This is a genomic window from Candidatus Centipeda massiliensis, from assembly GCF_900290285.1.
Taxonomy (GTDB): domain Bacteria; phylum Bacillota; class Negativicutes; order Selenomonadales; family Selenomonadaceae; genus Centipeda; species Centipeda massiliensis.
The window spans coordinates 115343-170904 of sequence record NZ_LT985757.1; the positions used below are offsets into that span (position 1 = coordinate 115343).

The 55562-nt window shown below is 52.3% G+C and carries 45 protein-coding genes and 1 pseudogene (1 of these 46 cut by a window edge); 12 read left to right on the plus strand and 34 right to left on the minus strand.

Annotated elements, in window-relative coordinates; genetic code table 11:
* Positions 1 to 718: the 5' portion of a signal recognition particle-docking protein FtsY gene (gene ftsY / locus C8273_RS11140; RefSeq protein WP_106627780.1), read on the minus strand. Its footprint begins 218 nt before the window's first position; only the first 718 of its 936 coding nucleotides appear in the window; its start codon is at positions 716 to 718; its stop codon lies beyond the left edge, outside the window.
* Between the two features lie 24 nt (positions 719 to 742).
* A complete protein-coding gene (gene smc, locus C8273_RS11145) occupies positions 743 to 4306 on the minus strand; it encodes a chromosome segregation protein SMC (RefSeq protein ID WP_106627781.1) in 3564 nt (1187 codons plus the stop codon).
* Between the two features lie 143 nt (positions 4307 to 4449).
* Between smc and fba the strand changes: the two genes are divergently transcribed.
* Entirely contained in the window at positions 4450 to 5448 is a 999-nt protein-coding gene (gene fba / locus C8273_RS11150) for a class II fructose-1,6-bisphosphate aldolase (RefSeq protein ID WP_106627782.1), read from the plus strand.
* A gap of 276 nt (positions 5449 to 5724) precedes the next feature.
* On the plus strand, positions 5725 to 6630 hold the full coding sequence (locus tag C8273_RS11155; RefSeq protein WP_106627783.1) for a metal ABC transporter substrate-binding protein: 906 nt from the start codon (positions 5725 to 5727) through the stop codon (positions 6628 to 6630).
* 49 nt (positions 6631 to 6679) lie between these two features.
* Here the strand turns inward: C8273_RS11155 and tadA are convergent, their stop codons facing one another.
* From tadA to C8273_RS13505, 4 genes and pseudogenes are all read right to left on the minus strand, one after another.
* Entirely contained in the window at positions 6680 to 7153 is a 474-nt protein-coding gene (tadA, locus tag C8273_RS11160; protein ID WP_106627784.1) for a tRNA adenosine(34) deaminase TadA, read from the minus strand.
* Positions 7143 to 7421 carry a hypothetical protein gene (locus C8273_RS11165; protein ID WP_106627823.1) on the minus strand — a complete coding sequence of 93 codons (279 nt, stop codon included), beginning with the start codon at positions 7419 to 7421 and terminating at the stop codon, positions 7143 to 7145. Before C8273_RS11165 ends, tadA begins: the two co-directional genes overlap by 11 nt.
* A 150-nt stretch (positions 7422 to 7571) precedes the next feature.
* Positions 7572 to 7919, minus strand: coding sequence for a histidine triad nucleotide-binding protein (locus C8273_RS11170; RefSeq protein WP_106627785.1), 348 nt, complete (start codon positions 7917 to 7919; stop codon positions 7572 to 7574).
* 161 nt (positions 7920 to 8080) lie between these two features.
* Positions 8081 to 8149: pseudogene (locus tag C8273_RS13505) on the minus strand (secretion protein HlyD); the annotation flags it as partial.
* A 53-nt stretch (positions 8150 to 8202) separates the two neighbouring features.
* Between C8273_RS13505 and C8273_RS11175 the strand changes: the two are divergent.
* On the plus strand, positions 8203 to 8814 hold the full coding sequence (locus C8273_RS11175) for a TonB-dependent receptor domain-containing protein (RefSeq protein WP_325050992.1): 612 nt from the start codon (positions 8203 to 8205) through the stop codon (positions 8812 to 8814).
* Positions 8815 to 8875: 61 nt separating this feature from the next.
* Here C8273_RS11175 and C8273_RS11180 read toward each other — a convergent pair whose 3' ends face one another.
* Positions 8876 to 9655, minus strand: coding sequence for a DUF364 domain-containing protein (locus C8273_RS11180; RefSeq protein WP_106627786.1), 780 nt, complete (start codon positions 9653 to 9655; stop codon positions 8876 to 8878).
* Between the two features lie 62 nt (positions 9656 to 9717).
* On the opposite strand from C8273_RS11180, the gene C8273_RS11185 reads away from it, so the two are divergent.
* From C8273_RS11185 to C8273_RS13300, 4 genes are all read left to right on the plus strand, one after another.
* Positions 9718 to 10704, plus strand: coding sequence for an ABC transporter substrate-binding protein (locus tag C8273_RS11185; RefSeq protein WP_234344048.1), 987 nt, complete (start codon positions 9718 to 9720; stop codon positions 10702 to 10704).
* 90 nt (positions 10705 to 10794) lie between these two features.
* Positions 10795 to 11808 carry a FecCD family ABC transporter permease gene (locus tag C8273_RS11190; protein ID WP_106627787.1) on the plus strand — a complete coding sequence of 338 codons (1014 nt, stop codon included), beginning with the start codon at positions 10795 to 10797 and terminating at the stop codon, positions 11806 to 11808.
* A gap of 11 nt (positions 11809 to 11819) precedes the next feature.
* Entirely contained in the window at positions 11820 to 12599 is a 780-nt protein-coding gene (locus C8273_RS11195; protein WP_106627788.1) for an ABC transporter ATP-binding protein, read from the plus strand.
* A 60-nt stretch (positions 12600 to 12659) separates the two neighbouring features.
* The gene (locus C8273_RS13300; RefSeq protein ID WP_234344053.1) at positions 12660 to 12809 is read left to right on the plus strand and encodes a secretion protein HlyD; all 150 of its coding nucleotides are present in this window, start codon (positions 12660 to 12662) and stop codon (positions 12807 to 12809) included.
* Here the strand turns inward: C8273_RS13300 and addA are convergent.
* The 13 genes from addA to ylqF form a co-directional block, all read right to left on the minus strand.
* Positions 12806 to 16576 carry a helicase-exonuclease AddAB subunit AddA gene (gene addA, locus C8273_RS11205; protein ID WP_106627789.1) on the minus strand — a complete coding sequence of 1257 codons (3771 nt, stop codon included), beginning with the start codon at positions 16574 to 16576 and terminating at the stop codon, positions 12806 to 12808. The two genes, C8273_RS13300 and addA, sit on opposite strands and share 4 nt — an antisense overlap.
* Positions 16576 to 20109 carry a PD-(D/E)XK nuclease family protein gene (locus C8273_RS11210; protein WP_106627790.1) on the minus strand — a complete coding sequence of 1178 codons (3534 nt, stop codon included), beginning with the start codon at positions 20107 to 20109 and terminating at the stop codon, positions 16576 to 16578. The genes addA and C8273_RS11210 overlap by 1 nt, the downstream gene beginning before the upstream one ends.
* Positions 20106 to 23186: an AAA family ATPase gene (locus C8273_RS11215; protein WP_106627791.1), complete on the minus strand. Its 3081-nt coding sequence runs from the start codon at positions 23184 to 23186 to the stop codon at positions 20106 to 20108. Before C8273_RS11215 ends, C8273_RS11210 begins: the two co-directional genes overlap by 4 nt.
* Positions 23183 to 24328, minus strand: coding sequence for an exonuclease SbcCD subunit D (locus C8273_RS11220; protein ID WP_106627792.1), 1146 nt, complete (start codon positions 24326 to 24328; stop codon positions 23183 to 23185). The genes C8273_RS11215 and C8273_RS11220 overlap by 4 nt, the downstream gene beginning before the upstream one ends.
* 19 nt (positions 24329 to 24347) lie before the next feature.
* The gene (gene deoC, locus C8273_RS11225) at positions 24348 to 25013 is read right to left on the minus strand and encodes a deoxyribose-phosphate aldolase (RefSeq protein ID WP_106627793.1); all 666 of its coding nucleotides are present in this window, start codon (positions 25011 to 25013) and stop codon (positions 24348 to 24350) included.
* Between the two features lie 11 nt (positions 25014 to 25024).
* A complete protein-coding gene (gene ligA / locus C8273_RS11230; protein WP_106627794.1) occupies positions 25025 to 27046 on the minus strand; it encodes an NAD-dependent DNA ligase LigA in 2022 nt (673 codons plus the stop codon).
* A gap of 7 nt (positions 27047 to 27053) precedes the next feature.
* Entirely contained in the window at positions 27054 to 29297 is a 2244-nt protein-coding gene (gene pcrA / locus C8273_RS11235; protein ID WP_106627795.1) for a DNA helicase PcrA, read from the minus strand.
* 107 nt (positions 29298 to 29404) lie between these two features.
* Positions 29405 to 31051 (minus strand): putative manganese-dependent inorganic diphosphatase, encoded by a 1647-nt coding sequence (locus tag C8273_RS11240; protein WP_106627796.1) that lies wholly within the window; start codon positions 31049 to 31051, stop codon positions 29405 to 29407.
* A gap of 138 nt (positions 31052 to 31189) precedes the next feature.
* Positions 31190 to 31549: a YraN family protein gene (locus tag C8273_RS11245; protein ID WP_106627797.1), complete on the minus strand. Its 360-nt coding sequence runs from the start codon at positions 31547 to 31549 to the stop codon at positions 31190 to 31192.
* On the minus strand, positions 31546 to 31866 hold the full coding sequence (locus C8273_RS11250) for an EscU/YscU/HrcU family type III secretion system export apparatus switch protein (protein ID WP_106627798.1): 321 nt from the start codon (positions 31864 to 31866) through the stop codon (positions 31546 to 31548). Before C8273_RS11250 ends, C8273_RS11245 begins: the two co-directional genes overlap by 4 nt.
* A gap of 82 nt (positions 31867 to 31948) precedes the next feature.
* Positions 31949 to 34054: a hypothetical protein gene (locus C8273_RS11255; protein ID WP_234344055.1), complete on the minus strand. Its 2106-nt coding sequence runs from the start codon at positions 34052 to 34054 to the stop codon at positions 31949 to 31951.
* Positions 34055 to 34299: 245 nt separating this feature from the next.
* Positions 34300 to 35055, minus strand: coding sequence for a ribonuclease HII (locus C8273_RS11265; protein WP_106627800.1), 756 nt, complete (start codon positions 35053 to 35055; stop codon positions 34300 to 34302).
* A 27-nt stretch (positions 35056 to 35082) separates the two neighbouring features.
* Complete coding sequence (gene ylqF / locus C8273_RS11270) at positions 35083 to 35973, minus strand: ribosome biogenesis GTPase YlqF (RefSeq protein ID WP_106627801.1); 891 nt, start codon at positions 35971 to 35973, stop codon at positions 35083 to 35085.
* A 305-nt stretch (positions 35974 to 36278) separates the two neighbouring features.
* Between ylqF and C8273_RS11275 the strand changes: the two genes are divergently transcribed.
* From C8273_RS11275 to C8273_RS11295, 5 genes are all read left to right on the plus strand, one after another.
* On the plus strand, positions 36279 to 37511 hold the full coding sequence (locus C8273_RS11275; protein WP_106627802.1) for an aspartate kinase: 1233 nt from the start codon (positions 36279 to 36281) through the stop codon (positions 37509 to 37511).
* A 160-nt stretch (positions 37512 to 37671) separates the two neighbouring features.
* A complete protein-coding gene (locus C8273_RS11280) occupies positions 37672 to 38913 on the plus strand; it encodes a pyridoxal phosphate-dependent aminotransferase (RefSeq protein ID WP_106627803.1) in 1242 nt (413 codons plus the stop codon).
* Between the two features lie 143 nt (positions 38914 to 39056).
* Positions 39057 to 39482, plus strand: coding sequence for a 50S ribosomal protein L13 (gene rplM / locus C8273_RS11285; protein WP_234344066.1), 426 nt, complete (start codon positions 39057 to 39059; stop codon positions 39480 to 39482).
* Positions 39483 to 39508: 26 nt separating this feature from the next.
* A complete protein-coding gene (rpsI, locus tag C8273_RS11290) occupies positions 39509 to 39901 on the plus strand; it encodes a 30S ribosomal protein S9 (protein WP_006691995.1) in 393 nt (130 codons plus the stop codon).
* 123 nt (positions 39902 to 40024) lie between these two features.
* Positions 40025 to 40468, plus strand: a complete 444-nt coding sequence (locus C8273_RS11295) for an RrF2 family transcriptional regulator (RefSeq protein ID WP_106627825.1) — start codon at positions 40025 to 40027, stop codon at positions 40466 to 40468.
* Positions 40469 to 40473: 5 nt separating this feature from the next.
* Here C8273_RS11295 and C8273_RS11300 read toward each other — a convergent pair whose 3' ends face one another.
* The 14 genes from C8273_RS11300 to C8273_RS13310 all read right to left on the minus strand — a co-directional run.
* Positions 40474 to 41760, minus strand: a complete 1287-nt coding sequence (locus C8273_RS11300) for a DUF445 domain-containing protein (RefSeq protein ID WP_199821101.1) — start codon at positions 41758 to 41760, stop codon at positions 40474 to 40476.
* Positions 41757 to 42986 carry a DUF445 domain-containing protein gene (locus tag C8273_RS11305; protein ID WP_106627805.1) on the minus strand — a complete coding sequence of 410 codons (1230 nt, stop codon included), beginning with the start codon at positions 42984 to 42986 and terminating at the stop codon, positions 41757 to 41759. The genes C8273_RS11300 and C8273_RS11305 overlap by 4 nt, the downstream gene beginning before the upstream one ends.
* A 10-nt stretch (positions 42987 to 42996) precedes the next feature.
* Positions 42997 to 43878: a UTP--glucose-1-phosphate uridylyltransferase GalU gene (galU, locus tag C8273_RS11310; RefSeq protein ID WP_106627806.1), complete on the minus strand. Its 882-nt coding sequence runs from the start codon at positions 43876 to 43878 to the stop codon at positions 42997 to 42999.
* A gap of 77 nt (positions 43879 to 43955) precedes the next feature.
* A complete protein-coding gene (locus C8273_RS11315) occupies positions 43956 to 45020 on the minus strand; it encodes a tartrate dehydrogenase (protein ID WP_106627807.1) in 1065 nt (354 codons plus the stop codon).
* A 200-nt stretch (positions 45021 to 45220) separates the two neighbouring features.
* Entirely contained in the window at positions 45221 to 46921 is a 1701-nt protein-coding gene (locus C8273_RS13305) for a hypothetical protein (protein WP_234344058.1), read from the minus strand.
* Positions 46922 to 46964: 43 nt separating this feature from the next.
* Positions 46965 to 47609 (minus strand): hypothetical protein, encoded by a 645-nt coding sequence (locus C8273_RS11335; RefSeq protein ID WP_106627809.1) that lies wholly within the window; start codon positions 47607 to 47609, stop codon positions 46965 to 46967.
* Complete coding sequence (locus C8273_RS11340) at positions 47606 to 48079, minus strand: CinA family protein (RefSeq protein ID WP_234344060.1); 474 nt, start codon at positions 48077 to 48079, stop codon at positions 47606 to 47608. The genes C8273_RS11335 and C8273_RS11340 overlap by 4 nt, the downstream gene beginning before the upstream one ends.
* Positions 48080 to 48093: 14 nt before the next feature.
* On the minus strand, positions 48094 to 49422 hold the full coding sequence (gene rimO, locus C8273_RS11345) for a 30S ribosomal protein S12 methylthiotransferase RimO (protein ID WP_106627811.1): 1329 nt from the start codon (positions 49420 to 49422) through the stop codon (positions 48094 to 48096).
* A gap of 24 nt (positions 49423 to 49446) precedes the next feature.
* A complete protein-coding gene (locus tag C8273_RS11350) occupies positions 49447 to 50496 on the minus strand; it encodes an ABC transporter substrate-binding protein (RefSeq protein ID WP_106627812.1) in 1050 nt (349 codons plus the stop codon).
* Between the two features lie 196 nt (positions 50497 to 50692).
* A complete protein-coding gene (locus C8273_RS11355; RefSeq protein WP_106627813.1) occupies positions 50693 to 51634 on the minus strand; it encodes a transketolase family protein in 942 nt (313 codons plus the stop codon).
* 2 nt (positions 51635 to 51636) lie between these two features.
* Positions 51637 to 52488 (minus strand): transketolase, encoded by an 852-nt coding sequence (locus C8273_RS11360; RefSeq protein ID WP_106627814.1) that lies wholly within the window; start codon positions 52486 to 52488, stop codon positions 51637 to 51639.
* A 252-nt stretch (positions 52489 to 52740) separates the two neighbouring features.
* Positions 52741 to 54444 (minus strand): ribonuclease J, encoded by a 1704-nt coding sequence (locus tag C8273_RS11365; protein ID WP_106627815.1) that lies wholly within the window; start codon positions 54442 to 54444, stop codon positions 52741 to 52743.
* Between the two features lie 304 nt (positions 54445 to 54748).
* Positions 54749 to 55258 (minus strand): hypothetical protein, encoded by a 510-nt coding sequence (locus tag C8273_RS11370; protein ID WP_106627816.1) that lies wholly within the window; start codon positions 55256 to 55258, stop codon positions 54749 to 54751.
* 95 nt (positions 55259 to 55353) lie between these two features.
* Positions 55354 to 55562: hypothetical protein (locus C8273_RS13310; RefSeq protein ID WP_234344063.1), on the minus strand; the 209-nt coding region annotated here is incomplete at its 5' end.

A 55562-nucleotide genomic window follows, 5' to 3' on the forward strand; every position in this document is an offset into this window, starting at 1 on the left:
CCTGACTGATTGCATTCTGCCCTGTACCGGCATCGAGGACGAGCAGGGTCTCATGCGGTGCTCCCGGAATCTCGCGCCCGATTACGCGGTAGATCTTCTCAAGCTCCTGCATGAGGTTGGACTTTGTCTGAAGCCGCCCCGCCGTATCAACGATGACAATGTCGATATTGCGCGCCTTTGCCGCCTGCATCGCATCGAAAACAACAGCAGCGGGATCTGACCCCTCACCGTGTTTGATCACCTGTGCATCGGCGCGTTTTCCCCAGATCTCAAGCTGATCGATGGCAGCAGCACGAAAGGTATCGGCTGCCGCCAAGAGAACCGATTTCCCCTGCCTGCGATAGTAGGCACTCAGCTTCCCGATGGTTGTCGTCTTGCCGACGCCGTTCGTACCGACAACAAGCAGTACCGTCGGTCCATTCTCTGCCATCTGAAATGTATTCTCGCCCGCTTCGAGAATGGATACAATCTCTTTTTCCAAAAATGGAATCAGATCCTCGGGCGTACGAATCTCCTTTTGCTTGATCCCCTTGCGTACGGCAGCAATCAGCGTCTCTGTCGTTTTGACGCCGACATCCGCCATCAGCAGAGTCTCCTCCAGATCGTCAATCAGTTCATCGTCAATATCGGCATATCCGATAATAAGTCGTTCAATATTATGGGTGAAATTTTCCCGCGTTTTTGTCAAGCCCTTTTTGAGCCGATCAAAGAATCCCACGATAACTCCTTTCCGCCCAATACATCAGGCACTCTGTTCTGTGTCATAATCCTTCATGCGAATGGAAAGAACCTTGGAAACCCCTGCATCCTCAACAGTAACGCCATACATGGTATCCGCCGCACGCATGGTTCCCTTTCGATGCGTAACCACAATGAACTGTGTGTTGCGTGCAAATTCTTTCAGAAAATCACCGAACCGCGAGACATTCGCCTCATCGAGCGGTGCATCGATCTCATCCAAAATAGAGAATGGTGAGGGACGATAGCGCAGGAATGAAAAGAGCAGGGCTATGACCGTCAGTGCGCGCTCACCGCCGGACAGTGCAGACAGATTCTGTCGCTTCTTGTCCGGCAGTGTCACTAGGATCTCGACGCCACTGCTTAGTATATCCTCTTTGTCCGTCAGACGCAATTCCGCAATGCCGCCGCCAAAGAGCCGCACAAAGATTTCATTGAAGTGCTCTTGAATCTGATGGAATGCATCACGAAAGGTGCGCGTCATATCCTGATCGATCTTCTGGATGATCTGCTCGATGTCCTGCTTCGCGGCTCTCAGATCCGCGATCTGCTTCTCTTCCTCTTCGTATCGTTCCTTCTTTTCCGCGTATTCCTCAACGGCGTTGGGATTCACTGAGCCAAGTAACTGAATGGAATCCTCCAATGCACGCAGACGCTCCTCCAGAATATCGGGGGAAACATCCTGTGCCTCTGTGGCTGCCGCCTCCGGTGTCAGGCCGAAGTCAGACAGGATACTGTCACGACAATCGCCCATGCGTATATGGATGCGCTGCAATGTCTTATCGCACTCATTCTGCTTTGCACGAATGGATTCCAGACGCGCAACAATGCTCTTGACGGCGCCGTCCAGCACACGGCTTTCTGCCTCGTGCGCCAAACGCTGATCCTTCAGTACCGCGGCGTTCTTTTCGTGTGTTTGGAACAGGGTATCCCGCTGCGCGATTTCCTGTTCCAACACAGAAAGGCGCGTCATGTCCTTTTGCAATTCATCTGCAAGCTGTGCATCTTGCTTTGTAATATCCTGCAGTGTTTTTTCCGCTTCTGCATATTCGAGCGCACGGGATTGACGGTTCCGCGTCATCGTCTGGATCTCCGTAGTCAGGGCAGTGAGCGCAAGGTCCAGTTCGTGCAGGTGTCCTTCCTGTTCTTTGCCCGCATTGCGAAGCTCCGTACAGCATTCATTCAGCTGCGCAGTCGCCTTTGCGAACTGCTCCTCATATTGCTCACACTGAGCGATATAGCGCTCGAGGCGCGTGCGTTTTTGGAGCAGTTTCGCGCCTTGAGCGCGGCGCTCCTCCTCCGTATGCTCCATCGTACGAAGGATATTCGTCTGATCTTCGATACGCTCCTGCAGCACATCATATTTCCCTCGCACTTCGACGAGTTCCTTCGCCAACCGCTCCGCCGCATCCTTCTGAGCCGCATGGTGCTCGTTTGTCTCCTTGAGAAGCTTTCTTTTCTGCTGCAAAGAAGCATTTATTTCTTCATGTGCATGCTCCTGCGTACTCAGCTTTTTTTGTAATAGATCAATCTCCATGCGCCGATTCAGCAGTGAGGACTGCTGTTTCTTGCGTCCGCCGCCAGAGAGCGAACCGCCCGGATTCAGTAATTCTCCCGTCAGTGTCACGATGCGAAGACGGTAGTTTTCCTGTTTCGCCGCGATCAGAGCCTCGTCCAGAGTTTCCATCACAAGCGTCTGAGAGAGCAGGTGATCTGCGACCTTCCGGAATCTATCCTCGGCATGGACGAGCGTATTTGCCCAGCCGATCACGCCGCGATAGCGCCCCAGATTGATTTCACGCGGTTGACGCACTGTAATTGTCGTCAGTGGAAGGAAGGTGACACGTCCACCATTTTTGCGCTTCAAATAGGAGATGGCAGCCTTTGCCGTGTCCGTATCCTCTGTGACAACATTCCGCACGCTCCCGCCGAGCGCAACATCGATGGCTGTAAGATAGCGCTCTGGAATACGAATGAGATCGGCGACCGTTCCGGCAACACCTCTGCGCCACCCCTCCGATGCCTGCAGGACAGTCTGCACATCCCGCCCGAACCCCTCATAGCTGTCCTGCACACGCCGCTGAAAATCAAGGCTCTGACGGATGCGAAGGAGTTCCGCCTCCGACTTCCGAAACTGAGCCTCATCACGCTCGATTGTTCGGCGCAGCTCCTCGGCTTCACTGTGCAGTCGATCGCGTTCCTGCGAGATGCCCTGCATATTTTGTTCCGCAAGGACAATTTCTTGCCGCTTGTCGTCAAATTCATTTTCGACCGATGCAAGGAGTACACGGCGGCGCTCCATTTCTGCCGCCTGCTCCTCCTTGCCTTCATCCCCTTGCTGTGCAGCGCTCCGAGCTACGGCAAGCTGCTCTCTCAGACGCGCCAGTACACGCTGTACGGCAGCACGTGCAGAATCCTGCCGTGCCATTTCCTGTTCTTCATCCGAAAGCTGAAGCCGCAAACGCTCGGACTCATCCCGAACACGCGCCTGCTCCTCTTTTTTTGCATCGCTCTGTGCGCCCTTTTTCTGTAAGAGGGCATCGATCTGGGCAATCTCCTGTCTCGTGGCTTCTTTTTTTGTGGATGCAGACGCACGCATTCCCTCGAAATCTACTTTGCGTTGTTTCCGCTGATCCTGCCATCCGGCGATGCGTGATTTCTCCTGCCGCAGTGCGTCCAATTCCGTTGACAGACGCCGACGTTCCTGCTCCTCCGCCTGCATACTGCGGTCAATGACAGCAATGTCAGCCTCAATCTCCTCTTTTTTGCCCTCAGCCTCCGCACGCACTCGTATTTCACTTGCTTCCTGGTCGCGATGCGTTTGCAGAGATTGATTGACACTCTCCTGCTCCTTGGTGAGGTTATCATATTGCTGCACGAGCGCCGTCAGTCGATATGACCGGCGCTCTGCATCGAGTGCGCGAAACTGCAGCGTCTTTTCTGACTGGGCAGCCAGCGGTTCGAGTTCGGCCGCATGCGCATACATAATATCGTTCAGACGCACGAGATCGCCCTCGTTTTCTCGCAGCTTTCGCATCGCTTCCTGCTTGCGCGTCCGGTATTTCGTGATACCTGCAGTTTCCTCAAAAAATACACGGCGCTCCTCGGGACGACTGTCAAGGATGTCATTCAGTCGATTCTGTCCGATGATGCTCATACCGTCGTGCCCGATGCCCGTATCCGCAAAGAGCTGATAGATGTCCTTGATGCGGCAGCGCGCGTCGTTCAGATATACCTCACTGTCACCATTCCGATAGAGGCGACGCTTGACAACGACCTCGTCATAGTCAATGGGAAGCTTTTTATCCGTATTGTCAAAGACTAGCACCACCTCTGCAACACTGAGCGCGCGTCGTGCGGCGGAGCCAGCGAAAATGATGTCCTCAGAACGCAGGCCGCGCAGCATACGAATATTCTGTTCACCGAGAACCCAGCGGACAGCATCCGTGATATTGCTTTTTCCGCTCCCGTTTGGTCCGACGACAGCCGTGATTCCCTGATCGAATTGGACGACAATCCGCTCGGCGAATGACTTGAATCCATACGCTTCCAAGCGCTTTAACTGCACGCAACGCACCTGCCTTTACAAATTAGTTCACTCATTATAACAGAACGGATGGGAAATTTCAAAAAACGGTATCTTCCGTCAATAAATTATGCTATAATAAGAGCGTTCGTGAGTTGTTTTTAGCTTTAATAGGGGGTAATCACATGCCACTTGTTGGAACAAAAGAGATGTTTAAGAAAGCCTATGAGGGCGGCTACGCCATCGGCGCTTTCAACGTCAACAACATGGAGATCGTTCAGGGCATTACAGATGCTGCGGGAGAGCTTAAATCCCCTCTGATCCTGCAAGTCTCCGCAGGTGCGCGTAAGTATGCGCGCCATGAGTATCTTGTCCATCTCGTCAAGGCGGCTCTTGAGATCAACGACATTCCCATTGCTCTGCACCTCGATCACGGTGCGGACTTTGATATCTGCAAATCCTGCATCGACGGCGGCTTCACCTCCGTCATGATCGATGGTTCCCACCTGCCGTATGCTGAAAATGTCGCGCTTGCAAAGCGCGTTGCCGAGTACGCACATGCACATGGCGTTGTCGTCGAGGCAGAGCTTGGACAGCTTGCAGGCATTGAAGACGATGTCAACGTCTCCGCTGAGGACGCATCCTATACGAAGCCCGAGGAAGTGCAGGACTTCGTCGAAAAAACGGGCGTCGACTCCCTCGCCATTGCGATTGGCACCTCACACGGCGCATTCAAGTTCACGCCGGATCAGTGCACGCGCAATGCAGACGGCGTTCTTGTACCGCCTCCGCTCCGCTTTGACATCCTCGAGGAGATCGAGAAGCGCATTCCGGGCTTCCCCATCGTGCTGCACGGCGCTTCCTCCGTCATTCCGAAGTATGTGAAGATCATCAACGAGAACGGTGGACACATGCCGGATGCGGTCGGCATCCCCGAGGATCAGCTGCGCCGCGCGGCAAAATCCTCCGTCTGCAAGATCAACATTGACTCTGATCTCCGTCTTGCGATGACGGCTGGTATCCGTGAGCACTTCGCGAAAGAGCCGTCCCACTTCGACCCGCGTCAGTATCTGACCGATGGTCGCAGCTACATCAAGGAACTCGTCACACACAAGATCAAAGAGGTTCTTGGCTCCGATGGCAAGGCTGCCGAGGTTCAAGCGCTCATTGACCAGAACAAGTAAAAATCTTACGCTTCGATAGCAGTATAAACGATATATGACCTTACTTTGTGAATACCACAGGTAAGGTCATTTTTATTCACTTTATCAACGCCCCTCATCTTTTCTACTGTAATCATAAAAGTAAATGTTGAATTGAACACTTATTTATATATTATATGAATCATAAAAATTTTCTATTTTTATGTTGACAATATATCTCAGTATGCGCTATGATTCCATTTGTGAAAACTAACCCAGTTCACAAAATGTATCATTCACAAAGGAGATCATTTACCCATGCGTACAACAACAAAAGTACTATCCATCCTACTGCTTGTTCTTTCTGTCGCATTTGTCGGATGCGGCGGAGCGGATAAGGCTGCGGAAAAGAAAACAGCGGAGCCATTCCGTATTGTGACTTCGTTCTATCCAATGTACCTTGCGACCATCAACATTACTGATGGCGTTAACGGTGTAGAGGTTTACAATATGACAAAGCCACAAACAGGCTGTCTTCATGACTATCAGCTGATGACGGAGGATATGAAGACGCTGGAAAAGGCGGATGCCTTTGTCATCAACGGTGCGGGTATGGAGGACTTCATGGACAAGGTGACCGAACAGCAGAAGAAGCTGAAGGTCATTGATGCCTCGCGCGGAATCGAACTCATCCACGACGAAGAGGGAGACAACCCGCATGTCTGGCTGAGCGTTACGGATGCTATTGCGCAGGTGCGCAATATTGCCGATCAGCTAAAGGAAGCCGATCCTGCACACGCAGATGCTTATGAGAAGAATGCTGCAGCATACATCGAAAAGCTCACGGCACTCAAGAGTGAAATGCACGCGGCGCTCGACAATGTTCCGCACAAGGATATCGTTACGTTCCACGAGGCATTCCCCTACTTTGCAAAGGAATTTAACCTGAACATCATCGGTGTAGTAGAGAGGGAGCCGGGGACGGAGCCGACACCGACGGAACTGCAGGAAACCATCGAGCAGGTCAACGCTCTTCCGACCAAGGTACTCTTTACGGAGCCGCAGTATTCCCCTGCTGCCGCCGAAACCATCGCACGCGAGACGGGAGCCAAGATCTATACGCTTGACCCGGTTGTCACCGGCGAGGCAACTCCTCAGGCAAAGAATGCGTACATTGATACGATGAAAGCCAATATGAAGGTATTGAAGGAAGCCCTGCAGTAATTTGCGGGACACATATAAAGACATCCACCGCAATATGCGGTGGATGTCTTTATATGTGTGCGGCTCTATTTTTTCGTCGCTCTTGAAAAAACTGCTTGATGATCGTGGAGCATTCATCTTCCAATACGCCCGCACGCATTTCGGGCTGATGATTCAATGTCGGACAGCCTGTAATGTTAAAGAGAGACTCACAGGCTCCTGCCTTTGCGTCTGTTCCTCCATAAACAACGCGGCTAATCCGGCTCATGATGATCGCACCGGCACACATGGGACATGGCTCAATGGTGACATAGAGTGTCATTCCCGTGAGACGCCACCGACCAAGAGCCTGACAAGCACGGCGAATGGCGATCAGTTCGGCATGTGCCGTTGCATCATGCTCCGTTTCGCGCAGATTATATCCGCTTGCGATGACTTCTCCCGCATCATTCAAGATAACGGCACCAATTGGAATTTCGCCAAGCGCATACGCACGCTCTGCTTCTGCCAGTGCCAGACGCATTCCTTGCACGTCATCCGGCATGGGGCAGTTTCCCCTGCGCGTCCGAAATGTCAACTTTTCCCTGATAGAAAAGAGACTGCGTCGGGCGGCCTACATCGAGATGATATGCACCATTTGAAGAAGTATTTTCCGACTGACGTTTTTTCTTTTTCTCTATTTCATCTTCAAAAACAGAAGCAAATGACTCGCCATCTTCACGCTCTTCAAAGCCTTTTCTCCGCTCGAACAACTCATCATTGTTGAACCGAAGGCGCTTGATGCGCATCACTCGTTCAATACGTTCTACCATCATTGACACCTCCTAACACTTTATTGACAAACTATTCTATCTTATATCAATAATATCGTTTGCCGGCAGTGGAACTTAAACAAAAAAAGGCAGTATTTATCACAATATAACGTGACATAACACTGCCTTAATGGGATATGATATTGTTCTTTACCCCGGTGGCCATGTGAGCGAACGTCCACCCAGAATGTGAAAATGCAGATGCCCAACGGTCTGTCCGCCATCCACGCCCGTATTTGTCACAAGACGGAATCCACCTGCATCGATGCCAAGCTTGTGTGCAATCTCCGGAACCACCTCGGTCAGAATATGCGCAGCCAGCTCCCGATCCTCTACGCCAAAGTCCAAAATACTTGCAATATGCTTCTTCGGTATGACGAGAACATGCTCCGGCGCCTGTGGATCGAGATCACGGAACGCAAGCACGCGATCGTCCTCATAGACCTTTGTGGATGGAATTTCTCCATTTGCAATTTTACAAAAGATACAGTCCGCCATTTGATCCGCTTCCTTTCATATCCATTTATAGTGAAATGATTCGCTAAAAAGAGCATTATTCCTGCTTACTTACTATTTTCATACAAAATATCACATAATAGTTAGGGAAACACTGATAAATTCAGCCACGCCATCTTGACGCATCTTTTTTGCCCGTACTATGTCGGCAAATCCTTCACATAGCCCCTGCTATGCGTCCGGTTTGCCTCCTTGTTCGGACGAAAAAATCTACGGCAATCTGACGGACTTCATTACAATTCGCTTCTCGGCGGGTCGCTCGCATGTGTTCGTCGGCTCAAAGGATGCGGCAGGAAACATTCGTAGTGGTTACCCCGTCCCAAATCCGAAACGCAACAGCAACTACGAGATTGGGTGGAAGCATAAATTCGGCTCAAAGGCTGAGTTTGACCTTACCCACTTCCGCACCGATGTAAGAGATCGCATTAGGATGATAACATTCGGACGTGACCGTGTTTTAGGAAATGTCGATAAGACGCATATTCGCGGCTTGGAGCTTGCCTATCGGCAGACGTTTAGCTCTAAGCTCTCCGCTTTTGCAAACTATACATGGATCAATGCGAAAGATGAGGAAAATGGCGTAACTAAACTTGCTTCCGGACTTCCCACACAGATGTTCAATCTTGGTGTCACCTATCGTGAGGGAAAATTCCGGAGCAGTCTGCTTGGACGGGCGATGCGCGCACGCCTTGACACTAGCGGAGATCCGACTAGCACCGGCTACTTTGCCGCAGACCTCGATTTCCGCTATGAGCCGCAGACAGATCTCGGCATCTTCCTGCACGTCAACAATCTGTTTGATACGGACTACCAGTACAGATGGGGAAGCCCTGCTGACGGTACGAACTTCCTGCTCGGCGTGGATATGACATTCTGACCGTTCAAAATAAAACAGAGTTGCCGTACGTTGCGAAAATGTAAGACAACTCTGTTGTTGTTCAAGTCAGATGTGGAAGAACGTCCGCCATCTTGCCGCAGCTTGCGATATCGGTTCCATAGCCGAAATGTACGAGATCGGCGGCGAGCGCCGCATCGGTTACAGTAAATCCCGAGAGTCCATTTGCACCGTAGTCAAAAAGACATGGGTGCATGGGCACGGAGGGACCGACGAGAACCGTCACCGCATCCCTCGAGAGCTCCAAGAGGCGCGGCATGGTCTTGTTGGCGAATGTCGCACCTGTCATAAAGACAAAGTCCTGCTGCGGCAGAAGGAACTCTGCCGCCTCGGCCGGATAGTCCCCCCACTCCGGCTGCATCTCGAGGATGGAGAGGTCGCATATAGGTTCCCATTTCTTTTGAAAGTTTGGAAAATGCCCTACGACAGCAACCTTCTTTCCGCGAATCTGCTCCGTATACATGGCGAACGCTTCCATTTTCTTGCGCTCATCCAGTGTCTCGGCAGATGCATCCTCGCCGTGAAACCCCTGCATCGCCAGCACTTTTGACGGCTGATTGTAGTAGGCGTTGATGGCGGCAGCGGCAATGGACGCCTCCTGCCCCTGCCACGAGCGCACGTACTCCCCTGCCTCGCGCAGGGAGCAGCCGAGAAAGCTCTCCTTGCGCAGACGCGGGCGGCTGTACGCGGGGATCGTCATGCAGACGCCAATGAGATCACCAGCACGGACATACGTCCACGGGCGGCTGACGGCATAGTCATCGATGCAGATATCCTGCGGCAGCCCTGCGATGATCTCATCGTAAAGATTCCAGTAGTTCACGAAAATACCTCCTCACAGATCTGTTGACTCTAGGATAACACAGCAATTCAGAGGATTCAACGATGAACGGAGAACGAAAGGAAGATGTTTGTGAAAAAAAGAAATCCCTTATTATCGTATTATTGCTCCTCCTCGTACTGCTCGTTGGATGCGGTCAGGAGGCAAAGGAGAATACTGCCTCTGAAACCTATTTATTCACGGACTCTGCGGGGCGCACGGTTGAACTTCCAAAACAGATTGATCGCATCGCCCCCTCGGGCGGTCTGGCACAGATGGCACTCTTTGCCATTGCACCGGATAAGCTCGTCGGCGTTTCCGGACAGTGGAAAGATTCCGTCCTTCCCTATGTAGGGGATCAGTACCGTGATCTGCCGATTCTTGGTCAGTTCTACGGCATGAAGAATTTCAACAAGGAGGCGGTGCTCTCTGTCAACCCGCAGGTCATTATTGACGTGGGGGAGAAAAAAGCGACCATTGCCGAGGATATGGATCAGATTCAGGCATCACTCGGCATTCCTGTGATCTTCATCGAGGCGCGGCTCGACAATACCGATGAGGCATATCGTACACTCGGAAAAATCCTCGGCCGCGAGGAAGAAGGAAATGCTATTGCCGACTATTGTCACACAACGTATGCACGCATCAAGGCAGTTTCCGAAAAAATTCGGAACAAGCCAGGTGTTCTCTATGTTGGCGGAGCACAGGGCAATATGGCGGTCGCACGAGGCTCCTTCCATGCACAGATCGTCGATCTGCTCGCAGATAATGTTGCCGTGACGACAGAGCCGACTGAGGGTTCCATGAGTCAGGTCTCAATGGAGCAGATTCTGGCATGGAATCCGGAGGTTCTTGTGATTGCAGCCGAAACAGAGGCAGATTTCTCTGCACTTCCTTGGCGGGAGCTGCGTGCCGTGCAGTCGCAACGCGTTCTGCGCGTGCCGTCGAAGCCATACGATTGGATGGGGCGCCCCCCCTGTCAACTGTTTCATGGGGCTGTCGTGGCTTGCGGCACGCCTCTATCCCGAGGAGTCCGGCATCAATCTGCATGAGGAGATGAAGATGTACTATCGTCTTTTCTATCATTACGAACTGGACGATGCGGAGTGTGCGGCTTTGCTCGCAGGGAATCGTGTCCTCCCATGAGTAAATTTTCTCCTCAGTTCAAGCTTACGGTACTGGTGCTCGTGCTTGTTGCAACGATTTTTACCTCCTTCCTGTTGGGACGTTTCCCTCTCAGTCTATCAGATGTCATTTCTGCATTCGGCGGTTGGTTGGGAATTGCACCGGAGACGCACACTGCCTCCTCTGTCGTGATTGAATTGCGTTTGCCGCGCATCATCGGTGCGGTCATGGTTGGAGCGGCACTCTCCGTATCCGGAGCAGCCTATCAGGTCATGTTCCGCAACCCGATGGTCTCCCCTGCCATCCTCGGTGTCTCAGCAGGTGCGGCGTTTGGTACGGCGGTCGCCATTCTGTGGAGTGCATCCACATTTTTCATACATACAATGACCTTTGTCGGCGGTCTGTGCGCGGTCGCGATCACATACGTGATCGGTGCAAAGCTCTGCCGCGGCGGCAATACGACACTTGCGATCATCCTCTCGGGCATCATTGTGAGCACGCTCTTCACATCCCTGCTCTCCATGATCAAATATATCGCCGATCCTTATGATAAACTGCCCGTCATTGTCTACTGGCTGATGGGGAGTCTTGCATCCATTTCACTCGACAGTCTCTTCTTCCCGCTCATATTTATGGGAGCGGCATTCATCCCGCTCTTTCTCCTGCGTTGGCGCATCAATCTGCTCTCCTTTGGCGATGAGGAGGCACAGACACTTGGGATTCCCGTGGAACGTCTCCGTCTCATCGTCATTCTCTGCGCCACACTGCTGACGGCGGCGGCGGTTTCGCTCTCTGGCATCATCGGCCTAGTCGGTCTGATTGTGCCGCATCTCGTGCGCTTTATCGTGGGACCTGACTTCCGATTTCTCCTGCCGTGTTCGGCACTCATGGGCGGGCTTTTTCTGCTTGCTTCAGATAATCTCGCACGAACTCTGTGGACGATGGAGATTCCGCTTGGGATTCTCACATCACTCTTCGGTGTGCCGTTCTTTCTCTATCTGCTGATTAAATATCATCATGGCTGGGATTAAAGAGGGACGATATGTTACTGGAACTAAAATCGGTTTCCTGCGGCTATGGGAGCGTTCCCATCTTTCAAAATATTTCCTTTGCTGTCAATCGTGGAGAGACGCTCTGTCTGCTTGGCCCGAACGGCGTTGACAAAACAAGGCTCTTCAAGACGATTCTGGGGCTGCTGTCCCCGCTGGCGGGTGATATATTTCTATCTGGTGAGAATATGTCTGCATGGACAGCAGAGGAGCGGGCGCGACGCATTGCCTACGTCCCGCAGGTGCATACGCCCCCCTTCCCCTTCACCGTTCACGATGTCGTACTGATGGGGCGGGCTGCCCACATCGGCAGTCTCGGCATTCCCGGGAAAAGGGATCAACGAATTGCAGACGATGCGATCGAAATGCTTGGCATCGCACATCTTTCGCAAAAGATCTATACGAAGATCAGCGGTGGAGAACGCCAACTCGTCCTCTTGGCACGTGCCATTGCACAGCAGCCGCGGCTCCTGTGTATGGACGAACCCACGGCGAGCCTTGATTTCGGCAATCAGGTGCTCGTGATGAACCGCATCCGTGCGCTCAGTGCGACGGGGATCACGGTGATCATGACGACCCACGCCCCCAGTCATGCCTTTTACTGTGCCGACCAGACTGCAGTCATGGGACGGGACGGCGTGTTTTTCGTCGGTCATACAAATGAGATAATCACAGAGGAGCGTCTGGAAAAACTGTACGGAATTACGGCAAAGATTGTCGGTTATGCTGACATTCCTGAGACACGCACCTGTGTCCCCCTTCCTCCACAGTAAAAATAGAGCAGTGACGTATTGTGTGCGTCACTGCTCTGTTTTTAAGGAATCGATGATAAAATGAAGTCCGTCGTATTGGTGCAGATTTTTTGTCCTGTCAAGGAGACAAACCGGACGCATAGCAAAGGCTATGTGGAGGATTTGTCGACGAAGAGAGGGCGAAAAAGATGCGCTAAGACGGCGGTGCTGAATTTATCAGTGCTTCCTTAGATATCCCACATTTTTACTTCTGTGCCTGTATCAAGCAGGAAGAGATAGGATTCTTTAACCGGTTTGCCAAGGATGGTCTCTACGGCATCGCAGTAAAGATCGATCTGGAACTGATAGCGCGCCCGCGCAGCATCGGCGGAGATTTTACGATCGGTCTTGTAGTCGAGCAGGATGTAGTCACCGTTTTTCTCCTCAAAGAGGACATCGATGATGCCCTGCAAAAAGATCTGATCGCTGTCGTCCATCGCATCTGCATAATAGCGATGTGCCGGCAAAAGTCGTCCAAACGGAAGCTCACGATAGACTGCTGCTGCATCACGCATACGCTGTCCCAGTTTTGAACCGACAAACTTCCAGATCTTTCCAGGCTCAATGCTCCTGCGCTCCGCTTCGGTGAGAATTCCCTTTTCCAGAAGGACATCTGCCTGCCGTGCAATGGCATCGATGTCTGCGGCATCTCCCAGGTCGAGCTGCTGCATGACCGTGTGCATCGCTGTACCGCGCTCCATTGGAGTCAGATACTCCCGCTCTGTGGAACGAAGGAATCGCGGCACCTCCCATTCCTGCGGCGTATTTGACGAATCACCAACAGCAGGAAGAAGTGGAGCGACGGTTTCATCCTCAGCTGCTTGCCGGCGCTTAAGCTCGGTGACACTGGTCTTGGCATGGATCTGTGACGTTCCACGGAGATCATATTGCCAGCCCAGAACTTCCGCAACATGATCCGCGTCATCGCCCTCGGGAAGCGGTTGATCCTCACGTACGGCAGAGAGAATGGCATCCTCGTTTTCCTGTGCTTCTTTTTGTGTCGTGCGTATATTCTCGTCAATGATCCGTACATCGAAGCGCGCCTTTTGTTGACTTGGCGCACGGCGCACAATATCATCCGCATCGTCAAACAGCACTGCACCATCGGGATGCCGCATAAGGGCAAGGGCAATCCAATCGAGATAGCATTTTGCCCCGAGAACAGCCTCCTTTGGAAACACAGTATCCTCTGTCTGTGCGTATGTGAGACAATTCTCGCGCAGCTGCTCCAATGCGTCCCTGCCCTTGCGTGAAATGTTGAGTGTTCCAGTCAGAATGAGCTTTTCCTGCGCGCGTGTCATGGCAACATAGAGGATGCGCATTTCCTCCGCCATCGCTTCCCGGCGAATAACTGCCTTGACCTTCCTGCGTGACATGGTGTCGTATTTCTGCCGCCCTGTGACTGTATTCTCATGGACAAGAAGCCCAATCCCCTCGCGTGCATGGTGGAGCAGATCGCCCTTTGTATCCTGTGTATTGAATTGACCCGCGATATTCGCGAGAAAAACAATAGGGAACTCCAGCCCCTTGCTTCGGTGAATCGTCATAATGCGTACGACATCCTCTGTTTCGCCGAGGGTGCGTGCAACGGAGAGATCCGTTCTGCGGCGTTTCAACGCGTCAATATACCGCAGGAAGCGAAACAGACCGCGTTCGTTTGTCCGCTCAAAATCAGCAGCACGGTCGATGAGCATACGCAGATTTGCCTGACGCAGGACGCCGCCGGGGAGTGTGCCAACATAGTCATAGTACCCTGTGTCACGGTAGAGCATCCAAAGCAGCTCCGGGACACTGTGAATGAGAGCATAGTGCCGCCAGCCTCGAATACGCTCCAACGCGTGCGCCGCCCTTTCGTTGAGTTCGGGGGGAAGATCAGCCTCCGTCGCTCCGGTCAGCATATCGTAGACACTGCCAATCGGGGTATGGATGCGCAGTGTCGCCATCTCCTCCATCGTAAGCCCGATCATCGGCGATGTGAGTATGGCGGCAAGCGGCGTGTCCTGACGCGCGTTGTCAAGGACTGCGAGCAGGGATAATACCATGCGTATCTCGCTCGCTTCGAAATAACCTGCGGTATCATCTGCATACGCCGGCACATTCTCTGCACGCAGTGCGTCGAGCAGAATTCCCGCACGCCCCTTTGCACCCCGGAGGAGAATCACAATGTCCTTATTTCGGATGCTTTTCCCATTGTGAAGGACAGACCCATCCTCCTTGAGTTCACGAATGCGGCGCGCGATAAAATGTGCCTCAATCTCGAATGCCTTTCGCTCCTCTTCCCCCTGCTCCTCCTCGTCGACAGAATAATCGGCGCGCAGGAGGTTGATCTCCAGCGGTTGTGCCAGCGACTTTCCCTGCAACGTCTCACCAAACACGCGTCCCGGATTGAGACGTGCATTTTCGTCGTATGTGATCTCTACGGCCTCTTTGCTCATAATCTGTGAGAAGATCTCGTTGATCGGCTCGAGTACCTCAGCACGGCTGCGGAAGTTTTCGGACATGGTCACGAGTTCGCCTTCTGCGCTGCACGTACGATATGCCTCATAGGTATTCTGAAAGAGAGTTGGATCAGCCAGCCGGAAACGATAGATACTCTGCTTCACATCACCGACAATGAAACGATTGTGCTCACGTGCAATCTGGCGCAGGATTCCCTCCTGCAGTCCATTTGTGTCTTGGTACTCGTCCACCATGATGGCGGTATAATGCGCACGCAGCTCGTCAGCGATCTCCGTCGGATCGGCGATGGTCGGATCCGCCTGCAGCCGCTCCGGATGTTTGCAGAGAAGGGTGAGCGCCGTATGCTCGAGATCACTGAAATCGAGAATGCCGCGTGCCATTTTTTCTTTTTGAAGGGCTGTATGAAATTTCATTGCAAGGCTTGCGTATGCACGAATGGCAGTATTTGCACGGTTCTCTGTTTCGCACAGTTCCTGCGAGGTTGCAGGAAGCGGTGTAATGCAGGAATCCCATCCGGCATGAATCTTCTCCGTGAGCTTCAGCAGCTGTTCCCCGATTTTGGCATCGTACTCTTCGACAGCCTTGCGCGGAATGTTTTTCCTATTTTTTTTTGCTGCAGCCGCTTCCATGCGGAATGTGTCCCATGCTTTGTCATCGTTGGTATTCAGAGCCGCATTGAGTTCTCGTTTCACCCCCTCATAGAGTTCTTGATTATGTATGAGCGCATCGATGGTTTTTACGCAGGCCGCACGCAAGTCATGATCTTCGTTTAGGAGTGCGATCGCCGCCTCATAATCTGTGCAAACTTGAGTGATATTTCTTTGCAGCTCATCTGTGAGCATCCGAAATCCTCGGCGCTCCCAACATGGAGCGTCATCGCTTTCCTGCCCCTGTGCAGCCAGCCATGTCATGGGCGATGGCTGGCTGAGCGAAAAGGCGTACAGATCAAGAATCTCATTTTGCAGCTTCTCATCATCTCCCTTGATTCCACCGTAGGCATCGGCAAAGTATAGAAAGTCCGCTGCAGCGGTCTCATACTCATGTTCAAGCATCTGCTCAAACACATCGTTTTTCAGCAGATGTATTTCCTGCTCGCTTGCAATCCGGAATGTCGGAGGAATCTCCGTTGCGTCAATGTGCGACTGTATCAAGCGCTGGCAAAAGGAATGAAATGTCGAGATGTCTGCTCCCGTGAGCAGGACGCGCTGACGCTCCATAGCACTGATCTGTTCGAATGAACCGCCGCTTTCGGTCAGGACGTTGATCTCCTCATTGAGTGCCATCTCAATGCGTTCACGCATCTCTGAAGCAGCTGCCTTGGTGAATGTGAGGACAAGGATATGATCCAGGGACAGCTCTCCTCTGCGTACCTGCGAGATAATGCGTTCGACTAGAACGCGGGTCTTACCGGAACCTGCTGCCGCCGCAACGAGAATGTTCTTTCCTCGAGTCTCAATCGCTTTTTTTTGATCTTCGGTAAACTGCATCTTCTCTGCCATCACTCTTCACCTCCCTGCATAATGATTTGTGCAATCTCTTCCATCGCCGTCTGTGCATTATCCGCAATATCATGGTAGCAGTCCCCCCGCCCAAGATCCGGCTCAAAGGCACAGACGGAGCGATAGGCACAGAAGGTACAGGCATTTCGATTCTGAAAACGATAAGGAGAGACACGGATATTGCCATGCAGGATCTCCTCGGCTGTCTCACGGATCAGGACAGGAAGATACGAAAGGAGCTGCTCAAATTCCTCCCGTGAGCGAATGAATTGTGCCGAACTCTTGGAAAGGCTGCCGCCTTTATTGAATGATATGCAGATGTGATCCGACATTTTATCAATCTTCTTCAAAATCTCTACATCATCGATCAACATACCCGTGAGCACCATGCCGTTTGCAACCTTTTGGTGCAGCGTATGATCGTCCAAACGCACATCGCTCTTGACGACGGGATTGACGACGGGCGCGTAGAGCATGCCTGCGGGAAACGTTTCCGCGTCACTGAGCAGGGAACGCACAACGAAGAGATAGAGCAGGAGCTGCATTTTCAGTCCGTGACGAATCTCCGGAAGAAGGAGTGATGTGCTGCCTGTTTTATAGTCAAGGACGAGATAGAGATCCTGCTCTTTGGTCAGGTCAAATCGGTCGATCTGTCCGCGCAGGGATAGTGTCATCCCACCCTCAAGCTGAAACTCCATCAAGGGGATGTGATCGCCGCGGCGGCCGAAGCTGATCTCAAACCCGTAGGGGTGAAAGGAAGATGCCTTCGCCCACGAGGTAAGATGTCGAATGACCTGTTGTGCCGTGCGCCGAATCCGCTCGATCCGGTGGCGGTAAGCCGCAGAACTCATCAGGATGGAGCTGCGTACACGCGGTACAATTTGCTGCAGCAGTTCATCAATCTTTGCTGCACTTTTGACCTCTGCCGCACACCAGTCATTCGCGTGTTCTCTACGAACCCACTCCCCGTACCCATAGAGAATCTCGTGCAGAAGCGTACCGAAGTCGCTGCTCTGAAACTCATAGACATCGCGTTCTCTGAGACCAAGTCCATACATTGCGAAGTGACGGAATGGACATTGACGAAATGTTTCCAGCCGCGTTGTACTTCCACTGATACGGCCGTTACGCGCAAACAGTTTGCCTGCAATTTGATCGGAGAGTTCTTCCTCTCGCGGTGATGAAAAAAGCCCCCGCACCATCAGTCTCAGCAGCGGCTGCATCGCTGGATTGTTGCGCATCCAGTTGTAGACATCGCCCCAGAGAGTCCGCATCTTCCCTTGCTCTTTCTGTCCCTGCAAAGCTCCGGCAAGCGATGAAAGCACCGGATATGGGGCAGAGAGAACGAGGTCGTCCTCACGTTCCAGCATGGCGAGCGGAATGGACAGAATATCCGGACAGAGCATGCGCAGACGTGCAATCAGGGGCGATGGAGCGAGCGCTGTTCCATCGACGGCGGAAAGTGCATAGGATACACATAGATATTGCCGCGCCTCTGTAAAACCGCGATAGAGCTGATAACGCTCCAAAAAGCTCTGCTCATGACTCCCGCCAAAGATTGTATGCTGTGTCTTCGCAAGGGATTCGCGAATGGAGAGTCGATCTGCATCCGACAGAACCCCCTGCGGCGATCCGGCACGCGGCATCGTCCCCGCATTTGCGCCGACAATATACGCTGCACGGATTCCTGCAAGACTGTTCTGATCAAATGCCGCTATTGTGACATGATCCAACCCCGGCGGAATGAGCGAGATTTCGAGCGCATCCAAGCCATCTCCCAGCAGCTCCTCGAAGTCGCGGGCAAAGATGACCTGATCTCCGCTGACCTCAACCAGCTGTTCGAACAGTGCCATACAGGAAGACCAGATCTGTCTGTTTGCTGCGGCATCTGCCAGACGCCCTTCTGCATCAGCGACGCCCCTCCATAGTTCGAGGGTTTTTGGCACTTCAAGCTCCGTGAGAAAGTCATAGAGAGCCTGTGTACGTTCATACGCGGTACTGCCATCGCGGAAAAGATTCTGCGTCAATATGGAAAGTGGAGCCGCGATGCGTCTTCGGACGGAATCAAGAGCGATCTCCTCGGCAATCCGCAGTGCGTTTTTCTCCGTATCCTGTTCGCCTTCGGGGATCGAACGGCGAATAAAATTCCAATCCTCGGTGGCTGTCCACTGTTTTGCTGTACGGATTCCAAATGCCAGACAATAGTTTTCGAGCCGGTCTACAACCTCCTGCCAGTCACGACCAATCAAGCTCTCCATATCTTCCGTCAGGACGGGAAAAAATCCCGTACGCAGAGCGCGAAATACCGTATCATAGCCCCAGTTCCTCCATGCAATCTGTGCGGCAGCACGCAGGAGTTCGGCGAGCGGGTGATGTGTACTGGAACGCTTTGCATCCAGATAGCACGGAATCCCACAATCCGCAAACGCAAGTGTCAGGAGATCGCCATAGGTATCTATATCGCGCACGAGTACGGCAATCTCACGATAGAGACAGCCCTCCTCCCGTGCGAGGCGCAGGACATCCGCCGCCACTGCCTCCGCTTCAAGGCGGGGATTGGCTGCCTCCACAAGTTTTAGCGCATGATCCTCTGCGGGCGCAAGACGTGCATGTCCGAACAGCTGCGCCTCGACGGCTCTGAGCAAGGGCTGCTGCAGGCGATGCTGTTTCTCCATAAGGCGGATTTTCGGATCCGCCGCCGGATCGAGTTCGGCAAGGAGCTGCACCAGAGCGTGCATTGTCTGATAGCTGCGTGCAAACAGCCCTGTCTCCATCGTGTTTTCAGGCAGATTGATTTGAACGCGGTCTCCATCACGCTGTCCATCCATTGTTAGGCTTACGTGAATAACATCAACCGTCTGGAAGAGTGCACGAAAAACCGCCATCTCCTGCGGATTGAAAAAGTCAAATCCATCTATCCAAATCTCTGCCCCGCGCAGAAAGGGGGCATTCCCCAGCTGTTCTGCAAGGCGTTCCATACGATCCGTCTGATCGGTCAGGCGTCCCTCCATACGCGCGGAGAGATCGTCCATAATGAGTGCAAGCTCCTTGAGCTTTTGAGAAAGCCTCCCCTGCGTATGTTCGCCATCATCGGCAGCATCGCGCAAAATCTCGGGACTCAGTCGGTAGCGTTTGAGTTCGGCAATGGTGCGTGCCAGTGTCTCGGTAAAACCGCGCTTGCCGACCGAGCGCGCAAATACCGAAAACGCCCCCTTGTTCTTGAGCAGAATGTCCTTGAGGAGGATACGTCTGCCGATATCGCTGATGCGCGGCAGATGTGCGCCCCCGGTCTCGAGGAGTACCTGCCGTGCAAGGCGGCGAAAACCGAATACATAAGCCTGCAAAAAACCCGCGCTGTCCGTCAGCGTCTGTGCGAGGGCACGCTCTGCGGCATAGGTCATGTGCTCGGGGACGAGGAGAATACGCTGCTTGCCCAGCGGGGCGTGTGCCAGCTCTTTTGCCATCGCCGTAAGACAGGCATGCGTCTTGCCCGTACCTGCACGGCCAATGATAAACTCGAGTTTTGCCGTCATAATGCCTCCAAGCCGCCCTGTGTGAAGCGTGCCTTACTGCCGTTTGCCGTACGCAGCACCTCGAGATGGACAGGGATACGTGCGCGCAGCTCCTCCACGTGAGAGATGATGCCAACGAGTCGCCCACCCTCCTGCTGCACCTCGAGGAGCGCCCTGATAGCAATGTCCAGGGTCTCGCTGTCGAGCGATCCAAAGCCCTCGTCAATAAAAATCATGTCGAGGTGCATACCGCCCGCATAGTGCTGCACGACATCGGAAAGTCCGAGTGCCAACGCAAGGGATGCGAGAAAGGTCTCTCCGCCGGACAGGGTGCGCGAAACACGCGGCAGTCCCGTATATTCATCGAATACATCGATCTCCAGCCCCCACCACTTTCTCTTTTCACCGCCTTCACCGTGTATGAGGCGGTAGCGCCCGCGGCTCATCATGATAAGCCGCGCGTTCGCGGCCTCAATGACATCACTCAGAATCGAGCGCAGGACGTATGTCTGGAAATGCACCAGATAGGGAGCTTTCGCTGCCGCAACGGAGGCGAGTTTGCCAATGACACGATAGCGCGCTGCACGGGCAGCACCGGCTTTCTCAAGCGCGTCAATGTCCCCCATCATGCGCGTGAGCGTCTTTTGCCGCTCCGTGCGGCTCCCCTGCTCCCGCGCGTGTTCTTGTACCGCTTGATCGGCAGCAGCCTCTGCTGCTTTGAGTGCCTCCATATCGGGAGCAATACATCCATCTGCTGCGCTCTTCGCCTGTTGAAACAACTCCTCTGCAGCCTTGCGCTCGCTGTCATACAGATTCAAACGCTCGCGCACCTTTTCCAGATGTTTGCTGTCTCCCCACTTTCCCTCAACCGCCGCATGGTATTCCTTCTCGGAGGCGAAGCCTGCTGCGTTCCATGCAGTCGCGTACTCCGTCTGTGCCGTTCGCGCACGCTGAGATGCCTCCTCAGCGGCACGCAGCGCCGCTGCCTGTGTGCTCTCCGCACGTGCATACGCGGCAGCACTTTCGTTAGCCCGCTCCAAAGCCTCCGTATATGCCCTTTTTTCCTGCGCCACTTCCTCTTTCAGACGGCGAATTTCTGCATCAATTTGTGCATGGTCGCGGTATTCCTGCGGAAGGTGTGCCTCAAGTGCAGCCTGTTCGCCCTCATGCTTGTGCAGGAGATCGCGATTTTTCTGTGCTTCTGCCTCCTGTGCCTGCTGATCTACAAGCAGCTTTTCCATTTGTTCCTTTTGTGCGGCAAGCTGTGTCGTGCGTTTTGCATGATCCGTCTCCGCTATTTTTAATTCCTCATCACGCTTTTGTACACGCTGCGACAGGCTTTCCAGCGTATCAGAAGCAAGATACTCGCTCAGCAGTTTCTGCTCATGGGCGCAGCTCTGCAGTGCACTCGTATGCTCTGCTTTTATTTTTTCCAGTCTGTGCGCGGCTTCCTGAACCATCTGTTCCGCAGAATCCACTGCTTTTGCGCATTCTTCCACCACCTGCTCGGATGGGATATCCTCCGTGTGCATGGCGGGCATCGGATGTGACAGCGCACCGCAGACGGGACAGGGAGCGCCGTCCGCAAGCGTCTCGGCAAGCCGCGCGGCACTGCCGAGATCATAGAGGGTCTGCATCTGCCGCAGCTTCGATTTCGCTGCTGTCAGCAGCTCCACGGAGGACTGCCATGTCTTCTGTGCAGCAGCTTCCTTTTGGCTCAGTTCTGCCGCCTGCACATTCAGTTCCTCCATGCGGACAGCGGAGTTCTGACAGCGCTTCAGGCGTTCTTGTTCATGCTGAACGGCCTCGCGTGTCGCCAATATTTTTTCAAGTGCGGCGATGCAATCTTCGTTTTCCTTGCGCTCTATGCTGAGCATCTCGATGCTGCGCGCGCTGTGTTTCAGACGCTCCTCGGCACGCACACACGATGCACGCAGCTCCTCTGCGAGCTTTCGGCAGGTATGGAGCTGCGTGGCGCGCTCCACATAGTCCGTGAGCACTTGAATGCGCTCTGCTTTCTTGGTGCGCTCCGGCTCCTGCTTCTCCGCAGCCTCACGTCTCTGCTGCGCCGCATGAAGCTCTTTTTGTGCAGTCTTGAGCTGTGTCTCTGCTGTTCTTTGTTCGTCTGTCTGACGTTTTTTCAATGCTGCTGCATCAATTGCCGTGTGCTCTTTGTAGAGAACAGGATGAGCACGTTCAGCACGTTCCAATCGAACCCGAAAATCCCGCACAGATTCTCCCTGCGCCTCTTTCTCTGCAAAGCGTTTCTGTGCAGCCGCAAGATCTTGTAATTTTTGTTCTGCCGCCGCGCCTGCCTCACGTGCACGTCGCGCATCCTTTTGACGATCCTCAAGGACTTTGAGTTCTTCAGCATGGCGGTCAATCGCCTCTTTTAGTCCGGCAATACGCGCGCGCAATTCATCGCTTGTGTTCAGATTTTCCGAACGAAGCATCTGGTCGATATGCTCGCGTTCCTCTTTTGCCGCATTTTCCAGATCTATGGACTCCTGAAGCAGGGCTTCTTCGAGGCGCTGATACCGCTCTGTACGAAAGATGCGCTGCATAATGGCACTGCGATCCTTCACCTCCGCAAGGAGAAAGCGCTGAAACTGTCCCTGCGGCAGGAGGACGACCTGACGAAACTGTTCCGCATCAAAGCCGATCAGCTGACCAATTCGATCTGATACATCGGTCACATTCGAAGCAAGCAGCAGCTCTTCTCCGTCCTCGCCCTCGTCCGGGAGTCGGTAGAGCTGCCCCTTTGCCGTACGCATTGTCATTTTCCCCCGTGACATACGCTCGTATGCCGGTGAGCGCAGGATCCGATAGCGACGGCGGCCAAGCGCAAATACATACTCTACTTCCGTCACTCGCTCCGGCGGTGCTGTGGAAGAGCGGAGTGTTGTACTTTTTCGGATATTACCGCTTGACTCTCCATACAGAGCAAATACAATGGCGTCCAGTATCGTGCTCTTTCCTGCCCCTGTCGATCCATGGATGAGGACGAACGGAGCATCTCCAAGAGCTTTTTCAAAATCCAATATCTGCTCCTCAACGTATGAACCGAACGCCTGCAGGCGTAGCTTGAGAGGTCTCATTCGGCACGTACCCCCTGTTCCATCAAATCAATCACATGGATGAGTTCGCCGCGCTCCGCCTCCGTCATCTCGGATGCGGTCACCTCCGTAAAGAAGTCGGAAAATAGATGCAGGTCGGACTTGCCGCGCTCGTATGTTCGCTCCGTTGAGGAAAGGCGATTGACATTGATGTTCGGACGTGTGATCGTAAATAGGTTCGGATAGATCTTGCGCAGCTTCTCATGTGCGGCAAGTACGGCATCCGTATCGAGCAGTTCTACGCAGATATAATCATCGTGTGCGAGCGTGTCAAAGCCATCGCTCATAATCTCTGCCATCGTGCCTTTTACAATGCGTACATCATGGCGCGGCACCAGTGGATAGAATGTATGAGTGGCATATCCCACAGCATCCAGTTCGATGAGTTCAATTCCCTTTTTCTGATGTGCTTCGTCAAAGGAGTATTTCAGCAAGGATCCCGAATAACGAATATGATCTGCTCCAGCTCGCTGCGGCGCATGCAGATGTCCAAGCGCTGTATAGTTGTATGCAGCAAAATTCTCCGCATGTACCTGATCGCTGCCGCCCACGGAGAGCGCATTCTCCGACTCTGAACTCTGCCCGCCGATGACAAAGGCATGGGCAACTGCCACGCTGCGTGCACCAGATGGAATCTGTTCGCGCGCCGCTGCAATCTGCGCAGCAATTGCACCGTCAAAGGACGGCGTTTCATCGAGAGTAAACGCCTCACGTACATGAGGGGGATCTCCATAGGGCAGGAGGGAGAAATAGACATCGCCAAATTCGTCCGAAAGAATGACAGGAGGCTCTGCTGCACGTACAACGCCTGCCAAATAGATGCCGGACGAACGAAGAAGCTGTGCGCCAAAGTCGAGGCGCACAGCACTGTCATGATTTCCGGCAATGAAGAGAACACGAATTCCCCGCTCGGAGAGCCTTGTCAATATTGTATTGAAGAGTTCCACCGCCTCCGGCGGTGGGATGGCGCGGTCATAGACATCTCCCGCAATGACGAGCGCATCTGGGTGCAGATCAGCACAAAGTGCAAGCAGTTCCTCCAATACATACGCCTGATCTTCTGTCATGTGCCGCTGCCCGAAGAGTTTTCCCAAATGCCAATCCGCCGTATGGATGAACCGCATGACATTCCCTCATTTCATATTATGATCGTGCTTCCTCAGCAAGAATTCCCGCGACCGATGAACTGCCGATTCCCAAGCGGTGGACGCCCATATCCAAAAATTTCTTTGCCGTCCGATAGTCCCGAATCCCGCCGGATGCCTTGACCTTGCATCGTCCACGTGCAGTCTCCAGCATGATACGAAGCTGCTCCTCCGTCGCGCCCGTCCCCAAGAACCCCGTCGCTGTCTTGACAAAATCCGCACCTGCCGCAATGCTGACCTCTGTTGCACGTGCGATTTCCTCGTCTCTCAGCTGACTTGCTTCAAAGATGACCTTGACAACGACATCCCGCGCATGAGCCGCATTCACAACGGCACGGATCTCTTCCTCAACTTCCGCCCATTTTCCGGAGCGTGCAAGGCCATAGTTCATGACCATGTCAAGTTCTTCCGCACCGTACTCCATATAATAGCGTGCTTCAAGCTCCTTGACTGCAGCAGGGGCTTTTCCATACGGGAAATCCAGTACTGTACAGACACGTGTTTTGCTGTTACGGCACAGTTCCACAGCAAGTGGAATGTCTGACGGCTGAACGCAGACAGAGCAGCATTCCTGCCTAACTGCCTCCATGATCGCCGCACGTATCTCATCGCTGGTCATGACAGGGTTCAGCGGGGAGGAATCAATATATCTGCTTAGTTTCATGTGCTATCCTTTCATTTCGATCGGAGCATCTCTTTGAGTGCCGCCTCGTCCAAGATCGGTATGCCAAGATCTTCTGCCTTCTGCAATTTGCTTCCCGCAGCGTCCCCGGCTACGAGATAATCGGTCTTTTTCGAGACGGAGCCTTTTACTGTGCCGCCATGAGAGGTAATGAGCGCGGTGCATTCCTCACGCGATAGTGTCGGGAGGGTGCCTGTGATGACAAAGCTTTTCCCTTCCAGTGATGTTCCTGCACGGACAATCGAAGCACTCTCAAAATTCACACCTGCTGCACGGAGTTTATCGAGCAGCGCCTCTCCAGATTCGGAGGAAAAGAAATCCGTGAGCTTCTGCACACTGACCTCTCCCATGTCAGGAACGGCACGAATGCGCTGCGGATCTGTACGCGCAGCCTCCTGCAATGCGTCAATGGATGGAAACGTCTGCATGAGTGAAATTGCCGCCGCACGACCGATGCCCGAGATCCCAAGCCCTGTAAGCAGACGATCCGGGGTGTTCATCTTGCTCGCTTCGATCGCGCTGAGACGATTGTCCACACTTTTTTCTCGCCCAATCACTCCGGAGGAAATCAATTCACTGCGATGCAGGTGGAGCAAATATATATCCGCAACATCATGCAGATAACCGCCCCGTGTGAGTGCAATGATCGCCGATTCTCCAAAGCCCTTGATATCCATTGCATTGCGGCTGACAAAATTCAAGATATGGTTCTCCACCTGTGCGGGACACGCGGGATTCTGACACTTCATATCGGCAGTATCTGTCTCCCGCACGGCATGAGATCCGCAGACGGGGCATTGATCCCCGATCACATAAGGAGCTGTTCCCTCCGGGCGCTTCTCCATGACGACCGCCTTGACCCGCGGAATGATCTCCCCCGACTTGTAGACGAGGATCGTGTCGCCGATGCGTACATCAAGGCTTGAAATACAGTCTTGATTATGGAGTGTCGCGCGTTCGACGCGCGTTCCGCAAAGCTGTACGGGATCGAAGACCGCCGTCGGCGTAATGCGTCCCGTACGACCGACGGAGAGTTCGATTGTGCGGAGAACGGTCTCCTTTTCCTCGGGGGGATATTTATAGGCGATTGCCCAACGTGGTGCCTTTGCCGTCGCGCCGAGCTCCGCGCGCTGCGCAAAATCGTTGACCTTAACAACGGCACCGTCAATATCATAGGGGAGTTCTCCCCGCCGTGCACCAATTTCCGTAATTGCTTTCCAGACCTCATCTGCTGTACGGCAGACGCTGTAATTGGCGATGATCTTAATCCCCTGCGCCCGCATAAACTCGTATGCCTCTGTATGCGAGGAAAAACTATGCCCCTCAGCACGCTGCAAATTGAATACAAACATGGAGAGTTTGCGCTCTCTTGTTACGCGAGCGTCCAGCTGGCGCAACGTCCCTGCCGCACAGTTGCGTGGATTTGCAAACGACTTCAGACCGAGCAGCTCCTGCCGTTCGTTCACCTCTGCAAACGCAGCACGCTCCATATAGACCTCACCGCGCACTTCAAAATACGGCAGCGGTTCATGCAGTTCTTCGACCACATCGCTGATGGCGCGTGCGTTCAGCGTGACATCCTCTCCCTGTACTGTGCCGTCGCCGCGTGTAATGGCACGGGCGAGTACGCCGTTCTCGTAGCGCAGCGCAAGCGACAAGCCATCAATCTTTTCTTCGACCACAAATTCTGCCGTCGGGAAATGTGAGAGAACACCCGTGACAAATGCACGGATCTCTTCCTCACTGAACACGTCCTGAAGGGACAGCATGGGTACATCATGCGGGACAAGTATGCCGACCTCGCGCTGTGCCGTCCCCCCCACCTTCTGTGTTGGCGAATTCTTCGTAATGAGTTCCGGATATTCCGCTTCAATCTTTTTCAGCCGCTGCATAAGCATATCGAAGTCATAATCCGAAATATCGGACGCATTCTCATCATAGTACTGCTTGGAATACGTTCGGATCTTTCGCCGCAGTTCGCTCAGTTCCGCCTTAATTTCCTTGATGTTACTCATACTGCCCTCACAGCTTCAAAATGGGTGCGTATTTCTGCACGAATTTCTTGATGCCTTCCCCGGGAAAGGCAATCGTGAGTTCTGCTTCTTCCCCCTCACCACTGATGGCGACAATGCGTCCATCGCCCCATTTGCTGTGCCGCACGGCATCTCCCGCCGTGAACTTCGCGGCGGAGTCGGGACGGATCACGCTCCCGTCTGCCGCCGTATGCTGCGGCGGTGGCGGCATATAGACACGCCGCGTACCAGATGTCCCACGCCCCCAAACATCGGAGCGTTCGCGTGTATGGGCAGATTCCGCGAAGAAATCCGCCGCCTTGTGTTCGACAAGCTCCTCCGGAATCTCAGCAAGGAAACGTGAGGGGCGCGACATCTCCGTCCGCCCATAGATGGTACGCTGACGTGCGTAGGTGAGATAGAGACGACGCTGCGCACGTGTGATGCCAACGTAGCAGGTGCGTCGCTCCTCCTCGATCTCCATATCATCGAGCAGCGTACGCGAGTGTGGAAAGAGTCCCTCCTCCATGCCTGCCATAAATACCGCCGGAAATTCGAGTCCCTTTGCCGCATGGAAGGTCATGAGGGTGACATTGCCGTCCGATTGTTCCGTCTCATCCACATCGGAGATAAGCGAGATCTGCGCGAGAAAATCCTCAAGACCGTTCTCTCCTTCTTCGGCTCCATCCTCGAAGTTCTTCGCCACGCTGATGAATTCGCGCAGATTTTCGAGACGATCCCGATTATCCTCCTTTTTGTCCTCTTCGAGGGCAGCAGCATACCCCGATTCCTCGATCATGTCTTCGACAATCTCATGGAGAGGACGCGTTCCCACCTGACCCATAAAGGTAAAGATCAGTGCGGCAAAATCCTCCAGTGCCGTCCTCACCTTCGCGGAGAGTTTCGGGATCGTACTGAGCAGCTGATCGTCTGTGATGAGCTCAAAAAGAGAGATGCGATATTCTGCCGCCGTCTCCATCATGCGTCCAAGGGAGGTCTGACCGAGTCCGCGCTTTGGGACATTGATGATGCGCAGAAGGCTCAGCGTATCACGCGGATTATAGATGACGCGCAGATAGGCGATGATGTCCTTGATTTCGCGGCGGTCATAGAAACGTACAGAGCCGACCATGGCATAAGGAATTCCGGTCGCATAGAACGCTTCCTCGATATTGCGGGACTGTGCATTCGTACGATAGAGAACGGCGATATCGCCATATTTCACGTGAAACATCGTATGCAGACGCTCCACCTCGCGCACGATGTAGGATGCTTCGTTTTTTTCGGTTGCTCCCTCGTAGATGATGATGGGATCGCCTGTCGGATTATCCGTCCATAGCTCCTTCTTCTTGCGGGTCAGGTTATTCTCAATCACAGCATTTGCCGCTGCAAGGATGTTCTTCGTCGAGCGATAATTCTGCTCGAGCAGGATCACGGTTGCCTCCGGATAGTCCCGCTCAAAGTTCAGGATATTCCGCATATCCGCGCCGCGCCAGCCGTAGATGGACTGATCTGCATCGCCGACCACGCAGATATTATGGTGTCCCTCGGCAAGCAGCTTGGTAATGGCATACTGCGCGCCGTTCGTATCCTGATACTCGTCCACGAGGATGTATTGAAATTTCTTCTGATACTTTACTCGTATTTCCTCATTGTTGGAGAGAAGTTCCACCGTCAGCATGAGCAGATCATCGAAATCCAGCGCATTGTTCGCACGCAGTTTCGATTGGTAGAGTTCATAGATCTTTGCCACCTGCTCCGCAAAGAAATCTGTTGCCTGTGCCGCAAACGCCTTGACATCGAGCAAACGGTTCTTCGCGTCCGAGATGTGCGACTGCACCGCCCCCGGAGCAGTGTGTTTCTCGTCGATGTTCAGCTCCTTGAGGCATTCACGAATCAGCCCCTTCGTGTCCGAGGCATCGTAGATGACAAAATTCTTCGCATACGTCCCCAGATGCTCAATCTCCGTGCGAAGGAAGCGGGCACAGAACGAATGGAACGTACTCAGCCAGACATCATGTGCGGCATCTCCAATCAACGTATCTACACGGTCACGCATTTCGCGTGCCGCCTTATTCGTAAAGGTGATGGCAAGAATGCGGTACGGCGGAACGCCATGCTCCAACAGATTAGCAATGCGGAAGGTCAGTACGCGTGTCTTCCCGGAACCCGCGCCCGCCACGATGAGAAGCGGACCATCGATGCAGGCTACTGCTCGCTGCTGCGGCTCGTTCAGCCCCTGAAACAAATCCATGAAAACTCCTTTTAGGAACCGCTGCTTATCAGTGGTTCTTTGCTCCAATAAGAAAGGCGGGGCTGCCAAACTGGCAAACTCCGCCCCTGCCGTCTCATATCTATGCCTTACGTCTTGATGCGCTTGACCGCTTCCGAGAGCGGCGGAATGATCTGCTTCTTACGCGACATAACGCCCGGCAGATAGAGATGCGTTCCACTCGTATCTTTGCGGAATGCCTCGCCAATCAGCGTACGCGGTGACCCCGTGAAGAGCAGATAGGTTGCCTCCTCAAGGATATCCGTAATCATGACAAGACTCAGGTCAAAGCCCTCCGTGTCACAGATCGTCTTCATTGCGGCGAGCAGTTCGTCTTCCTTCGCCATGATCTCCTTCGTGTCCATAACGGAGGTCTGGCTGACAATGACGCGATATGCCCCGATCGTGAACTCCTTGAGGTCATTGCGCACGATCTCCATCGGCGACATATTGCCGACACTGGAACCTGCCTTGAGCATTTCAAGACCGTATGTGTTGAGATCGACATTGGCAATGTCTGCAAGCCGTTCTGCCGCCGCCTTATCCTTCGGTGTGCAGGTCGGAGACTTGAAGAGAACTGTATCCGAGATGATCGCCGAAAGCAGGAGTCCCGCAATCGAGGGGGGGATGTCAATGTCGTTCTGCCAGTGCATATTGGAAATAATCGTTGCGGTGCATCCGACCGGCTCTGCATGCGTGTAGATCGGCTCGCTCGTACTGATCCCGCCAAAACGATGATGGTCGATGATCTCGATGATCTTTGCTTCCTCAATCCCCTCGACCGCCTGATTGCGCTCGTTGTGATCCACGAGAATGACCTGCGCCGGTTCGGATACAACGAGTCGATCACGGCTGACAAGACCGACAATACGCCCGTTTTCAAGAACAGGATAGTTGCGGAAATTGGTCTCCTCCATCGTTCCCTTGATATCCGAGAGCAGATCGAGCGGCTTGAAACAGACCGGATTGTCGTGCATGATCCGACGGATCGGTACGCACTGGTTGATGAGACGTGCCACGGTATAGGTATCATAAGGTGTTGAAAGCACGAAGATCCCGCGTGCTTCTGCCATCTCAAGAGCCTCTGCCGGAACACGTCCATCTCCTGTCATGATCAGGCAGGCAATCCCCTGCTTAATACATGCCAAAATCGTCTCCGTACGACGATCACCCACAAGAACGATATCATTTTCCTTGATGAGTTTACAGATCGTCTCAACACTGCCTGCGGCAATGCGAATCTGCCCCTTGATGGTCTCTCCCTCTTCACCGGAAACAAGTACATTGCTGTCCGTCGCGCGAATGATATCACGATAGCGCACACGCATATCCGATAGATTCGTCATACCAAGCTCTTGAAAATAACGCTTAGCCAGATCGCTGACCGAAACAATGCCGACAAGGATCCCCTTGCTGTCGGTGACGGGAATCGAGCGCAGATCGTTTTCGCGCAGCACCTCGCCAAGATTGCGCAGGGTATCATGCTGACGGACAACAATCTTGCAGTCCATCGCAATGTCCTTGACGCGCGGGTAGAGATCGGGAATGAGGAGGGGCTGTTCCACATGGAAATACTCCAATGCGAATTTTGTCTCCTTATTTACCTTACCGGCACGTGCCGCAATGGCGTTGACGCCCATTGCCTGTTTCAGATGTGCATATCCGACCGCCGAGCAAATGGAGTCCGTATCCGGATTACGATGACCAATGACATAAATCGGCTTTGCAACGTTCAAAATGATACCTCCCTATCGCGGCTTACACCCGCCGCATACTTTGTGTTTCATTATACCATACTCATTGATGTGATTCAATTTTTGCAAAAATAAAAAGATGTTGACGTATTTCTGAAATGATGCCAACATCCAAAATTCTCATTGTGCTTCGAACGCATTTTTTATGTGATGAATATTCCACCCTCTGTCCATCGCGTACACCTCGATCACATCAAAGCGGCAAAGATGCGTCTCTGCATGATTTGCGCGTAAATACCAGTATGCCGTCTGCACAATTTTTTTGCGTTTTCTGTAATCAACTGCCTCCGCAGGCATTCCGCAGCGCACGCCTCTGCGCGTCTTTACCTCAACAAACACCAAGACACCATGGTCGTCCGCGATGATGTCAATTTCCCCGACTTTGGTGCGATAGTTGCGCACGAGAATACGACAGCCCTGTCTTTGCAGATAGTCTGCAGCGTATGACTCTCCCTGATTACCAAGTATTTTATTGCTCACGATGACCTTCGATCACCTGCATGGCGGTCAATCCGATAGACATGAGCAAGCACCTCTGCAATGGTACGATAGAGTTCCGGAGGAATCTCTCGGTCAATCTCAAGCGCCATCAGCATATTGACGAGAGATTTGTTCTGATAGACAGGAATCCCGTTTTTTCGTGCCTCTGCCAGAATGCGGTCAGCAACGAGTGAACGCCCCTTTGCTGTAACACGCGGAGCGCGGTCGTTCTTGGCGTCATATTTAATTGCAACGGCGCGTTGTTCCTGCTCGGCCGGTATATCCTCAACAGGCGACGTTTCCTTGTGTTCCGTCATCTCTCACCCATCCTTGTGACCTGCATTCTTTCACTGTTATTATACGGTGCATGTACTTTCTTCGTCAAGAAGCGTATCCCGTTCAATTTGTAAAGAACCGCCGCTCCCCAATCGCTCCAATCTGTATCCCCTCAATGATGAGCGACGTACCATCTGCGGTCTCCCGTATCTCATCAAGTACATGGCGAAACTCCCAAGCTGCATCAGCATCGGAGAAATAGAGCCGCATATCCACATGATTTTCCTCATAGATGCGGTTGATGAGTTCCACTGTACCGATGTTGTCCGTGAGCACGCAGATGCGCAGCCATGTTTCCTTTTTGACACGATCCGTCTCCTCATCCCTGCGTGCCTCATCATAGACATGAATATAGGCAGGATATTCGGACGTTCCCATGAATAGCGGCATAACGAAATTCATGGAGCGCTGCCCCGGCTGAGGTGCCGCGTTCTCTCCTTCAAGTGCATTTCGCATGGTCAGTGCTAGTGCAGCAACATCCCTTCCCGCACGTTTGTACTGCTCTGCTGTCATGCCACGCGTCTTAACAATATCTGCCATCTGCATGAATGCCCAGAGGCGTGGCAGATCCGGTATATGCTGCTCAAGGGCAGCCTGTCGTATGGTGCCGGGAATGTTTTGCTGCGTCAGCTGAATGAGCTGCTGCAGCTGCTTTGCATCCCCTTCGCTCATCGTCTGACTGCGCCCGCTCACAAAGTTTTGCAGGAGAAGTGCCTCTCTCTGGCTTAGATTTTCGTTCTGCAAAAGCGTCTGGGCAAGATTTCGCAGAACATTCATCGTCTGCTGCGTATTCTCCATCGTTTGCGTAAAGAAGCGCGGCAGAACATTTTGCATCTCTGGGGACTTCATTTGTGCTGCCGTCTGTGCCGGAGATCGGACGGCGTTTGCAATATCTGCCTCACGTCCCACATCTGAACGCGTAGACTGTGCTGTTTGCAACGCCGCCTCTTGGCGTGATTCCATGCGTGGGAAAAGGCGCTCACCGGTCTGCGGAGATTCATTATTTTCTAATACTACAGTTGGTGCTCCCTGACGTGACATGCGCTCAGATTCTTTTCCGGATGATGTCAAGGACGGTGTATCTCCTGTCGGGGGGGCAGACGTCTGCATACGATCCGACGAATTTGACGTGGGGGTAGAATTCGGCTCCGCTCCACTCCTTAATGTATTTTCCACGGTTGTCGCGGAATTCCCCTGCCTCTGTGAGGAAGTTCCCACGTCTTTTCCGGATGCAGTCTGCTGGTTCTCCGACGATGTTGGCGTATTCGGTACGGACTGTGATTGACCGGTCGTTGTATTCTGACCTTTTTGCGTCTGCAGCAGCCCTTCTTGCGTTGACATGGAGGATGTTTTCTGTAATAAAATTGAGTCGGTATTGCCTTCTTTTCCCGTGAGTGTGGGAGACAAATTTTCTCTGGGAGCGATTGTTTCCTTTGAATTTGTCTGCGTAGAAGTGTTTTCTTCGGACACTGACAAATTGGTGTTGGGATCCGCAGAAGACCTCTGAAATCCCTGCTCATTCGCAGGTTGCCCTTGGATCACTTCGTTGTTCTGAATTTGTGAAGGCGCTCCTTCTGTATTGCGCGGCATCATAAGTTGAACCAACTGATTCAAAAGGGAAAGAGAGGTCGTCCCCGTCCCTCCTGATGCGACGCCCTGTGTGCTTAACTGGGAGAGAAATGTCTGTAATTCTTGTGGCAGAAGTTCTGCATTTCCTGTATCGAGCAGCTGAAATGCCGCCTTCGTCAGCATAATCGGTTCAAATGTCCCGCCCGACTCGCGGGCAAGTGCTGTCTTCAACCCGACGAGGAGCGCCGCAAGATCATCTCCAATCTGAAGGCTGCTGCCCGCCTCCGCCATTGTCCCCAACTGATTGAGCATACGTGCAAGTGTGGTCAGCTGATCCGTCGAAAAGCGCTGACTGGCAGCAGTACTTCCAAGGCCCTGCCCGAGTGTCGTTTCGATGGAAAAGGACTGCCGAATCATATTCTGGATAATTTCCTTGAGTTCCTGCGGCATTTGCTGCACGTTCGTCTGTTGACGTCCGCTGATCTTTGAGAGAACGTCGGCAAGATGGTCGATGGCAGTATCAATCGAAACGTTCGTCCGTTGACTGAATGCAGCAGATGAATCCCCCTGCTCTCCACGACCCTGAACGCCCTCGGTCATTCTCCCTTGAGAAATCTGCGCGGCGGGGAGAACAGTGGTAGATGCTGTTGTGGTATTTGCTTCCATCGACACAATATTCACTGCCTTTTCTATCTTATAATATTCAAGGAATCACTGATAAAATGGAGTCTGCCAGATTGGCGTAGATTTTTCGTCCGAACAAGGCGGAAAAACCGGACGCAGAGTGGTGCTCTGTGGAGGATTTTCCGCCAAAGTGCGGGCTCAAGATGGTAGTGCTGAATTTATCAGTGCTTCCTCAACATGGAGCGTATTGGCTCAAATGATTTACGATGCAGAGGACATATACCATGTTTTCGAATTGCTTCAATGTGTTCACACGTTCCATAGCCTTTATGCTTTGCAAAGCCATAGTTTGGATATTCTCTGTCATACGTTTCCATAAGACGATCACGCGTCACCTTCGCCAAAATAGACGCCGCCGCAATCGACGCCGACTTTGCATCCCCTTTGATAATGGATTTTGAAGGCATGCGGAGCTTTGGGAGTTCCACTGCGTCGATCAGGACTTCCTCCGGTGAGGGAGAAAGCATCGCTATCGCCTCGTACATTCCCATGCGTGTCGCCTGTAAAACATTTATGCGATCTATGGTTTCTGCATCAATCAAAGAAACATGATAGGATACAGCACATGAAACAATCTGGGCAAACAGATCCTCACGCATAGCGTAGGACAATTTCTTCGAATCATTCAGCCGTGGAAGTTCACATTCCTGCGGCAGAATAACGGCTGCTGCTGCGACTGGTCCCGCAAGTGGTCCACGCCCCGCCTCATCCACGCCAGCAACGACAAGATGTCCTGCCTGTGCGGCAGCGCGTTCATACGCATACATAATATGCAAACGTTCGCGCTCCTGTTCTCTGCGCTCATAGCGACGAAGAATTGTCTGTAATGATTTTCGCGTATCCTTCCTGCACGCTTCAATGAAATCCTCTGTTGGTGCTCCACAAAGAAAAATGCTCTCTATTTCTTTTATCGTCATTTTCGTTATTTCCTTTACCAAAAGCCCCTATGTTGAGGAATCTGTTGGCAGTACATCCAGTGTAATGCGTCCAAAACGTCCGCTGCGAAAATCGGTCAGTATGATTTGCTCTGTCTTCTCATAATTGATCTTTCCACCTGCACGCAAACATCCGCGCTTCCTGCCAATCTCCTCGAGCAACATGACTCCGGACGGCAGTTCCCCCTCCAGACGAAAGCGTTCGGACAGGACGACCGGATATTTTGTACGGAGCGTATCGAGCAACAAAAGGACAACACCGGCTACATCGTAGACATTGTCATTGATCGCTCCGGTAAACGCAAGATGAAGCGCTGCCTGCTGATCTTCAAACTTCGGCCAGAGAATTCCCGGCATGTCAAGAAGTTCCAGCTGAGCGCCGAGACGGATCCACTGCTTCGCCCGGGTGACGCCGGGTCGATTTTCCACCTTCGTCTTTGTGCCGCCCGACAAACGATTGATGAGCGAGGACTTACCCACATTTGGAATCCCCAGAATCATACAGCGAGCTGCCCGTGCCTTTGCTCCATGCTGAACAAGCTTGTCTGTTTTGGGCTTTGCACATTTCGCAATCGCCTGAACGAGTTCCTTGACGCCACGGCCCTTGACTGCATCGACTGGAACCGCCGTAATCCCCTGCCATGCAAAATATTTTACCCATGCGCGCGTCATCGTCTCATCGGCAAGATCTGCCTTGTTGAGGACAATAAGGCGCGGCTTTCCTCCAACGATCTCACGCAATACGGGATTCGCAGAACTCATTGGAATCCGCGCGTCGAGAAGTTCTACAACCACATCTACAAGTTTTAAATTCTCCTTGACAAGCCTCTCTGCCTTTCGCATGTGTCCCGGGTACCATTGGAGACTGGGGATGTCGATTATATTGTCATTATCAGTCATTATCTGTATTCCTTCCGATGCCTTATTTTACTGGAGTTTATCAGCATACGTAAATGTATTAAACGAGAAAATCATCATTTATCATTTTCAATACTATATCATATTTTGGGTCAAAAACCCACAAAGGGGAGACGAGAACGCAATTTTGTGAAGTACTGACTTTATCCGCACTTCCTGAAAAAAAGGCGCGAAAATAATGCCGCCCTTACGGCTGCGAGAGTTATTGAAATACGCCCTATTTTCCTGTATAATGCGGTCAGCATTCACCATTATGGGAATCACATCAATCCATAGGGGGACATTATATGGCACTAATCGTAAAAAAATTTGGCGGAAGTTCCGTAGCAACGCCAGAAAAAATTAAAAATGTAGCAAAACGGATTCTAAGCGAGAAAGCCCCCGATGACCGCATTGTCATGGTGGTATCGGCAATGGGAGACACCACGGACGATCTCATCTCCCTCGCCGGAGAGGTCGTAGAGAGTCCCTACCAGTATGCGCGCGAGATGGATATGCTCATGACGACGGGCGAACAGATCTCCATCGCCCTCCTTGCGATGGCATTCCGCTCCATGGGGCAGCCTGCTGTCTCACTCACGGGAGCGATGGCGGGAATGCAGACGGACGATGCGCATACAAAGGGGCGCATTCTCGGTCTGCATCCAGAGCGCGTACACGAGGAGCTTGCCAAAGGGAACATTGTTGTCATTGCGGGATTCCAAGGCATTGATGCCGGCGGCGATCCTGTTACCCTCGGACGCGGCGGCTCGGACACCTCCGCCGTTGCGATTGCGGGTGCTATTGGTGCAGACACCTGCGAGATCTACACAGACGTCGACGGCATCTACTCTGCAGATCCGCGTATCGCCAAGGGTGCACGCCGTATGCAGGAGATTACTTACAACGAGATGCTTGAGATGGCGCGCCTCGGTGCCGGCGTCATGCAGCCGCGCTCCGTGGAGATGGGACAACTCTACGGCATTCCCATTCATGTTCGCTCGACCTTCACTTCGCAGCCGGGAACTATCATTAGGGAGGAATATACAGTGGAAGAAAAGTCCTTTATCATTCGCGGCGTCACACATGACGAACACGTTTCCAAAATCAGCGTCCTTGGTGTGTCCAATGTCCCAGGTGTTGCACACAAGATATTTTCTGCCCTTGCAGCGGCAAATATCGACGTGGATATGATTGTACAGAGCATTCGGAGCGCAGAGTCGAACATGACGGATATGGTCTTCACCGTCGCAACGATTGATGCCGATGAGGCACGTCAGGTGGTCGAGGGAATCTCCTCCGATGTCAAGGCATCTGCGGTGACCATCGACAATGACGTAGCGAAGATCTCCATCGTAGGAGCCGGGATGCTTGGCAACCCGGGGATCGCTTCGCGGATGTTTGGTGCACTCTCGCGCGCGGACATTAACATCGAGATCATCAGCACATCTGAGATCAGCATTTCCTGCCTCATCAAGGGCGGCAGCGTCAAGGATGCGGTCAACCGCATTCATGATGAGTTCTTCCCCAACGAGTCCTAAGAATACTTGTATACACCCGTTCATGTTGTGGACAGGTGCACAGCAAAACGCTATCATCATAATTGACGCTAAAGAAAGCACGGATGAATGAAATCCTGCCGCATGGTCGGAGGACTTCACACAATCCGTGCTTTCAAAATGAAAAGGAGAGCGAATTACAATGGCAATTCAGATGGCGGCATCTCATGCAGCCTCGCGCAGGCTCAAGGATGCAATTTTTGGCGCTGCTGCCGCATGTCGTGCAGCAATCGCCGAGCACGGCGCAGAGCGTGTCACAAACGCAACGATTGGAGCGGTCATGGATGACGAAGGAAAACTTGCCCATCTCCCCACCGTCGAGCGAGTTTTTCGTTCGCTTCCCATTGAGGATTATATTGCTTACGCACCGATTTCCGGGCTGCCGGAATATCTTGAGGCAGCAATCGACATTACCTTTGCTGGAAAACGACCTGAAGGATACCTCGGCGCGATTGCGAGCGCAGGCGGGACGGGTGCCCTGCGTACAGCCGTAGACAACTATGTGGAAAAGGGCGATCAGGTGCTTACCTCGGATTGGTTCTGGGGAACGTACAATGTCATCTGTCAGGAACTCGGCTGCTCTGTGACGAATTTCCAACTCTTTGATGAGGCGAACAACTTCAACCATACGGCATTTTCCGCGTCGGTCGATGCACTCCTAAAGAAGCAGGACAGTCTGCTCATCATCCTCAATACACCGGCACACAACCCAACCGGCTACAGTCTTTCCGCAGAGGACTGGGATCATGTGCTGGACTGCATAAAGAAGCATGCAGCAGCGGGAAAGAAAATACATCTACTGGTCGACATTGCCTATATCGACTTTGCCGGTGAAAAACATGAGACACGTGCCTTTATGCAGAAGTTTGCGGGGCTTCCGGAAAACATTCTGACACTCTTTGCATTCTCCATGTCCAAGGCGTATACGTTCTATGGGCAGCGCTGCGGTGCGCTCATTGCACTCTCCTCGAGCAAGGCGGTAATTGACGAATTCAATGAGATCAGCAAGTATGCGGCGCGTGCAACGTGGTCGAACATCAACCGCGGTGCGATGACGCTCCTGACGCGTATTCAGCAGGACAAGGAAGCCTATGCCTCCTACGAAGCGGAACGCGACGCGCTCTATCGCCTCGTGCAGGAACGCGGCGACATCTTTATGCAGGAGGCGGCGCAGTGCGGACTCCCTGCCCTCCCCTATAAGGGCGGCTTCTTTCTAGCCATTCCGGCAGCAGATCCACAGGCTGTATGCAATTTGCTCCATGAGGATCTGATCTTTGCCGTTCCTTTGAAAATGGGCGTACGCATTGCAGCTTGCTCTGTGCCAAAGGAAAAAATGCACGGCGTTGCAGAAAAAGTAAAGCATGCGATGGATAAAATGCCTTGACATTCTAGTCAAAATTTCATAGAATAGCGACGTGTGATATTTTTCATGTATCCATTAGCCCCGGAGGCATGAGCGGATATTGCATCAACTCATTATAGAAATTTCTTACTCTCTAGGGGGGGAATTACGTGAAAACCACGGTTATGGCAAAAGCCGCCGATATTGAACGCAAGTGGTACGTTGTAGATGCAGAGAATCAGACGGTTGGTCGTCTGGCTGCTGAGATCGCGAAGGTTCTGCGCGGCAAGAACAAGCCCATCTACACGCCGCACGTCGACACCGGCGACTATGTCATTGTCATCAATGCTGAGAAAGTAAAGTTCACGGGAAAGAAGCTGACGGACAAGACCTACTTCCGTCATTCCGGCTATCAGGGCGGCACGACCTTTACGACTGCTGGTCAGATGCTTGAGCGCTTCCCCACCCGCGTCATCGAACACGCTGTCAAGGGCATGCTGCCGAAGAACAGCCTCGGTGCTCAGATCTTCCGTAAGCTGAACGTTTACGTTGGTCCGGAGCACCCCCACGCAGCACAGAAGCCGGAACCGCTGACGTTTGACATTCGCTGAGTTTCGTAAAAGGAGGAATCTGTTCGATGGCACAAGTCACTTATTACGGCACGGGTCGCCGCAAGACCTCGGTTGCACGCGTCCGCCTCGTTCCCGGCGACGGCAAAGTTACGATCAATGGTCGTGAAATGGCGGAGTACTTCGGTTTGAAAACCCTTGAGCTGATCGTTCGTCAGCCGCTCAATCTGACCGAGACGGTCGATAAATACGATGTTATTGCCAATGTGTCCGGCGGCGGTGCGTCAGGTCAGGCCGGTGCGATTCGTCACGGCATCACACGCGCACTCATTGAGATGGATGCAGAGCTGCGTCCCGCCCTCAAGAAGGCAGGATTCGTCACGCGTGACCCGCGTGAGAAGGAGCGCCGCAAGTACGGTCTCAAGAAGGCACGTAAGGCATCTCAGTTCTCAAAGCGTTAATCTGCATTTTGCACAATACAAAATCCCTTTCTCATGTGAGAAGGGATTTTTTGTTTGACTTTTTTTTGTTTTTAACATATTATATTGATAGAAAAACTATGTTTTATGAAAGAGGATGAGTTCATGAAGATCTCCGCAAAAGGACGCTATGGAATTGCCGCGATGGTCTATCTCGCACGCAACTACGATGCCTCCTCCCCTATTACAATCATCAGCATATCTGAGCATCTCGGCATCTCCAAGATCTACCTTGAGCAGGTCTTTTCGCTGCTTAAGCGCAGCAAGCTGGTGAACTCGATCAAGGGGTCGCAGGGCGGTTATCAGCTCTCCCGCAATCCACGTCAAATTACCGCTTATGATATCCTCTCTTCGATTGAGATTTCACTCATCGAAAAGACTGGATCGGCTTCTGAAAAAATGGAAAAACTCAACCATATACTCTCACGTGAAGTTTTTGACGTATTGGACAAAAGCATCTTCGAGTCACTGAACGCAATCACATTGGAGCAACTGCTCACAGCACTGAATCATGAGGAGAGCAACGAAAACCTTATGTACTTCATTTGATTACTCTATGGAAGGATATTGATACAGAGGAAGAGCAGCAGTCCGATGCACCCGCCGACGAGCGAGCCGTTGACGCGGATCCAGAGGAGATCCTGCTCGACCTTGTCATAAATAAGGTGATTGAGTTCCTCATCCGTCAGCCGTGACAATACGTTTCCGACAATAACGCCAACAAGTGTCTGTGCATGGAGCGCAGAACGCGCAATGAGATCATAGAGCACCTTGGTGATGATCTTTTGCAGCTCCGAACGTTCTTCAACAAGAAAGAGCATGTGTTGATATTCAAGATGAAGGATCGTCTGCAAATGCGTGTAAAATGCAGGCATGTGCTCTGCGATCGGATCAACTTCCCGTTTCAAATCCATCTGAAAGTGTTTCCGCAGTCCATGAAAGATCCGGGTGAGTGTCTCATCTATGGGGAGTTCCCCGGCAAGCCGTTCCTGAAGTTCACGGACGACTTGCAGCAATTCCCCATCCTGACGGAGATCCGACAGACAATCGTGCAGAAGGGCAATGGCATTTTCCTGCAGAGGAGAATGCGCGCGCCCCAACTCACTCAGAACATGACAGGTATGTCGCTGAATGAGTTCAGCTCCCTCATCCAGATTGACCGTATTTGTCATGGCAAGCAAACGTGATAAAAAACCATCACCAATTTTCTCGCGTTCGAGTTCTGCCAGTGACTCTCGAATCGACAGACGTGTTTCCTCCGTAGATGCCTCACGCGCGAGAAGAAGTGCGATGCGCGAGAGAGCCTTCTGGTCCCATTCATTGGCACGGAACAACAGGTCAAATCGTCGCATGAGTTCCGACGGATCCTCCTGCAGAAACAAGCTTTTAAGACGTGAAGACAGATAGGAAACAGCCTTTTGATTCCTGCGCAGGAATGAAACGCGAAAGAAATGAAGCAGCGTTCCTGTCAGCTGCGCCTCCGTCTCTGGTCGATGCAGAAACTCCTGCAGCATTGGGATCAAATGGATCTTTTCAATGTGGCGCAAAATCTTGCGTCGTGAGAAAAATTCCTTTTGTACCATGATGACGATTGCCTGAATGAAGCTATCACGCCGACGAGGAAGGATCGCTGTATGATAGGGAAATCCAAGAGGCTTCCGAAAGAGTGCGGTAACAGCGAACCAATCGGCAACCCCACCGACCAAGGCTGCCTCACTGACCATGAGCAGCCCATCTGTCCAAAGAGTCGATGGAATTGTCAGATGCAGATAGAGTGAAATGAGAAAACAAAAAAAGGAGGTCAAAAGAGCTGTATTCGCCTTGTTCCATGTTCGAATCACAGTCCCCACATCCTTTCTGCAACGGTCACCACAAGCGACAGAGCCATACCGACAATGGCACCGACAATGGCACCGTTCACGCGAATCATCTGTAAATCGGTCTGCACCTTCCCCTCGACAAAGGCAATGAGTTCATCGTCTGATTTTTGATTCAGATAGTCACGGATAAAATCTGCAATCATCCCATGATGCTTTTCCACTTCTCCCCTGACCAGATTTTTCATCCAACAATCAGCTCGATGCTGCCAGCTGTCCGAGTGAACAAACACATCTATTTTCTCATTCAAAAGTTCCTTGAGATATGGTATCCAAAAGGGATGATTTCCCTTGATACGGTATTCAATGAAGTCTGCCAGAATACGTTCGATCTCAATATGTTCAATGACATGACTCTTATACTGATGTAATGCCTCGTACAGACTCTGATCCTGGCGGAGCGAGGAAACAAATGAGATGAGCGATTGAACGCCCTCACGATGCCTTCGGTCATCGGTCGACATTGCAGAATGTAAAATATCTTCTAGGCGTTCAGTCAGCCATGCGGCAATCATTTCATCGTCGAAAAAGGATAGGACAAAAGCGCGTACCACTCCATCGCCTTCGTACTCTGTACGTATGGCGGCAATATTTTCACGGAGCATATCCCCAAAAACCTGTGTCTGAATCAACTGAAGCCCCATACGGATCAAAATGTTAAAGATACGATCCGCATGGGGTTCTTCTGTCAGCACATCCAAGAGTTCTGCAAAACTCTCCTCCAACGGAAGCGTATGAAGTGCCTGAACGATATAAGGTGCAAGCTCCTTCGAAATATGCCTGCTGTCTACATCGGAGGCAACGTGACGCAGAATGTCTACAGCCGCCTCGATGAGGCGTTCTCGCCCACCGCGATGCTGCAGATACTCTACGAGAAGTGCCCCGATCTTCTCTCGTTCGACGACATCCATAATATTCTGCTTGCTGAGCAAATCATCGGAGGAAAACTGAACAAGGGAATCCATGATGCGCCCGCGATTTCGACGCAGAATATCCGTCCGATGAGAGATGCCAAGTGGACGGCCAAAGATCGCCTTGACCGCAAACCAGTCGGCCAGTCCACCAATCGTCGCAGCCAGGAATCCATGATGAAGGGTTGCCATAAAGAGCGAAGCCCCCTGCCCCGCCGTCCCGATTGCTCCCAGCACACTGACAGCAAGCGCCAGGTTTGCTTGATTTTCCTTCCGCAATCCGATCGCCTCACAGTGTCTTTACAAGACTTTGCAGATACTTCTTGAAATCTGCACCGAGATCCTTCCTGCGCAGGGCAAACTCAACGGTCGCCTGCAAAAAGCCAAGCTTATCTCCGAGATCGTAACGCTTCCCCTCAAAGTTATAGGCGTAGACCGCTTCACGCTGTGCCAATACCTTGAGTGCATCCGTGAGCTGAATCTCGCCTCCCTTGCCTGGCTTTGTCTCGCTGAGGAGAGAAAAGATCGCGGGGCTGATAATATAGCGTCCAAGTACTGCCATACGGCTGGGCGACTCCTCCAAGGTCGGTTTTTCCACCATATCAGAAACGCGCATCAGCCTCTGATTATCTAGTACCTCGCCCGCAACAATACCATACGATGAGACTTGCTCATCGGACACTGTTTGACAGCCGAGTACCGAGCCTCCCCGCTCTTCGTAGACGTCGATTAACTGACGCAGTGCAGATTTTTCAGGATGATAGACAACATCATCGCCCAGCAGCACAGCAAAAGGCTCATCTCCGACAAAGCTTCGTGCACAAAGAATAGCATCGCCTAAACCGCGCATATATTTCTGCCGAATATAATGGACATTTACGTCCGTAGTCTCGCGTACGAGAGCCAGAAGCTCCGTTTTTCCCTTTCGTTCAAGTTCATGCTCAAGTGCCGGCGCCGAGTCAAAATGATCCTCAATGGCACGTTTGCCATGACCGCTGATGATCAGAATATCCTCAATTCCACTAGCAAGTGCTTCTTCCACAATATACTGAATGGTCGGTTTGTCCACAATGGGGAGCATTTCCTTTGGTGTTGCCTTTGTGGCAGGAAGAAACCGCGTTCCATACCCTGCCGCGGGAATAACTGCCTTACGTATGTGCTTTTCTTTCATTTCATACACGCTCCATCCATTATGTAAATAGAGCGCGAGGTTATAGAGAACCTCGCGCTTTGCTATCGCTCTTTCGGTCAGCGTTCCAAAATCCCGAGTATGGCTGCACCAATTTCCGAGGTCTTTGCAGTGCCCCCAAGATCCGGCGTCAAAGTCCGCCGCTCCACAAGCAGTGTTTCGATTGCAGAGAGAACGCGATCTGCCCACATGGACTCCCCGAGGAAGTCGAGCATCTGGCTGATCGACCATATTGACGCCAATGGATTGGCAATCCCCTGTCCCGCAATGTCCGGTGCACTCCCATGAATTGGTTCAAACATCGACGGGTACTTCCGCTCCGGGTTGAGATTCGCACCTGCCGCAAGCCCCATCCCACCGGCAATCGCAGCCCCAAGATCCGTCAGAATATCACCGAATAGATTACTCGTGACAACAATCTCGAATCGTCCAGGATCCTTGACAAAGAACATACTTGCCGCATCGACAAGGAGGCTGTGCGTCTCCACATCAGGATATTCCCTGCCAATCTCCGCGAAGATCTCATCCCAGAAGACCATTGAGTACCGCAGGGCATTTCCCTTGGAGATCGAGGTCAGAGAACGCCTCTCTCTGCGTGCAAGCTCATAAGCATAGCGAATGACGCGCTCACAGCCATGCCGCGAGAAAACACCCGTCTGCAGAGCCATCTCGCGTTCCGTTCCTGGGTAGAGATGTGCGCCGACATTCGCATACTCCCCCTCACTATTCTCGCGTACCACAATCATATTGATATCTGCCGGTGATACGTCGGCAAGCGGACACGGAGCACCCTTCAAGAGCCGAACGGGACGGAGGTTGATATACTGATCGAACCCACGCCGAATCTGAAGCAGAAGCTCCCCCAAAGAAATGTGATCCGGTACCCCCGGATAGCCAACTGCACCAAGATAGACGGCGTCAAACGGCTTCAGGATATCCAGTCCATCTGCCGGCATCATTTCAGAAGTTTTCAGATAGTATTCGCAGCCCCATGGGAAGTCCTGAAAATCAACGGTGAAATTACCGTCGATTTGAGCAATGCCGGCAAATACTTTCTTTCCTTCTGCAATGACTTCGGGGCCAATTCCGTCGCCTGCAACCACCGCAATATTAAAATGCTTCATTGATTTTCCCCCATATCAATCCATTTCAAAAAGAGAAATTAGGGTATCGCTAATAAAATGATGTCCGTCAGATTGGTACAGATTTTTCGTTTGAACGAGGTGAAAACCGAACGCAGGGGATGCTCTGCAGACGATTTTCCGCCGAAGTGCGGGCAAAAAAGATGCGTCAAGATGGCGGTGCTGAATCCATCAGCGATTCCCTAGAACGCCTCTGCGATCGCCCGAATCAGGAGTGCTTCCTGCTGACGAGGAAGCCCACTCTGATGGAGTGCTCGACCAAAACCAATCAAAAAATCAATCTTCTGCAAATGTGTCAGCGTTGTATTATCGTGCAGCACCTTCGCAATCGCACGCATCCCCGCAACACTCGGATCTCGCTGAAGCTGAACCTCCATGGCAAGCTGTCCGGCAAGAATATGACGGCGTACTTCATCCGAAATACCGGCAAGATCGTCGCCCGTATTCTGCACACTCTGGCGTGTATCCAATGCTGGAACACCATCTGGTCGTACAGAATGTTCCGCTACCGGCGTCCTATCCCTGACAGGAGCAACGGCAGGACGTTCTTTGGACACACTGTCCAGTGACTCAAACCGCTCCGGCTGCGTCGCTGCAGCACCATCTTCTGCAGAAGGTGACAAAGAAAACGCATCCTGTGGGAGCTGCGCATAGTGTGGACGTGCAGGAGGCTGCTGCTGCGTCGCTGCGGCAGACGCAACGGATGCAGGTGCGGCAACAGAGTTTCTCCCTGCACTGCCCATTTCCTGCTGCCGGATATAGGAGACTGATGTATCCGGCAATACACCGTGTTCTGTCCCCTGTTGAGCAGAATACCCCTGTGACGTTGGCGCCGTGACCTGCACTCGTTCCTGTGCTTCCGGAATGGTCGTCTGCATGCGCGGCGTATTACCGCTCCCCTGCACTGCTGCCGAATGCTGCTCTCCCGCAGGAGGTGCAGGGACATACATACCGCCGAACCCTGCAGAATACTGTCCATACCCCTGTGACGTTGGCGCCGTGACCTGCACACGTTCCTGTGCTTCCGGAATGGTCGTCTGCATGCGCGGCGTATTACCGCTCCCCTGCACTGCTGCCGAATGCTGCTCTCCCGCAGGAGGTGCAGGGACATACATACCGCCGAACCCTGCAGAATACTGTCCATACCCCTGTGACGTTGGCGCCGTGACCTGCACACGTTCCTGTGCTGCCGGAACGGTCGTCTGCATGCGCGGCGTATTACCGCTCCCCTGCACTGCTGCCGAATGCTGCTCTCCCGCAGGAGGTGCAGGGACATACATACCGCCGGAACCTGCAGAATACTGTCCATACCCCTGTGGTGTTGTGGTTGCAGGAGGCTTCTGCATATCAGGATACATGACTGCATCTGTTTCGGACGCAGGATTCTGCTCGGTGGGAAGAACCGGTCTTTTGGGTCTTGGCGGCGGTACCGGACGATTCATATTTACGTCACCGACCAGTTCCTTTACGGGACGCCCCTCTTTCGCCGCCAACTTCTCTTCGCGTCTGATGTCCTCTGCTGTGATGATCACAGGTTTCGGCTTTTGTGCGGAAAGGCTGAATGATGGATCGCTGTTGCGTGCGGCAAGACGCGCATCAACGCTCTCCCAACGAAGACGCGCCGGCTGTGCCGCCTTCACCTGCGCCGATGCCGGTGAAGATGTCATAGAGGCTTTCTTTTGCGTCGATATGGACGCCTCATAATGATCTTCTGTGGCAGACTCTTCCACGGCGGCCTTTTTTTCAGGATCAGTGACCAGTCGATGCGCGTGAAAGAGTTCCTGCGAATCCACTGTCCCCGGTGTAGCAGCATATACGGTACTGGATGAGAGCGTAACCAGGACTGCCGCTGTGAGCATTGTTTTCTTCGATGTCATATTCATTGATATTTCTCCTTCAATTTTCCCTCGTTATGAAAACAACTGCTCAAGGCAGTGTATGCAGCGTGCGTGCGCCCGCCAAGAAAGCAGAGACAGAGGATGCTCGCAGCTGTGGATTATCAATGAGTTCAACCCCATAGCGTGCACCGTACCTATCACGGAAAAAGAGCACCGCCATCTGCCTGTCTGTTGTTGCCGTAGCATCTGGTGTACCATCACCATCTTCGTCAATCTCAACTGCTTTCGCCGTCATGGCAAAAATCGCCTTATTTCCCTCGGTCAAATTGGTGAGCATAATGCCCTCGTAGCCATTGCTGCCCATAATTTTCGACAAAAGCTCCGCTGCCTGTTCAGGATCAATGGTATTGAGATTCGGCAGTGCCTCCTCTGGAAAGGCATTCACAAGAATCACCCACGCATATTTGATATGATACTCCTCATTCTCAAAAATCAGGATCTCACCTTCTCGATTTTCAAAAAGTGCGCTGGCTGGAATTACACCAACAGGTCGCTGAGGACACATGATCTGATACCGATATGTCGTACTCTCGTAAGGATAGGTAAGTATGGGCTCCGCATGACTTTCCATCGACTCTTGAACGTGATCCGCTTCTGCTGCAAAAACATACGCCCCTCCGGACAGCAAAATAACAGCACTGATGAGCGATGCTATTTTTTGAAGAACTTTCATCCTGAGCTACTCCTTATGATCTCGCGTATCATGGCAAGGGCCTTTTGAACAGACGCCTGCTTATTTTCAATCCGTGTTCCGAAAAAGTTATTCTTTTCGACGACTGTATGCTTTGGGATGGATACCGCAATATAGACCAGACCAACGGGTTTCTTCTGTGATCCTCCATCCGGTCCTGCAATCCCTGTAATGCCTACGCCAATATCCGTCTGCATAAGCGTCCGCACACCCTCTGCCATCGCACGTGCAGTCTCCTCTGAAACGGCTCCATACACAGAGAGCGTCTCCTCTGCGACATGAAGAATACGAGTCTTCACATCATTGGAATAGGATACAACACTTCCCATCACATAAGACGAACTCCCTGCGATATCTGTCAACGTACTCGTAAGGAGTCCACCCGTACAGGATTCTGCACACGAAATTGTGAATCCACCGTCCGCAAGCGCTCTTCCCACTTCTTCGGACATAGCTGCAAGATCCATTAGTCCACTCTTTCTCCCACAATATCGTATGTAAATCCCTGAAGAAGACGTACGCATACAATATCGCCGACACGGCTCTTTGTATCGCCCTCTATATAGATCTGACCATCCACCTCAGGTGCCTCACGATAGGAGCGCCCAACGGCAATTGCTTGCTGTTCCGCATCACGTCCCTCAATCAAAACATCGACTTCATGATTCTCAAGACCTATGTTGATTTCCTCGGAAATCTTACTCTGCAGACTCATGAGATCATGGTAACGCTCCTGCATAACCTCCTCTGGAACCTTGTGCGCCATCACCGCAGCAGGTGTATCCTCCTCCTCAGAGTAAGTAAAGATTCCAACCTTGTCAAACCGTTGTTCTTCAACAAAGGCACGGAGTGCCTGATAGTGTGCATCCGTTTCGCCGGGAAAGCCAACAATGAATGTCGATCGGATCGCAACCCCCGGGATGCGTTCGCGCAGTTTTTTTATGAGTTTTTCTACGCCTTCACACGTATCCGGACGGTTCATCGAACGCAGAACGGCATTATGTGCATGTTGGAGCGGGAGATCAATATATTTCACAACCTTTGGCTCGGTTGCAAATACATCGATGAGCTCATCGGTAAAGTACTTCGGATAGCTGTAGAGCACGCGAATCCATGCAATCCCTTCGATCTTCGCAAGTTCTCGGAGAAGCGTGGGGAGCATCGGTTTCTTATAGCGATCAAGGCCATAGTTTGCGCTGTCCTGTGCGATCAGGACGATTTCGCGCACGCCTCCCTCCGCGAGCTTGTGCACCTCTGCAGCAATATCCTCCATCGTTCTGCTGCGAAAACTGCCCCGAATGAGTGGTATCGCACAGAATGCACAGTGATGATCACAGCCCTCAGCAATCTTGACATACGCAGTATAGTTCGGCGTTGTGCGCAGACGAGGCGTCTTGGCATCATAGATGGTCTCATCTTTTCCTGCAATCAAAAGACGGCGCCCCTTGAGCGTCTCCTGAATAACCTCCATGATACGGCTCCATGCCCCTGTACCAATGATTGCATTTGCCTCAGGGATTTCATCAAGAAGCTGCTGTCCATAGCGCTGACCAAGACAGCCCGCCACAATGAGGCTGCGGCAGCGCCCAGTTTCCTTATAGTCCGCCATCCCAAGCACCGTCGTAATGGACTCTTCCTTGGCAGACTGAATGAACGCACAGGTATTGACAATCAGGATATCTGCCTCCGCAGGCTCATTGGTGATCTCAATGCCATGCTCCTTCATAATTCCGAGCATGACCTCTGTATCCACGAGATTCTTTGCACAACCAAGACTGATAAATCCTGCCTTCACTATAAAACTCCCCTCCGGCTTACGTCATTCTCCGTAAAACCGCACCTCTTTGATCCAGCGATCTAGAAGAATCTCCTTTTCCGCCTTACTAAAATACGGACGATTTTTAAATAAGCTGATATTTTTCCCTGCAAACATCTGATAAGAAAGCGTCATAGGGTTCGTCATCAAAAAAAAGAAATGATGCTCTGCGAGTGCAAGCTGCGCCTCATCCGTGAGCAGCCAATCCGCAAACACCTCTGCTGCATGGATATCGCGCTTTGACGAGCGAAAGACAAGCCCAACACCATAAATGACGGCGGATGTGCCATCCACAGGATAGAGAATACGGATGGGGTATTCGTCATGCACATAGCGCAGCGTCTCACTGAGCACGGCAATCGAAAGATCCACTTCTCCCATACCAGCCTGTCGTACAGGTGTGTGCAGATATTTGGAATACTGGATAATCTTCGGCTGTATTTTACGCCAAGTCTCAAAGGCGCGCTGATCCCCATACTCGGCAATCATACTGTAGAGAAGATTCGACGAAGCATCGGCGGCCATAAAGTCAGTCGTACCGATGCGGATGTCCTGCTGCTGTGCAAGCATCTGCCACGAGTTCGGCAGATCAAGATGCGTTCGCAGATAGTCCTGATTGACGGCAAAGACGACCGGATCATACCACACGCCCGTCCAGTAACGATTGGGATGACGGAATGTGTCCGGAACCTGATCACTTTTTTCCGAGATATAGGGCACAAGATAGCCGGCAGCGGCGGCACGATCCAAGGTCTCACGATCCATCAGAACAAGCACCGCTTTTCCATCAACAGATCCCGTGGACTGCTCCTGCAATCGCTTTAGAATTTGCTCAGATGAGAGCTGAACGAAGTTAACGCGAATATTATATTCTTTTTCATATTCCTCGGACAACGCTGCTGCAATCTCTGCCGGCAACGATGTGTATGCCGTAAATTCCTGCATGGGATGGCGCTGCACACCGGATTTACCAGATGAGAGAAATGTTGAGCCCACAGCGATCATCGTTACGAGGAGCACCACCGTCACAAGAACGAGCGTATAACGCTTCATGAGACATCCTCCTAGACTTCTATCTATTATAAACAATTCCCAAAAAATCCACAAGCCATTTTAGGAAGCACTGATAAATTCCGCCCCATCATCTTGACGGCCCTCATTGTATCAGAGATTTTTTGACACGATGCTGCGCTGTGCAAGAAATAGAAAAGATGCCTTCACAACCGAAAGGCATCTTCAACGTATACAGTTACTTTGCAAGATGTATTTTTGTCTGAGCGACAATATGCTCCGCCGTAAGTCCAAATTGCTTCAGGAGTTCGGCAGCAGGACCGGAGTGACCAAACGCATCGCGAACGCCGATGCGGTGCACCGGGACGGGATAATTCTCAGAGAGAACGGAACAGACGGCTTCACCAAGTCCGCCGATGATGTTGTGCTCCTCAACCGTCACAATTCTGCCGCATTCCTTTGCCGCTCGAATGACAAGGTCCTCATCCAGCGGTTTAATCGTCGCCATGTTGATCACGCGTGCATGAATGCCCTCCGCCGCGAGCAGTCTGCCCGCCTCAACTGCCTCCGGAACGAGAATGCCCGTCGCAATGATCGCAGCATCCGCCCCATCCTGAAGCACCTCGCCCTTGCCAATGGAAAATTCATAGGACTCATCATGATAGACAGGCGTTGCCGCACGTCCGAAGCGGATGTAGACAGGACCGTCCATCTCGTATGCTGCGCGCACCATCTTGCGTGCCTCTACATCATCCGAGGGACACATGACCGTCATGCCCGGAATCGAGCGCATGAGGGCGAAGTCCTCACAGCACTGATGCGATGCACCGTCCTCACCGACGGATATGCCGCCGTGTGTCGCGCAGATCTTGACATTCAGATGCGGATACCCAATGGTATTTCGTACCTGCTCGTATGCACGTCCCGCCGCAAACATGGCAAAGGTGGAGACAAAGGGGACGAGCCCCATCGTCGAGAGACCCGCACCGACATCCGTCATATTGCATTCCGCGATCCCGCAGTTAAAATGGCGCTCAGGAAACACCTTCTTAAATGTCCCCGTCTTCGTTGCGCCGGCAAGGTCGGCATCCAGAACGACAATATCCGCATGTTCCTTGCCGAGTTCAGCGAGGGCGTTCCCGTAGCTGTCACGCGTTGCAATTTTTTTCACATCTGCCATGCTCATGCCTCCTCAATCGCCTGACGAATCGCAGCAAGTTCCGAAAGCCCCTGCGCGAGTTCGTCGTCATTGGGAGCCTTGCCGTGCCAGCCGGCCTTGTTTTCCATATAGGAGATGTCCTTGCCCTTGACCGTTTTCATCAGAATAACGGTTGGTTTCCCTGTTCCCTTATGCGCATGGAATGCCTTGAATGCCTCTTCCAGAGCTGTGTAATCATAACCGTCAATCCAAAGCACCGCACAGCCAAACGCCTCGAACTTCGCGTCAATCGGTGCCGTATTCATGACATCCGCCGTTGCACCGTCAATCTGGAGACCGTTCACATCCACCGCAATACAAAGATTGTCCAGCTTGTAGTGAGCAGAGAACATGACTGCCTCCCAGACCTGCCCCTCAGCAAGCTCGCCGTCACCGAGAAGTGTATAGACATTGATGTCCTTCCCGAGATATTTTGCGCCCTTCGCCATACCTGCCGCCGTCGAGATCCCCTGTCCAAGGGAACCGGTAGACATATCCACACCCGGCGTTAGATTCATATTTGGATGCCCTTGCAGACGCGAATCGAGATGACGCAGAGTCAAGAGTTCATCCACGGGGAAAAAGCCACGATTGGCAAGCGTCGCATAGAGACCGGGCGCGACGTGTCCCTTCGAGAGCACAAAGCGGTCACGGTTCGGATCCTGCGGATTTTTCGGATCAACGCGAATTTCCCTGTTATAGAGATAGGTAAAATACTCCGTCGATGAAAGTGAACCACCCGGATGCCCGCTCTTTGCCGCATGTGTGCTGCGCAAAATTCCCTCGCGCACCTTCACCGCAAAAAGCCGGAGTTCTTTCTGTTCAGCTGCCGTCATAAAACTCCTCCTCGACCAACAAAGAAATCATTATACTGAATATATTCTACCTTTTTTTTCACAAACCTGCAAGACACACAAGACGACATTTTTCCCAAAGGCTCCACAATAAAAGGTCGCCTCGTTGAAGCGACCTTATTACACGCTTTAGAGAATCGCTGATAAAATGAAGTCCGTCAAGATGGCGTGGCTGAATTTATCAGTGCTTCCTTAGGTAAGCACTGATAACAGAACAATTTTATCAGCGATTCCTCAGATTTCCATAATAATGGGCAGGATCATCGGGCGGCGGCGCGTCTTATCGAAGAGATAGCGGCTGAGTGCATCGCGCACATTCGACTTGATCGCCGACCACTCGCGCACGTTCTCATCCTCACAGCGGTCAAGCGCCTGCTGAACACGCGCCCGCGCCTCATCCATCAGAGCCTCGGACTCGCGCACATAGACGAAGCCGCGTGAAACAATGTCGGGCCCAGAAACTACACGGTTGTTCTGCCGATCCATCGTCACAACGATGATGAGAATACCGTCCTGCGAAAGCTGACGGCGGTCGCGCAGGACAATGTTGCCCACATCGCCGACCCCCAGACCGTCGACCATGACCATGCCAGACTGCACACGACCAACGACCTGTCCCTTCTCCTTTGTGAACTCAAGGATCTGACCATTCTCGCTGATGAAGATATTTTCCTTCGGCATGCCCAGCTCACGCGCAAGGCTCGCATGCTGCACGAGATGATGATACTCGCCGTGCACGGGCATAAAGAACTTCGGCCGAACGAGATTGTGCATGAGCTTGAGCTCTTCTCGGCTGCCATGTCCGGAGACGTGAATCCCCTTGTCGCGCCCATAGACAACATTGGCACCAAGCTTCATCAAATTGTCGATTGTCTTTGAAACGAGCTTCTCATTGCCTGGAATCGGTGTCGCCGAGATGATAACGGTATCCCCCGGCACAATCGTGATCTTGCGGTGATCGGACGCAGCCATGCGCGAGAGTGCGGACATCGGCTCCCCCTGACTGCCCGTCGTCACGACGACGATCTGCTCCGGACGGAAATTATTGATCTCATCAATGCCGATGATTGTCCCCTCCGGGGCATTCAGATAGCCGAGTTCGAGTGAAATACCGACCACATTCTCCATGCTGCGACCAAGGACGGCGACACGGCGCTTGTATTTCACTGCGGTATCAATGACCTGCTGAATGCGATGGACATTTGAGGAGAATGTCGCAACGATGATGCGCCCGCGCACATTATGAAACGATTTGTCAAACGCCGCTCCAACCGTGCGCTCACTCGCCGTATGCCCCTCACGCTCCGCATTCGTGCTGTCTGCAAGAAGAAGGAGAACCCCCTTGTTGCCAAGATCGGAGAAGCGGCGGAAATCCGTCATCTGTCCGTCGACCGGCGTATAGTCAAGCTTGAAGTCGCCCGTGTGAACAATCATTCCCACGGGCGTCTTGATCGAAAGCCCGACTGCGTCAGGAATCGAGTGATTGACGCGGATAAAACCGACACTGAAGCAGCCGATGTTGATGATGTCCCCTGCCATCACGGAGTGCAGGTTGCTCGAATCCACTCCGTTTTCCTTCAGACGTCCCTCAAGGATGCCGAGTGTCAGCCGCGTCCCGTAGACGGGCACAGGAATCTGCTTCATCACGTACGGCAGAGCTCCAATGTGATCCTCATGTCCGTGCGTCAGGACGATTGCCTTGACCTTATCTCTGTTTTCAATCAAATAGGTAATATCGGGAATGACAAGGTCAATGCCGAGCATATCCTCCTCCGGGAACATCAGCCCGGAATCCACAACAAGAATCTCATCATCCACGCGGATGGCAGTCATGTTCTTTCCGATCTCGCCCAGACCGCCAAGCGGTATGACCTGTACCTTCTGCACATTCTTTCCATGATTGCCACTACGATTTAACGACAAAAAACACACCTCCATAAAATATGAGACATTTCTCCGTCCCTTTTCTCAACACTTGCTCATTCATTCGATCATGAAATCAGAATTCATCCACACGAAAATACAGCGACCGGAGGAGTCCCCTCTATCGCCGCCAGAAATACAGTTTCCACTGATCTTGCTGTAAAAACCGACCGTACAGCAATGCAGAAAACTGCAAGAAAAATGATCCGATCCATTCACTTGCATGTTATTTTACCATTCCAACCACGACAATGCAAATAAAATTTCAAAAGGCACTCCCTGCACGAGCAGAGAGTGCCTGAATTTGTTCCGTACGCAATCAAAAGCGCATGGTAAGACCAACACCGACACCGTTTTCACGTTTACCGTGATCCGGCTTAAAATTGTGATAGTTCACATTGAGATCCAGATTTGCAATCAGAGACTTGTTCAGTCCGACCTGAGACTCGTTGAAATCCTTGCCCGCGATATAGGACGCATAGGCATTGATGCCAAGTATGGGAACGGTCGGCGTGCTGAGCGCCAGTCCGCCGTAAGCATTGCTCTCGTGCGTCAGATCCATGTTCCAACGATAGCCGCCAAGCAGACGGATATTCTGCCCGAAAACATGATACTGCATATAGACATCCTTCGGATTGCCGTATTCATCGCGGTCATTGCGTCCGACACCAACGGTGATCTCATTCGTCGCCTTGTACTCGACGTACGCTTCCTTCGTCCCGACACCAACTGCCGCGTCATGCGTGCCGAGGTGATTGATCGGCGCAGCCATCGCTGCCGAGGAGAGGGAAACGCCGAGGATCGCAGCCAGAACTGCATATTTTTTCATCGAAACTCCTCCTTTCTCATATAAAGATATTATCCCTGCACAGCGTTTGACAAATTTTAGTACAGAATTATGGTTTGATGAATCTTTAGTCCCAACTACTTAGGGAACACTGATAAATTCACCACCGCCATCTTAGTACATCTTTTTTCCCGCTTTTCGTTAGCAAATCCTCCACATTGATGTTGTATAAATAAAGTTGACAACTTCTTCGCAAGGATTTTAGATAAGGTCAAAGAGGAGAAGGAGAGGTCAAAATGGCAGCAAACAGGCAATACGATGACGAATTTAAGGTGCAGGCAATCAA

Coding starts and splice junctions, on each gene's coding strand:
- fba (WP_106627782.1), top strand. CDS start 4,450: ATGCCACTTGTTGGAACAAAAGAGATGTTTAAGAAAGCCTATGAGGGC.
- C8273_RS11155 (WP_106627783.1), top strand. CDS start 5,725: ATGCGTACAACAACAAAAGTACTATCCATCCTACTGCTTGTTCTTTCT.
- tadA (WP_106627784.1), bottom strand. CDS start 7,153: ATGCCGGATGACGTGCAAGGAATGCGTCTGGCACTGGCAGAAGCAGAG.
- C8273_RS11165 (WP_106627823.1), bottom strand. CDS start 7,421: ATGGTAGAACGTATTGAACGAGTGATGCGCATCAAGCGCCTTCGGTTC.
- C8273_RS11170 (WP_106627785.1), bottom strand. CDS start 7,919: ATGGCGGACTGTATCTTTTGTAAAATTGCAAATGGAGAAATTCCATCC.
- C8273_RS11185 (WP_234344048.1), top strand. CDS start 9,718: ATGAACGGAGAACGAAAGGAAGATGTTTGTGAAAAAAAGAAATCCCTT.
- C8273_RS11190 (WP_106627787.1), top strand. CDS start 10,795: ATGAGTAAATTTTCTCCTCAGTTCAAGCTTACGGTACTGGTGCTCGTG.
- C8273_RS11195 (WP_106627788.1), top strand. CDS start 11,820: ATGTTACTGGAACTAAAATCGGTTTCCTGCGGCTATGGGAGCGTTCCC.
- C8273_RS13300 (WP_234344053.1), top strand. CDS start 12,660: ATGAAGTCCGTCGTATTGGTGCAGATTTTTTGTCCTGTCAAGGAGACA.
- addA (WP_106627789.1), bottom strand. CDS start 16,576: ATGGCAGAGAAGATGCAGTTTACCGAAGATCAAAAAAAAGCGATTGAG.
- C8273_RS11210 (WP_106627790.1), bottom strand. CDS start 20,109: ATGACGGCAAAACTCGAGTTTATCATTGGCCGTGCAGGTACGGGCAAG.
- C8273_RS11215 (WP_106627791.1), bottom strand. CDS start 23,186: ATGAGACCTCTCAAGCTACGCCTGCAGGCGTTCGGTTCATACGTTGAG.
- C8273_RS11220 (WP_106627792.1), bottom strand. CDS start 24,328: ATGCGGTTCATCCATACGGCGGATTGGCATTTGGGAAAACTCTTCGGG.
- deoC (WP_106627793.1), bottom strand. CDS start 25,013: ATGAAACTAAGCAGATATATTGATTCCTCCCCGCTGAACCCTGTCATG.
- ligA (WP_106627794.1), bottom strand. CDS start 27,046: ATGAGTAACATCAAGGAAATTAAGGCGGAACTGAGCGAACTGCGGCGA.
- pcrA (WP_106627795.1), bottom strand. CDS start 29,297: ATGGATTTGTTTCAGGGGCTGAACGAGCCGCAGCAGCGAGCAGTAGCC.
- C8273_RS11250 (WP_106627798.1), bottom strand. CDS start 31,866: ATGACGGAACACAAGGAAACGTCGCCTGTTGAGGATATACCGGCCGAG.
- C8273_RS11255 (WP_234344055.1), bottom strand. CDS start 34,054: ATGACCGAGGGCGTTCAGGGTCGTGGAGAGCAGGGGGATTCATCTGCT.
- C8273_RS11265 (WP_106627800.1), bottom strand. CDS start 35,055: ATGACGATAAAAGAAATAGAGAGCATTTTTCTTTGTGGAGCACCAACA.
- ylqF (WP_106627801.1), bottom strand. CDS start 35,973: ATGACTGATAATGACAATATAATCGACATCCCCAGTCTCCAATGGTAC.
- C8273_RS11275 (WP_106627802.1), top strand. CDS start 36,279: ATGGCACTAATCGTAAAAAAATTTGGCGGAAGTTCCGTAGCAACGCCA.
- C8273_RS11280 (WP_106627803.1), top strand. CDS start 37,672: ATGGCAATTCAGATGGCGGCATCTCATGCAGCCTCGCGCAGGCTCAAG.
- rplM (WP_234344066.1), top strand. CDS start 39,057: ATGGCAAAAGCCGCCGATATTGAACGCAAGTGGTACGTTGTAGATGCA.
- rpsI (WP_006691995.1), top strand. CDS start 39,509: ATGGCACAAGTCACTTATTACGGCACGGGTCGCCGCAAGACCTCGGTT.
- C8273_RS11295 (WP_106627825.1), top strand. CDS start 40,025: ATGAAGATCTCCGCAAAAGGACGCTATGGAATTGCCGCGATGGTCTAT.
- galU (WP_106627806.1), bottom strand. CDS start 43,878: ATGAAAGAAAAGCACATACGTAAGGCAGTTATTCCCGCGGCAGGGTAT.
- C8273_RS11315 (WP_106627807.1), bottom strand. CDS start 45,020: ATGAAGCATTTTAATATTGCGGTGGTTGCAGGCGACGGAATTGGCCCC.
- C8273_RS13305 (WP_234344058.1), bottom strand. CDS start 46,921: ATGAATATGACATCGAAGAAAACAATGCTCACAGCGGCAGTCCTGGTT.
- C8273_RS11335 (WP_106627809.1), bottom strand. CDS start 47,609: ATGAAAGTTCTTCAAAAAATAGCATCGCTCATCAGTGCTGTTATTTTG.
- C8273_RS11340 (WP_234344060.1), bottom strand. CDS start 48,079: ATGTCCGAAGAAGTGGGAAGAGCGCTTGCGGACGGTGGATTCACAATT.
- C8273_RS11350 (WP_106627812.1), bottom strand. CDS start 50,496: ATGAAGCGTTATACGCTCGTTCTTGTGACGGTGGTGCTCCTCGTAACG.
- C8273_RS11355 (WP_106627813.1), bottom strand. CDS start 51,634: ATGGCAGATGTGAAAAAAATTGCAACGCGTGACAGCTACGGGAACGCC.
- C8273_RS11360 (WP_106627814.1), bottom strand. CDS start 52,488: ATGACGGCAGCTGAACAGAAAGAACTCCGGCTTTTTGCGGTGAAGGTG.
- C8273_RS11365 (WP_106627815.1), bottom strand. CDS start 54,444: ATGGAGGTGTGTTTTTTGTCGTTAAATCGTAGTGGCAATCATGGAAAG.
- C8273_RS11370 (WP_106627816.1), bottom strand. CDS start 55,258: ATGAAAAAATATGCAGTTCTGGCTGCGATCCTCGGCGTTTCCCTCTCC.